Raw genomic sequence first — 57292 nt, 5'->3', positions numbered from 1 at the left:
GGAACAAGGTCCGATACTCGGTGATCGGGGTCGACGGTCGCGAACGCCGCCGCGTCGACATCACCGTCGGCGGCAGCCCGATGATGCACGCGTTCTCGTTGACCGAGTCGACGGTGGTGATCTACGACCTTCCGGTCACCTTCGACGTGGAGACGGCGGCCTCGTCCGCCGTTCCGCGCAGGCTCCGGCCGATCGCCGAACTCGCGATGTCGGCAGTCGTGGGGCGAGTGCCGATGCCCCACCTGCTGTCGGAGCGTCTGCCGCGGAATCGGGCAGGGTCTCTGCCGTACAGCTGGGACCCCGACTACCGACCTCGGGTAGGGCTGATGCCGCGCGAGGGCGGCGACGCCGACGTCGTCTGGATCGACGTCGACCCGTGCTTCGTGTATCACCCCATGAACGCGCACGAGGAGAACGGTGCCGTGGTGATCGACCTCGCGGTGCACGACCGCACCTTCGATCGGGACCGCACCGGGCCCATCGACGGCGGGCACCGCATGGAGCGGTGGACCCTCGACCCGCTGCGCCGGACCTGCCGTCGGGAGCAGCTGTGGGACGCCGCCGTCGAGTTCCCCCGAGTGGACGACCGCTTCGTGGGCCGGGCCCACGACTGCGGGTGGGTCGTCGGAGACGAGGGCGGCGGGCTCTTCGGTTCGCTGTTGGCCCGGATGGGCGGCAGGCTCGGCGAGCCCGTCGTGCGCAGGTTCGGCGACGGCGTGTTCGCCGGCGAATTCACCTTCGTGCCCCGGAGTTCCGACGCCGCACAGGGCGACGGTGCCGTCATCGGACTGGTGACCGACATGGCGAACGAATCGACACGGCTCGCCGTCCTCGACGCGCAGACACTCGAGGACATCGCGTACGTGGACCTGCCGCAACGCGTGCCCGCGGGCTTCCACGGGAACTGGCTGCCCACCGCGTCTTCCTGAACGGGGTCCGCGCGGCCGGGCCGCCGCCTATCCTGGCGCGCATGGCATTGCGAGTCGTGGAATGGTCGACCGGAACCGTGGGCAGGCACGCGATCGCCGGCATCGACGCGCATCCGGACCTGGAACTGGTAGGTGTGTGGGTGTCGGACCCGGCCAAGGTCGGAGTGGACGCCGGGCGGCTGGCCGGTCTCGACCGCGACCTCGGAGTCGTCGCGACCTCGGATCGTGACGCGCTGCTGGCGCTGCGTCCCGATGCGATCGTCCATACGGCGATGACCGACGATCGGGTGGCCGAGGCGATCGCCGACCTCACCGCCTTCGTGGCCGCCGGAATCAACGTCGTCTCCTCCGGGCCGGTGATCCTGCAGTACCCGTACGGTGTCCTGCCCGATGCGATGGTGCAGTCGGTGGTCGACGCCGCCCGGACCGGCGGCGCGAGCCTGCACGTCAACGGCATCGATCCCGGATTCGCGAACGACGTCCTGCCGCTGTCACTCACCAGTCTGTCGCAGGAGATCGACGAAGTCCGATGCCTGGAGATCGCCGACTACTCCACGTACCGGCAGCCGGTGGTGATGGGGGAGTTGTTCGGCTTCGGCAAGCCGATGGACGATCAGCCGATGCTGTTGACGCCCGGAGTGCTGTCCCTCGGCTGGGGCAGCGTGGTCCGGCAGATCGCCGCGGGCCTGGGACTGACGCTCGACGAGCCGCTCGTCGAACGCCATGAGCGGATCGCCGCCGACCGAGACTACGAGACGGTGTCGGTGCCGATTCCGGCGGGCACGATGGCCGCCCTGCACTTCGAGGTGATCGGTCAGGTGGACGGCGTCGACCGAGTCGTCCTCGAGCACTACACGCGCACGCATCCCGAACAGTGTCCGGACTGGCCGCGTCCGGCCGACGGCGACGGCTGCTACCGCATCGTGGTGAGCGGCGAGCCGGAGATGAGGGTGGAAGTCGCGCATCACGCGCGCCACGGCGACCACAACGTCTCCGGCATGATCGTGACCGCCATGCGGTTGGTGAACTCGGTACCCGCCGTGGTGGCCGCCGAGCCGGGGCTCGTCACGGCGCTCGACATGCCGCTGGTGACCGGACGAGGGCTGGTGAGCCGGGGCTGAGCGGGCGTCACACCGGCCAGTTGTGCACCGGCTCGCCCTCGTGCATCAGCGTCGCGTAGTCGCGGACCATTCCGCGCAGAGCGGCCGAGCGCGACTCGCCGGCGTCCTCGCGGGCCCGGACCGCCGCTCGTTGCCAGACCGATCCGGACTGACGTGTGGCGGCGCGCCCCTCGATCACTCCCAGATAGCGTCGCCTGGCCCGATCGGAGACCCCGTAGGCGATGAGTCCGCGTTCCGCGATCGGCAACAGACGACGCAGGACCAGTTCGTCGGGTCGTACCCATCCGATGTTCGGCCAGTACAGCTGTGCGCCGAATCCCCAACGCGCTCCGGCCGCGAGGTTCTCCCTGGCGGCGTCGAAGGACATCTGTGACCACACCGGCAGTTCGCTCTCGACGAGTCCGCGCACCAGACCGTAGTAGAACGCGGCGTTGGCCATCACGTCGACGACGGTCGGACCGGCCGGCAGCACCCGGTTCTCGACGCGTAGGTGCGCGCGGCCGTCGATGACGTCGTAGACCGGCCGGTTCCAGCGGTACACGGTGCCGTTGTGCAGGCGGAGCTCCTCGAGTTCCGGAATGCGGCCGGCGTCGAGTTCGGCTAGCGGATCGACGTCGGTGGACACCGGGAGCAGAGCGGGGAAGTATCTCGTGTTCTCGGCGAACAGGTCGAAGATGGTGTTGATCCAGCGTTCTCCGAACCACACCCGCGGCCGGACCCCCTGGTTCCTGAGTTCGAGGGGCCGGGTGTCGGTCGCCTGCTCGAAGACCGGGATGCGCGTCTCGTGCCAGAGCGCCTTCCCGTCGAGGAACGGTGCGTTGCCCGCGATCGCCACCTGCACGCCCGCGATCGCCTGCGCGGCGTTCCAATGGGTGGCGAAGTCCTCGGGCGCCACCCGCAGGTGCAGTTGCAGAGAAGTGCACGCGGCCTCGGGGAGGATCGAGTCGCTGGTGGTGGCCAGGCGTTCGGCGGGTCCGCCGATCACCATCGGGACGCCGGTGATGTCGAGCTCCAGATCCTCTCCGCGTGCGGCGAAGATCTGCTCGTTCAGCAGGCTGTAGCGCGGGTTGGTGGAGATCCACTGGTGCGCGAAGTGCTCGCGGCCGAGAGTCGGCAGCATGCCGACCATCAGGAGATGATTGCCGGTCGAGGCCGCGCGTGCCTCCGCGCGGTTCAGCGATGCGCGCAGCCCCTGCTCCAGCCCCACCGTGTCGGCGCCGACGAAGGGCCGGGGCGAGACGTTGATCTCGATGTTGAACTGGCCGAGTTCGGTCTGATAATCCGGATCGGCGATCGCATCGAGCACCTCGGCGTTCGCCATCGCGGGCTCGGCGTTCTCGTCGATCAGATTGAGCTCCACCTCCATGCCGAGCAGCGGCTCGGGTGGCCGGCCGTGATCGGTGAACAATCCGTCGGTCAGCATCCGCGCGATGGCCTCGGTCCCCCGGGACACCTGCGACCGGAAGCGCACGCGATCGGCTCCACTGAACTTCTGATGGCTCACTTCGGCGCCCATGCGGCAATCGTGCCGGAGACGGCCCCGGTGCGCGAGGGTTCGGGCCATTCGACCGCTGACTACAGTGTTCGCATGGCACCCGAGATGACCGCCGACCTGCACACCCACACCGCGTTCTCCGACGGCACCGACACTCCGGAGGAACTGCTCGCGGCCGCACGGGAGGCGGGCCTGCGGACGATCGCACTGACCGACCACGACACGGCGGCCGGCTGGGACGAGATCGCGGCCCGGGTTCGGTCGGGGATGCGCGTGCTGCCGGGCGCGGAGTTCTCGACCAAGCATCCGCGCGAGGACGGGAGCCTGGTGTCGGTGCATCTGCTCGGCTACCTCTTCGATCGCGACGACGCGGGGGTCGCCGGCGAGTGGCAGCGGATGAAGGACGAGCGCGCGGGCCGCGGTGCGCGGATCGTGGAGAACCTCGTGACCGCCGGTTACCCCATCACGCTGGCGCGCGTGCGGGAGATCGCCGGAGTCGGCAGTATCAGCCGCCCGCACATCGCGAGGGCGTTGATGGAGGCGGGAGTCGTCGCGTCGGTCGGGGAGGCCTTCGATGAACTCCTGCACGACGGCAGTCCGCACTACACCGCGCTGCGGTCGACCTCCCTGGTGGAGGGAGTCGAGATGATCGCCGCGGCGGGCGGTGTCCCGGTGATCGCTCATCCGCGTGCCCGGGCCGCGGCGACGGTGTTGACCGCCGACGTGATCGAGTCGCTGGTCGCGGTCGGACTCGCCGGCCTCGAGGTCCGCCATCCCGACCACGACGATGCGGCGCGCGCCGAACTGGCCGACATCGCGTCGAACCTGGGACTGCTGGCGACGGGCTCGAGCGACTACCACGGCGCCAACAAGACCCTGCGGATCGGTCAGGAGCGGACCGACGACGAGGTGGTGGAGCAGATCGTGGAGCGCGGAACGGTGGCACCCTTCACCGCGTGACGGCGCCGTTCACCGTGTGACGGGGGCCGCGGGCGGGCGGTCCGGGGAATGGTCGCCGGCTCGTCGGCGTTGGTGATGCCGTGGCACCACGAGACAGAGCTGATCCGGCGCAGACACGCGCGGCCGTCCTCGCCGTCGCGGACTGGCTGCGCGACGAGACCGCGCCCGCGCCGGGGCGGTCGGCGCTGGCCGCGGCCGTGCGGCTCACTGCGAGGACCGTCGCGCAGGAGGCTCCCGGCAACTCGGTGGAACTGCGCGTTCCTCCGTTCGTCGCGGTCCAGTGCATCGAAGGGGTGCGGCACACCCGCGGCACCCCGCCGAACGTGGTCGAGTCGTCGCCGCGCGAATGGCTGCTGCTGGCCACCGGACTCCTCGACTTCGACGACGCGCTCGCCGCGCACCGGATCAGCGTCTCCGGACACCGCGCCGGCGACGTCGCGAGCAGACTGCCGGTGGTCCCGCTGAACTAGCGGCTCCCAGCGCGGCGCTGCAGCGCGCGCCGCGCTGGATTTCGAGTTGTCCCGAGCGAAGCCGTAGACTGTGGTAACGGTAACGCCCGCCCAGCCCACGAAACCGGAGCGTATTACGTGACCGAGATGTCGATTCACTCTCCGAACCTGCTGAATCAGACCGGATGTGGCGGACCGTCGCACCCGAGCCCCGATGCGGATCAGCCCGAGAACGAGCCCCGCGAGGAATGCGGTGTCTTCGGTGTCTGGGCACCCGGGGAAGACGTCGCGAAGCTGACGTACTACGGCCTCTACGCTCTTCAGCACCGCGGTCAGGAAGCAGCCGGCATCTCCGTCGGAGACGGCTCGCAGGTACTGGTCTTCAAAGACCTCGGGCTGGTGAGTCAGGTCTTCGACGAGCAGACCCTTGCCTCGATGGTCGGTCACGTCGCCGTCGGTCACTGTCGGTACTCGACCACCGGATCGACGACGTGGGAGAACTCCCAGCCGATCTTCCGCAACACCGCGGCCGGCAGTGCCGTGGCGCTCGGTCACAACGGCAACCTCGTGAACACGGCCGAACTCGCCGAACGGGCACGGGAGTTCGGCATCTACGGCAGCGGGCCGCACGGCACGGCCACCTCCGACTCCGACATCCTCGGCGCATTGCTCGCGCACGGCGCGACCGACAAGACGCTCGAGCAGTCGGCGATGGAACTGCTGCCGACTGTCAAGGGCGCGTTCTGCCTCACCTTCCAGGACGAGAACACGCTGTACGCGGCACGCGACCCGCACGGGGTGCGGCCGCTCTCGCTCGGCCGCCTCGACCGCGGGTGGGTCGTCGCCTCCGAAACCGCGGCGCTGGACATCGTGGGAGCTTCCTTCGTCCGCGACATCGAGCCGGGCGAACTCCTGGCCATCGACGCCGACGGCGTCCGCAGCCGGCGCTTCGCAGAGCCGACCCCTGCCGGATGCGTTTTCGAGTACGTCTACCTGGCCCGGCCCGACAGCGTCATCCACGGACGTTCGGTGCATTCGACGCGAGTGGAGATCGGACGCCGGCTGGCCCGGGAACGTCCGGCCGAGGGCGACCTGGTAATCCCGGTCCCCGAGTCGGGTACGCCCGCGGCCGTCGGTTACGCGCAGGAGTCGGGCATCCCCTACGGGCAGGGCCTGATGAAGAACGCCTACGTGGGACGCACCTTCATCCAGCCCTCGCAGACCATCCGCCAGCTGGGCATCCGCCTGAAGCTGAACCCGTTGCGCGAAGTGATCCGGGGTAAGCGGCTCGTCGTGGTCGACGATTCGATCGTGCGCGGCAACACCCAGCGCGCGCTCATCCGGATGCTGCGCGAGGCCGGCGCCGCCGAAGTCCACGTGCGCATCGCCTCTGCGCCGGTCAAATGGCCGTGCTTCTACGGGATCGACTTCGCCTCGCCCGCGGAACTGATCGCCAACGGCTCGGACTCCAAGGAAGCGATGGTCGAGAGCGTCCGCCAGGCCATCGACGCCGACTCGCTCGGGTACATCAGCATCGACGAGATGATCAACGCCACGGAACAGCCGCGTGCCCAGCTCTGCGCCGCGTGTTTCGACGGCCGCTACCCGATCGCGCTGCCGCAGGAGACGACGATGGGCAAGGCCGTGCTGGAGAGCATGCTCAAGGGCTCGATGAACGGCGCCGATCCGCTGACGGCGTCGAATGACAACGTCAGCGCAGTGATGCGGCCCTGACCTTCGGCGCCTCGCAGCGCTCCCGGATCCCCTCTGCACTCAGGTACCGTGAGTGCGTCCCACCGCCCGAACGGCTGACTGTCAGCTGCAGAATTTCAGGAGAATCAAGAATATGACCGACGGGTCTGTCGACAAGCCGACGGCCGGCGCATCTTATGCGGCAGCGGGCGTGGACATCGATGCCGGCGAACGCGCCGTCGAACTCTTCGCACCTCACGCGAAGCGCGCGACCCGTCCCGAGGTCCTCGGCGGGCTGGGCGGCTTCGCCGGCCTGTTCTCCCTGAAGGGCGACTACCGCGAGCCCGTTCTCGCGGCCTCGAGCGACGGCGTGGGGACCAAGCTGGTCATCGCACAGGCCATGGACAAGCACGACACCGTCGGGCGCGATCTGGTCGCGATGGTCGTCGACGACCTCGTGGTCTGCGGCGCCGAACCGCTGTTCCTGCAGGACTACATCGCCGTCGGCAAGGTGATCCCCGAGATGGTCGCCGACATCGTCAAGGGCATCGCCGACGGCTGCGTCGACGCCGGATGTGCGCTGCTCGGCGGCGAGACCGCGGAGCACCCGGGTGTGATGGAGGACGGTCACTACGACATCTCCGCCACCGGCGTCGGTGTGGTCGAGGCCGATTCCATCCTGGGGCCGGATCGTGTCCGCGCGGGTGACGTGGTGATCGCGATGGGTTCGTCCGGCCTGCACTCGAACGGCTATTCGCTGGCGCGGAAGGTGCTGCTCGACTGGGGGCACATGGATCTGGCCGGTCACGTCGAGGAGTTCGGTCGGAGTCTCGGTGACGAATTGCTCGAGCCGACCCGCATCTACGCCAAGGACTGCCTGGCACTGGCTGCCGAGAGCGACGTCCGCACGTTCGCGCACGTCACCGGCGGCGGCCTCGCCGACAATCTGGCACGCGTGCTTCCGGCGGGCCTGTCCGCTGAGCTGGAGCGCAACACGTGGAGCCCGGCCCCGATCTTCTCGTTGATCGCCCAGCGCGGCCGAGTGGAGCGGGCCGAGATGGAACGCACCTTCAACATGGGCGTCGGCATGGTCGCCATCGTCGCTCCCGAGGACACCGACCGTGCGCAGGCGATCCTCACCGCACGTCATGTGGACAACTGGGTGCTCGGCACCGTCAAGCGCGGCGAACCCGGGGCTCGCGGCTCGGTGGCTCTGGTCGGCGATCACCCGAGGTTCTGAACCCGGCGCCGGTCCGGCGGATGGTTGTGAGGAACGGCACTTCATATGTTGACGCCGTTAACCTAGCGGGTTAGTCTCGCGTTGTCAGTGTAAACATCTTCTGGTGTTCCCCCGTGCCGTCGGTGTCGATCGCAGGCGGTGCTGCGCTGACGGGATCCGCACGCACTCGACCGTCAACAGATGGAGATCGACGATGCCCGACCTTCCCCAGAACCGCCGATTCGACCTGGTGCTCTTCGGCGCCACCGGATTCACCGGTGAACTCACCGCGGAGTACCTCGCGGAGCATCTGCCGGACGGGGCGCGGTGGGCGCTCGCCGGCCGGAACCGGGACAGACTCGATGCCGTCCGAACCCGCTTGGCGGCGATCGCTCCCGCGGCCGCCGAGCTCGAACTGCTCATCGCCGACACCACCGACCCCGAATCGTTGCGCGCGGTGGCCGAATCGGCTCGGGTCGTCATCACCACCGTCGGCCCCTACCTCCAGCACGGTGCGCCGCTCGTCGCAGCGTGCGCGGCCGCCGGTACCGACTACGTCGACCTCGCCGGTGAATCCGAATTCCTCGATCGGATGTACATCGCTCATCACGCCACGGCGGTCCGGACCGGTGCCCGTCTGGTGCACGCCTGCGGATTCGACTCCATCCCGCACGATCTCGGTGCATTCTTCACGGCCAAGCAACTGCCCGACTCCGCGCCCGCGGCCGTCCGCGGTGTGGTCCGCAGCAATGCGATGATCTCCGGCGGGACGCTGCACTCCGGACTCGGTCAGATCGCGCGGCCGCGGCAGATCCGTCGGGCCGCGGCCGACCGTGCCAGGCTAGAACCGCCGACGGTCGGGCGCCGCGCACGGGTGCGGGCCGGCGCTCCCCGCAGGGACGGCGTGCTCGGCCTCTGGCTCCTGCCACTCCCGACGATCGATCCCCAGATCGTCAAGCGTTCGGCCGGTGCGCGCGATGAATACGGGCCCGACTTCACGTACTCCCACTACGCGGGTTTCCGCAGGCTGGTGATGCTCGCGGCCGCGGCCCTCGGCGTCGCGACAGTCGCCGTCGCCGCGCAGATCCCGCCGCTGCGCCGCCTCATCGGCGCCTGCCTTCCCCAGGGCAGCGGACCGTCGCCGGCTCGCCGCGCACGCTCCTGGTTCTCCGTCGACTTCATCGGTGAAGGCGGTGGCCGGACGGTTCACACGCAGGTGCGGGGCGGCGACCCCGGCTACGGTGAGACCGCGAAGATGCTGGCCGAATCGGCCATGTGCCTGGCCTTCGACGACAATCCGAAGGTGAGCGGCCAGGTCACCACGGCCGCGGCGATGGGCGACAACTTGGTGCGGCGCCTGACCGATGCCGGGATGACCTTCGCCGTTCTGGACACCGACGGCGCACCGGTCGACGGGGTGCGATCGTGAGCTGGTCGACCGCGGACATCCCGTCTCAGTCCGGTCGGGTCGCGGTGATCACCGGGGCCAACGGCGGACTCGGGCTGGCCACCGCTCGAGCGCTGGCCGGGAAGGGCGCCCATATCGTGATGGCAGCCCGCAACCAGAGCAAGGCGCGCGACGCCGAGGAGACGATCCGGCGAGCCGCACCCGGTGCGTCGGTGGAGATCGTTCCCCTCGACCTCGCGTCGCAGGCGTCGGTGAAGCAAGCCGCCGAGACGGTCCTGGCCGGTCACGACCGCATCGATCTGTTGATCAACAACGCCGGAGTGATGGCGACACCGGAAGGCCGGACGGCCGACGGTTTCGAGACCCAGCTGGGCACGAATCATCTCGGACACTGGACGTGGACCGCGCTTCTGCTCCCCGCGGTGCGCCAGGCTCCGGCCGGGCGGGTCGTGACGCTCACCAGCATCGCCCAGCACCAGGGCGGCAACCTGGACCCGGCCGATCCGCATCTGCACCGCCGCTACCGTCCGTGGAAGGCGTACGGCAACTCCAAGCTTGCGAATCTGCACTTCGCGATCGGCCTCGACCGCAGGCTGCGCGCCTCCGGCGACCGGGCAATCGCGCTGTCGGCGCATCCGGGTCTCACCGACTCCGAACTGCAGTCCACCACCCATGCCTCGGGAGGCGGGGGAATCGCTGGGTGGCTCGGTGATGTGGGAGCCGACCTGGTCGGGATGACGACCGACCGCGGTGCGCTCAGTCAGTTGCGGGCCGCCACCGATCCGACGGCGCGCGGCGGAACCCTCTACGGTCCGGCCTTCGTCTCCTTCGGTCCGCCCGTGCGCAAACCGCTCTTCCCGTTCGGCGTCGACGCCGGGATCCGCGCACTGTGGGAGATCTCGGAACGCGAGACCGGGGTGCCGATCCGGCTGTGAGGCCGGTCGACACTCCGGCGGGTCCACTCACACCGGTCGCCGTGACCGAGGGTCTGCGCCGACGGTCAGCCCCATCTCGGCTCCCGCGGCGAGGATCGTCTCGAGGCCGAATGCTTCGACCGGTCCGACGACGCCCGGCTGCTCGCCGTGGCCCGAAGCGAGACGGTCGGCCGCCCACGCCATCAGCTCAGCGGTGAGGTCGTAGACGTTCGGGCCAGTGGCGTGGACCTCGGCCAGCACGGCGCCGCCGCGGTCGCGCGCCACCGCGACGGTGTGCGCGCCGCTGCGGGAACGCTCGGCGGCGTCCGGACCGCCGGGCGCTCCGCCGGAGCGGCCGGTCACGGCGGCGACGAGTCGTCGGCCGGGTTCGATGCGGACCGCGGTGTTCACGACGGCGGACAGCAGGCTCATGGCCCGGCTGAGCTCGGGGAACCAGCCGTTGTACACCTCGACGGATTCGAGGTGCGGAAACGCCGGAGGCAGGAACAGCACCTCGGTGCCGGTGGCGAGCATCGCCGCCTTGCGGCGAGCGCCGGCGTCGAAGGTCAGCACCCGGCTCGCGGCCCGCTGGTCCTCCAGCCGCCCGTTCTTCCAGACGGTGACCGGCAGCGTGATGGCGTCCGACATCGTGGCGCGGGTGCCGGAACTGAGACCGCGCCCGCGGCGCAGTGAGCCGTCGACGAAGTAGCCGATGTCGAGCGACCGCGCGGAGTCGCCGGCCTCCCGGGCGGCGACGGCTCCGGCCAGGACCCCCGGTACGTAGTCGTTGCCGAAGGCCGGAACCATGACGGCGCCGGTCTTGCGGGCCACGGCGTCGTGACGTTCGTGGATCGCGCGCACGAATCCCACTTCGCCAGTGGAGTCGACGTAGTGGGCACCCTGCTCGGCTGCCGCACGTGCGGCAGCGAATCCGAGCCGCTCGAACGGTCCGACGGTGGTCACGAGCACGTCACCCGGTTCCACCAGAGCCCGCACGCTGTCGAAGTCGGTGACGTCGGCGACCTGGGTGTCGAGTCCGCCGAAGCGTTCGGCGGTGGCGGCCAGCGCCTGCGGCCGCAGGCCGGCGATCACGGGTCGGGCGCCGCGGCGGACGAGCGCCTCCACCGCCAGCCCGCCGGCATAGCCGGTGGCGCCGAGTACAACGATTCTTCCGGTCATGTGAGCCCTCCTCGGGGGGATGGTAGGTCGCGGTCATCCGCCGGCGCGGGTGAACCGGTCAACGAACGCCGATTCTCTTGAGGGTCTTCAGTGCGACCGTCAGCATCGTCGCCCACGCCCGGTGAGAGATGCCACGCGGGGGAGTGAAACCCAGAACTCGCTGGTGAGCGATGGTTTGCGCTTCGGTGTACTTGAGCAGGCCCTCGGATCCGTGCCTGCGCCCTACGCCGGAGTCACCCATGCCGCCCATCGGCGAGTCGATGCTTCCCCATGCCGCGGCGAAGGCATCGTTGACGTTCACGGTGCCGGCGTGCAGGCGTGACGCGACGGCATGGCCGCGGGCCGCATCGCGGCTCCAAACGCTGGCGTTGAGTCCGTACGGTGTGGCGTTCGCGCGCGCGATCGCCTCCTCGACGTCGCTGAAGGAGTAGATCGAGACGACCGGACCGAAGGTCTCGTGATCGTAGAGCGTCATCTCCGAGGTGACGTCGGTCAGAATAGTCGGCTCGTAGAACAGCGGTCCGAGATCCGGGCGGGCCCGGCCGCCGGCGAGGACCGTCGCGCCTTTCGCGACCGCGTCTTCGACGTGCGTTGCGACGGTCTCGAGCTGCGACTGCGTGGTGAGGCAGCCGACGTCGCTCCGGAAGTCGTAGCGTCCGCTGAGTTGCAGTGCGCGGGTGCGCTCGACGAATGCGGCGACGAATTCGTCGCGGACGCTTTCGGCGACGTAGAGGCGTTCCACCGACACGCACAGCTGACCCGTGGATGGGAAGCAGGCGCTGACGGCACCGTCGGCGGCACGGGCGATGTCGGCGTCGTCGAGCACGAGCATCGCGTTCTTCCCGCCGAGTTCCAGCGACGCTCCGATCAGTCGCTCGCCGGCCTCTCGCGCGATGTGCCGGCCTGCGGCGGTGGAACCGGTGAACATCATGTAGTCGGCGTTGCGCATCAGTGAGTCGCCGATGGAGCTGCCGCGTCCGACCACCATCTGCCAGAGGTCGTCGGGCAAGCCGGCCTGATGCATCAGATCGAGGGCCCACAGCGCCGTGAGCGCTGTCTGGGTGTCCGGCTTCTGCACGACGGCGTTGCCTGCGAGCAGTGCCGGGATCGCGTCTCCCGCGGCCATGCTGAGCGGGTAGTTCCAGGGCGAGATGATGGTGACCACGCCCTTGGGATGGCGGAGTTCGGTGGTCCGGGTCAGCAGGGGGATCGCGCCACGACGACGCGCGGGTGCGAGCAGTCGGCTCGCGCTTCGCGCGTAGTACCGGGCGGCGATGGCGATGTCGGTGACTTCGAGGAAGGCGTCGCGCCTGGTCTTGCCGCTCTCGGCTTGGATGAGGTCCATGACCTCGTTCCGACGGTCGAGGACGAGGTCATGGAAGCGCAGGAGAATTCGCTTGCGTTCGCTGACGGGAGTCGCGGCCCACGATGCCTGGGCGTGCCGGCCGCGGGTGAAGGCCTCGTCGACATCGGACGGCGTGGAGACCGGCAGGTCGGCGAGGGGCGCGCCGGTGTAGGGGATCGTCGTACCGACGCGCGCGGCTGTCGGAGCCGCCGCGATACGGCTCGTCAGGTGCGCGATGCGGGGCGGCGTCAGCGATGCGGGCAGTCCGGAGACTGCGGGTTCGGACGTCGAAGGGGAAGATGAACGGACTGTCATCGGTGGGCTCCCATGAAGGTTATCGGTGTTAACATACGAGGGTAGCGATGGATGTTAGCACTGTCAACAAGGAGGGTGGGGCTGTGGCTGCTCCGGCGTGGAGAAGTCTGCGGCGCGGCACGTCGGGCGGCGTCGCGAGTCTGGTGGAACTCGGTGAGGGTCATGGGCTCGATCCGGCTGACTGTCTGCAGGGAAGCGGACTGCGAGAGAGTGACCTGCGTGTCGACGGGGCGGTGGTCCTGGCGGAGCAGGAACTGGCAGTGATCGCCAACATCGTCTCGCTGCTGAACGACCCGCCCGGTCTCGGCATCGAGGCCGGGCGGATGGTGAATCTGGGAAATCTCGGCATCTTCGTGTTCGCGATGCTCTCCAGCGAGACGCTCGGGGACGCGGTGGAGGTGGCGACGAGGTTCGCGAGTCTGACCAATACCTACTCCGACCTGTCGGTGACCTACGACGAGAGCGGCTCGGACGTCCGGCTCGAATGCTCGTTCGGCGACGTGCACGACGACGTCCGGCCCTTCATCCTCGAGCGTGATCTGACGGTCATCGCCGGTCTGGTGCCGATGGTGCTCGGCGACGTCGTCCTGCCGCGGGTGGAGGCGGAGGTCGATCGGGCGCGTGGGGCTCTCCTCGCCTCGGTGCTGCCGACGGAGGAACTCGTCTGCGACGCGGGACGCACGGCGCTCGTCGTGCCGCGCGAATGGATGAGCCGCGGCCTTCCCCACGCGGACGCCGAGACCGCACGCCGGTGCATCGCCCAGTGCGAGCAACAGCTCGAGCAGCGCCGCCTCGGTGCGCGATCGCTCGTGTGGGCGAGGCTGCACGCCAGTGACGAGCCGGTGCAGTCGCTGACCCGACTGGCCGGCGAACTGCACGTCGATCGCCGGACCCTGCAGCGCCGTCTCGCTCGCGAGGGCACCACGTTCCGGGCGTTGCTCGAGGAGTCCAGACGGATCCGCGCCGCCGAGGCGTTGACCGGCACCGACCGTCCGGTGGCGGAGATCGCGGCTGGGCTCGGATACGCCGAGACCGCGGCCTTCACCCGCGCCTTCACCCGGTGGTACGGCGTCACGCCGACCCGCTACCGGGCGCGGAACGCGTGAGCTCGCCCGCGGAACCTGCGGGCCGGACCGCGGTGTGACGATCGGGGAGCACTTCGCGGACCACGAAGAACGCCGCCCGGACCACGGCTCGCATCGTCGTCGTCACGACGGGCCGCGGCTTCGGCAGGCCGAGTACCTCGAGTACGTGGTCGTCGTGCAGAGAAAGAATGAGAGGCATTGCGAGCCAACGGAACCCGCGCGGGAGGACCCGTTCGCCGAACTGTGCGACGAGGGTCTCGCTCACCCGGTGGCCGGCTTCGGAGGGAGCGAACCAGGCTGGGTCGGCCTCGTAGGCCCGCATCGCCCGGATCATGCCGTCCCATGTCTCGGGCATGTCTCGGACGCCCAGATACTCGCCGATCGTCCGCCAATGCCGCACCTGAGCTTCCTTCTCCACGTCGGTGAACCCGGGCGCGCCGACGATCTCGGTGAGGCATTCGATCTGCACGGTGAAGTAGGCGATGGTGTGGATGAAGGTCTCGTTCGACATCGAGTAGTGCCGCGCGTAGCTGTCGTGGATGCGCTTGATCTCGGCGGCGGAGCTGCGGGCCTGCGGGCTCCCCGCACCGTCGTACATCCATCCGGTGAGATAGCGGATGGTGTCGTCGGTGCGCCGGTCGCCGTGGTGATAGACCTTTCCTTTCCCGTCGCGATCGACGGCGGCGGCTCCTTCGAGCTCACCCATCACCCGCATGAGGGATACGGTGAACAGCAATTCGAGGAAGACCCGTTCACCGACGGGCGGAAGCAGCGACTCGAGCGTCAGTCGGACGATCCGTTCGCTGTCGGCGACTGGGTCGAGGGTCGCGATCTCGCGGCGTATCCATTTGCGGGGAACTGCTCGGCGGGTGTTCGTCATGTCAGTCGACGCTAGTGGCGGCCGGGGCGGCACTGAAGGCTGCGAGGCGACCGGTATTTGATACTTTGCGACAGTCCGTGACGCTCGCGGCTGTGCCACGGGCTGCGGTGGCCGGGTCGGGCACAGACGAGCCGAGACCGCGGCGATTGTTAGGGTTGTTGACTGTGCCGACCTCGTACCACCACGGTGACCTGCCCGCAGCGCTCGTCCGGGCGGCGGTGGAGATTCTGGAGGAGGGCGGTGCAGGCGACCTCTCGCTCCGCGCGGCGGCACGGCGCGCCGGGGTGTCGAACGCGGCACCGTACCGTCATTTCGCCGATCGGCGCGCCCTTCTGTCCGCCGTGGCCGCGGTGGGATACCGGGACCTGGCGATCGAACTGGCCGCAGTTCATCCCGCGCCCGCATCCGCGGACGATCTGGCCGACGTCGGGATCGCATACGTACAGTTCGCGCTGTCGCGGCCGGGCCTGTTCCGGGTGATGTTCGCCGAGCCGTGCGACCCGGCCGATGAGGAACGGACCTCGGCCGCCGAGACCATCAACGCGTACGTCGAATCCATCGTGGCGCGGGTCTTCCCCGATGCCGAGCCCGAGCCGATGGCCGTCGCAGTGTGGGCGCTCGTGCACGGCCTGGCGTTCCTGTATCTCGACGGCAAGTTCGATTCCGGAACGCCGGGCGACGTGGACGAGCGAGTGCGCGCGGCGGTTCACGCGGTGCTCTCGGCGACCCCGCGGACATGACGACCGCGCGGGTCGGCGCGACGCGAGAAACCCCGCGTCGCAGGACGACGCGGGGCTCTACGAATGTCAGGCCATCAGTCTGGGCATGAGCGCCCGGGCTGACCGCCCGTACGAGCGGGTGCGTGCGACAGCGCCGTCAGGCGTGTCGCCACTCCTCTTCACTGTTCCAGCTCTCGCTGTCCGACCACGAGTCGTGGGACTCTTTCCTGCCACCAGAGAGTTCACGCTGGAGACTATCGAAGTCGGTACTCGGAGCGGAGTACTTCAGCTGACGTGCAACCTTCGTCTGCTTTGCCTTTGCCCGGCCGCGGCCCATGTGGGACCCCCTCGCACAGTGACGGGGCGGCCATCGGTGTGGCGGCCCCGTTCTATTCGTTAATAGTTTTCGTACCGACAGTCTAGCGCGGAGTACGGATTAAGTCTCATCGCCTGACCGTCGAACATCGAAAACGCTCGAACCAGCGGCTTCCCGTGGCCGCACGTGTCAGCCGCGGCCCCGCAGACGGTCGACGGCGGCGCGGCCGGGCGGCACTTGGTCGTCGGGCGTGTACAGCACGGGGTCGATGCGGGCGGTCGCGGAGGTGTCGGGCGAGGCGGCATCGCCGACGACGAGTTCGGCGTCGGCCGGAACGTTGCGCTTCACCAACGCGAGCGCGATGGGACCGTTCTCGAAGTGATCGACGACGGTGCCGACCCGGCCCACGGTCCGGCCGCCGGCGCTGACCTGATCGCCGGTAGCCGGGCGGTACGCGGAGCTGCCGTCCAGATGCAGCAGCACCAGCCGCCGCGGCGGGCGGCCCAGGTTGGCGACGCGGGCGACCGTCTCCTGACCGCGGTAACAGCCTTTGTCCAGATGCACGGCGCCGGCCTCGTCGGGGCCGCCGATCCAGTCCACCTCGTGCGGAATCGTCCGCTCGTCGGTGTCGATGTGCAGGCGCGGCCGCAGGGCGTTCACCCGCAGCGCTTCGTAGGCCCACATGCCGGCCGGCGCGGCGCCCGCCTCGGTCAGCAGTCGCCACCACTCTCGGAGATCGGGTTCGGGGACGATGAGATCGACCACAGGTGTCGAGCCGTTCTCGCCGATCCGCGGCATCACGCGCCAGAAGCCGAGCGGCTCGTCGTCGTGGCGGAGCTCGGGCAGGTCGCCGGCCTGGTAACGCTCGGCGTCGGGCGGGAGCGCGATCGCCTCGGCGACCGGGCCGGTGAGGATGTCGGGACCCAGCAGGGTCAGCACCGCCATGTCGGGGCGCGCCGTCGGCGTCACCTTGGCCCAGAACACCATTCTGGTCAGGAACTCGGTGAGCGCCTGTCCTCGCTCGGCCTCGGTGTCGATCCATGTGGTCTCGTCGATGTCGGTGAGGACGAAGTGGTCCTCCACCCGTCCGTTGCCGTCGAGCGAGAGGTCCTCGGCACTGCGCCGATCGCCGAGCGCGGTCAGATGCTGCGAGGAGATGGTGTGCAGCCAGGTGAGCCGCTCCGGGCCCGACAGTTCGATCACGGCGCGATCGGAGCGGTCGACAATGGCCGCGCCGCGTGTCGCCGCCCGTTGCTCGCCCAGCGGGTCGCCGTAGTGCCAGGCCACGCCGGGACTCGGGTCTCCCTCCGGAGTGGGGACGGCACTGGGATGCGAATTGAGGATCGGCGACACGGAGGTCATGTCCCGAGTGTACGAGGCCGCCCGCTGGTTCAGTCGATGACGGCAGAGGAGAATTCGGGTGGGTCGCCGAGGAAGGGCCGATGCGACGGGGGAGTGCTGCCATCGACGTCGGTGATCCCGTACTCCTGCGCGAGCTCCGCAGCCACCAGCACCCGCCCCGAGTACTTCATCCGGTCCCGATCGCGGGACAGTGCGTCGATCACGCGTCCCGGGAACTCCACCGACTCGGCGGTCGCGACCAGCCCGTCGTAGAGGTCGGGCCGGGCACTGAAGGCGGCCATGTTCACCTCGGTCTTGAGCAGCCCCATCCACAGCGAGACGACGGCGACGTCGAAGGGCTTGAAGTCGACAGCCATGTCGTGCGCCATCTTGTCGACGGCGGCCTTCCCGGAACCGTAGGCCGGACCGTGCATGTAGCAGGTGCCGCCGAACGAGGAGGTGTTGACGACGAGCCCGCCGCCGGACTCGGTGAGGAGCGGCGCCGCGTAGTAGGTGGCGACATAGGTGGAGCGCAGGCCGACGCCGTGCAGGCTCAGGAGGTCGAGTCCCTTGGTCCAGAACGGTCCCTTGTCGGTGAGCCCGGCGGGCAGGGCGATGGCATTGTTGACCAGGACGTCGAGCCGTCCGTGGTCGTTGCCGATCCGGTCGAAGAGGGCTTGGACCCGAGTGTCGTCGTCGTGGTCGACGGCCACCGCAATTCCCGTCCCGCCGCGCTCATCGATCTCAGCCGCGGTCTGGGTGATGGTGCCCGGCAGACTGGTCTGCCCGGCGGCCGTGGTGCGTCCGGTCACGTAGACGGTGGTACCCGGCTGTGCGAGCGCGAGGGCGATTCCCTTGCCCGCTCCCCGGCTGGCGCCGGTGACGACGACGATCCGTTCATTGCTCATCTGTCGGTGGTACCCGGTGTCGGACGCATTCGCCAAGGGATTCTCCCGATGAGCGGAATGTCGGCACGCAGATTCCGGCGCGCGGAATTCAGCCGGCCGCACGCCGTTCCATGACATCGTTGTCGCATGCAAGTCGTCCTTGTGTCGCCTGAGGGCGAGGTCGCTGACCCGGATTCACCCGTCCTGCACGCGGACGATCTCGGAATCGTGCACGGCGACGGGCTCTTCGAGACCATGCTCGTGCGCGAAGGGCGAGTCTGCGGGCTCGACCGGCATCTCGCGCGGCTCACGGCGGCCGCGCCCGTCGCCGGCCTGCCCGCGCCGGATCCGGGGCGAATCGAGGCGATGGTGCGCACGGGCGTCCGCGAGTGGCGGTCGGTCCATGCCGGTGAGGGCATGCTGCGGCTGGTGTACACGCGTGGACGCGAACACGATCCGTCGGGTGATCCGACCCTGTACCTGACGATCGCGCCCGTCCCGGACCGCGTCGAGTCCGCTCGGCGGCACGGCGTCCGCGCGCTGACGCTGCCGACCGCGTATCAACCCGGGCTCGCCGCCACGTCGCCGTGGCTGCTCTCCGGGGTCAAGTCGCTCAGCTACGCCGCCAACATCGCGGCCCTGCGTCACGTCCGCGGACTGGGCGTCGACGACGCGATCTTCGTCTCGGCGTCGGGCACGGTGCTGGAGGGTCCGCGCAGCACGGTGGTCGCGGTGATCGACGGCGCACTCGTGACGCCGCCGCGCGACGACGGCGTGCTGCCCGGAACCACACAGGACGCACTGTTCGAACTCGCCGAGAGCGAAGGGATCGGGACGGACCAGCGGCCGTTGACCGTCACGGAGGTGTACTCCGCCGACGAGGTGTGGCTGCTGTCGTCGGTCACCCTCGCCGCGCGTGTGCGCGAACTGGACGGGCGGGCCTGCGGAGCCGGATCGGTGATCGACGTCGCTGATCTGGTGCACAGGTCAGCGGGGTCATAGGCCCAAAGGCCGTTGCCTGCATCACGCACGCTTTACAACTGAACAAGGGCTACTACCGTGTGTAGTAACGCCCATCCTCGGGACGAATTGAGGTCGCAGTGAGTGTTGTAGACATATCCAGATGGCAGTTCGGTATCACCACCGTCTACCACTTCATTCTGGTGCCGCTGACGATCGGCCTCGCGCCGCTCATCGCGATCATGCAGACGGTGTGGCACCGCACCGGCAACGAGCAGTGGCTCCGGGCCACCAAGTTCTTCGGCAAGATCTTCCTCATCAACTTCGCCCTCGGCGTCGCGACCGGCATCGTGCAGGAATTCCAGTTCGGCATGAACTGGAGCGAGTACAGCCGGTATGTGGCCGACGTCTTCGGCGCACCGCTCGCCCTCGAAGGGCTGATGGCCTTCTTCCTCGAGTCCACGTTCATCGGTCTGTGGATGTTCGGCTGGGGACGGCTCTCGCGCCGGCTCCATCTGGCGTGCATCTGGCTCGTCGCGATCGGTGTCAACGCCTCCGCCTACTTCATCATCGCGGCCAACTCGTGGATGCAGCACCCGGTCGGCGTCGAGTGGGATCCCGAACGCGGACGGCCCGCGATGAACAACTTCATCGCAGTGATCACCAACAACACCACGCTCGTCGCGTTCCCGCACGTCATCATGGGCGCCCTGCTGACGGCGTCGACGGTGGTCGCCGTGGTCGGTCTCTGGTGGATGGCGCGCAACACCTACCGCGCGTCGAAGATCGAGGAAGCCGCCAAGATCGGTGACGAGTCGATCATCCCGGCGACCACGTCGCCGAGCCAGGTCGGTGCGTCGCCGGAGAAGCTCCGCCACGACAACGCCACCCTGTGGAGACCGGTGAGCATCTTCGCACTCTGGGTGATCATCGGCTCGGGACTGGGATTGTTCATCACCGGCGACATGCAGGGCCAGCTCATGTTCAAACAGCAGCCGATGAAGATGGCCGCGGCCGAGTCGCTCTGCGAGACCGAGACCGGAGCGTCCTTCTCCGTGCTCAGCATCGGACGGCAGAACAACTGCGACAACATCGAGCACATCATCACCATTCCGAACATGCTGTCGTTCCTGTCCGACCACAGCTTCGACTCCGAGGTGAAGGGCGTCAACGAGCTGCAGAAGCAGTACCAGGAAGCGCTGAACATGCCGGGCCAGAACTTCGCGCCCAACCTGTTCGTCACGTACTGGAGCTTCCGCGCCATGATCACCTGGGCGCTCGGCTCAGTGGTCGTCGCCTTCGGCGGACTGTGGTTCCTGCGGAAGAAGCGCACGGAGGTTCCGAGGTGGTTCGGGCGTCTGGCGCTGTGGACGCTGCCGACTCCGTTCCTGGCGAATGCGTCCGGCTGGATCTTCACCGAGATGGGCAGGCAGCCGTGGGTGGTCGTCCCCAACTGGGCCGACGCCGACGGAGATCCGCTCAGGATCCACATGCTGGTGCAGGACGGTGTCTCGAACCACACACCGCCCATGGTGTGGGCCACGCTGATCGGGTTCACGCTGCTGTACGGCGCGCTCGGGGTGGTCTGGTTCTACCTCGAACGGCGCTACGTGATCGAAGGTCCCAGCGACAAGGACGCCGCAGCGCCCGACGTCGGCTCGGACGACGACGAATCCGCCGAACTCTCGTTCGCGTACTAAGAGGAGCATCCGATGAGTCTTGAGAACTTCTGGTTTCTGGTCATCGCGGTCCTGTTCACGATGTACTTCGTCCTCGAGGGCTTCGACTTCGGCGTCGGCATGCTGATGTCCTTCCTCGGACGACGCTCCGAGCCGGACGGCGACAAGCGCAGGCGAGTGCTGCTGAACACCATCGGACCGGTGTGGGACGGCAACGAGGTGTGGCTGCTCACCGGCGGCGGCGCGCTGTTCGCGGCCTTCGGCGGCTGGTACGCGACGATGTTCTCCGCGTTCTACCTGCCGCTCTTCCTGATCCTGATCGGCCTGATCGTGCGCGTGGTGGCCATCGAGTGGCGGGGCAAGATCAACGACCCGCGCTGGCGCTGGTGGTGCGACTTCGGCATCGGACTCGGATCGTGGATCCCGGCGATCCTGTGGGGCGTGGCATTCGCGAACGTGGTGCGCGGACTGCCGATCGACGCCGACCACCAGTACACGGGCGGCTTCTTCAACCTGCTGAACCCGTACGCGTTGCTCGGCGGCGCGACCACCCTGCTGGCCTTCCTCACTCACGGTGCGGTCTTCGTCGCGCTCAAGACCGCCGGGCAGATGCGTGACGATGCGCAGACCTTCGCGGCCCGGCTCGCCGTGCCGACCGCCGTGGTCGCAGCGGTGTTCCTGATCTGGACGCAGCTGGCGTACGGGCACGCCTGGACCTGGGCGATCGTCGTGGTGGCCGCTGTCGCGGCGGTGGGCATGGTGATCGCGACGGCCGCACGGCGCGAGGGCTGGGCGTTCGTCGCCACCTGCATCGCCATCGCCGGAACCGTGGCGATGCTCTTCGCGTCGCTGTTCCCCGCGGTCCTGCCGTCCACCACGGACGCCGCGTACGACCTGACGATCGCGAACACGTCGTCGAGCCACTACACGCTGGTCATCATGACGTGGGCCGCGGCGATCATGACACCGGTGGTCATCGCCTACCAGGCCTACAGCTACTGGGTCTTCCGCAAACGGCTGTCGGTGGACCAGATCCCGCCGTCGGTGGGCCTGCCGCTGCAGAGCACCGGTAAGTGACCGAGCCCCGGGCCACGTCTCGTCGCCGGCCGCCGCTCGACCCGCGACTGCTCCGCGCGTCGCGGTCGGCGCGGCGGTACGTCGTGGCCTCGGCGGCGTTCGCGATCGGCAACGTCGTCGCGGTGGTCGCCTCGGCCATCGCCCTGGCCGGACTGCTGTCGGAGGTGATCACCGATCCGGCGGCGCGCGGGTTCGCTGCTCAGTCGGTGCACCTGACGGTGCTCGCGGTGGCACTGACCGCCCGCGGCGCGATGAGCTACTTCGGTGATCGGGTGAGCCGGCGCGCCGCTCACGCGACCATCGACGAACTGCGCGTCGCAGCGCTCGACACTCTCACCGATCCCGGGCAGACGAGTCCGCGGCGGTTGCTCGACGAGCGCGAGCACGCGCTGACGGTGGTGCTGCGCGGACTCGACCGGCTCTCCGACTACCTGTCGGGGTATCTGCCGGCCCTGCTGTCGACGGTCGTCATCACCCCGCTCATCGTGGTGGTGGAACTGTGGACCGACCCGATCTCCGGCGTCATCATCATCGTGACCCTGCCGCTCATCCCGGTGTTCATGGTGCTCATCGGACTGGTCACACGAGACCGCACCCGGCGGAAGCTGGCGGCGATGAGCCGGCAGAACGCACAGCTGGTGGACCTCATGACCGGATTGCCGACGCTGCGTGCGCTCGGTCGTGCACAGGGGCCGGCGGGGCAGGTCGCCGAGCTGGGGGAGCGTCTGCACCGCAGCACGATGGGTTCGCTGCGGATCGCCTTCCTCTCCGGGGCCGTCCTGGAACTTCTCGCCACCCTCAGCGTGGCCCTGGTCGCCGTCAGTATCGGATTGCGGCTCGTCTTCGGTGAGATGAGCCTGTACGCGGGAGTGCTCGCATTGGTGCTGGCGCCCGAGGCCTACCTGCCTCTGCGCCAGATCGGCGCGCAGTTCCACAACGCCGAGGACGGTGTCGCGGCGGCGGACGACGTTCTCGATCTCATCGAGTCCGGACGCGCTGCTTCACGTGGAACAGCGCGCGCAGCCGCGAGCGGCGAGGCCGAGGCGAGCAGTCGGCCCGGTGAGGTCGGCGTCACGGTGGAACTCGATCGGCTCGGCATCCGCGGCCGCGACGGCTGGGCGCCGCGGGGCCTGTCGGCGACGGCGCGGCCCGGAGAACTCACCGTCTTCACCGGCCCCAACGGCGCGGGCAAGTCGACCGTGCTGGCCGCGGTGCTCGGACTTCACACGCCCGACGAGGGGCGGGTGCTGATAGCCGGTCGCGACCTCGCCTCGCTCGATCGGGACGCCCACTACGGTCGGCTGGTGTGGCTGCCGCAGCATCCGGTGATCGTCCCCGGAACCGTGGCCGAGAACCTGGATCTGTTCGGCGAACTGCCGAAGGACGCCGTCGCCGAAGCGATGCGCGCCTCGGCCTTCGACGAGGTCCTCGCCGATCTGCCCGACGGAATGGACTCGGTGCTCGGCTCCGGCGGCGCCGGACTGTCGGCGGGCCAGCGACAGCGACTGGCGCTGACCCGAACGCTGGCCTCACCCGCGCCGCTGCTGTTGCTCGACGAGCCGACGGCGCATCTCGACGAGGGCACCGCCGGCCGGGTGATCGCCGCACTCGTCGACCGCGCGAGAGCAGGCGACACGGTGATCGTCGTCTCGCATCAGAAAGGCGTTCTGTCGGCGGCCGACGCGGTGGTCGACTTCGCGAAGGAGCTCTCCGATGGCCGCTGACCGCTCGCACGATCCGATGCTCGCCGCCCTCGCCTTCACCGGAATGCGCGGGCGCGTTCTGGTGATCCCGATCCTGCTCGGCGCCGCCGGAGCGCTCTCGGCGCTCGGGCTGGCGGCACTGTCCGCCTGGCTGATCACGCGCGCGTGGCAGATGCCACCGGTGCTCTACCTCTCTGTCGCGGTCACCGGGGTCCGGGCGCTCGGCATCTCACGCGGCGTGTTCCGCTACGTCGAACGGCTCGCCACGCACGACGTGGCACTGGCGGCGATGGCCGACGCACGCACGCGGATGTACCGCGCGCTGGCGCAGGGCTCGCCGGGCTACACCGTCGGCCTCCGGCAGTCGGAGCTGATGGCGCGTACCGCCGACGACGTCGATGAGATCGGCAGTGCGGTGATCCGCGGACTCGTCCCGATGGCTGTCGGGGCGGTGACATCGGTGTCGGCCGTGGCGATCATGGCCTTCGTCTCGGTTCCCGCCGCGATCGTGCTCGCGGTCGCATTGCTGGTGAGCGGTGTGCTCGCGCCTTGGCTGGCCGCGCGCGGGGCGGCCGATAAAGTCGCTGCCGCCGCGCGCGCCCGCGACGATGTCGTCGAAGCCACGTCGTCACTGCTGTGGCACGGCCCGGAACTGGCGGTCGCGGGGGTGCGCCGATCCGTGCTGGGGACGGTCGCTGCAGCCGATCGCCGTGCCGCGGACGCCGAGAACGCCGGTATGCGCCGGCAGGCGGCGGCCCAGGCGGTGACGCCGATCTCGATGGGCGTGAGCGTGGTCGCTGCGGCGATCATCGCGGTGCAGCTGGCGTCCGGGCTTCCCGGATCGCTGGCCGACGTCGCGTCGGGCACGGGTGTGACGCCGATGGTCTTCGGCATCCTGTTGCTTCTGCCGTTGTCGTCGTTCGAGACGACCGCACCGCTCACCGAAGCCGGCATGGCGTGGGAGAGCGGCCGCCAGGCCGCTCGGCGGGTGCTGGCACTCGTCGACGGCGCATCCGACGGTGACCGCGAGGCCGCCGACCCGGTCGTCGACCCGCGTCCGGTGACTCTGACTGCGGAGTCACTGCGGTGGGGATGGACCACCCCGCTGGGGGAGATGGACGACTTCCGCGTGGGCCCCGGGGAGCGTCGGGTGGTCGTCGGACCGAGCGGTGTCGGCAAGTCGACGCTGCTGATGACCTTGGCGGGGCTGCTCCCGCCGCTGTCCGGGACGGTGAGCGCCGGCCCCGGGGAACTACGCGAGCACGTCTGCTACTTCGCCGACGACGCGCACGTCTTCTCCACCACCGTCCGGGAGAACCTCCATGTGGCACGCGGCGACGTCTCCGACGACGAGATGCGCGCAGCGCTCGAGAGAGTGGGGCTGGGTGAGTGGCTCGGCGGTCTGCCAGACGGGTTGGGAGAGAAGCTGACCGGTGGGGGCGGAGCGTTGTCGGGCGGTCAGCGGCGCCGACTGCTGCTGGCGCGGGCCTTGCTGCACCCGGCTCCGGTGGTGCTGCTCGACGAACCGACCGAACACCTGGATGCGGGCGATGCCGAGCGACTGCTGTCGCTCATCTGCGGTGATCTCTTCGGCGAGCGCGCCGTGGTGGTGGTGACGCACCAGGACGTGTCACGGATCGACGTGCCGGTGGTGCGGTTGTGAGACCCGAGGGTCAGCCGACGACGCGGCGGAGCTTCGCGGACAGTCGCGGCGTCAGTTCGCCCTCGGCGTCGACGCGCTCCTCCACGTAGGCGAGGTCGCCGTCGGGGACCAACCCGAACAAGCGCTTCGCTCCGCCGGTGTGCGACCCGGTCTCGGAGCGGATGGTGACGTCGGTGGTGAGATTCCACGACGTCTGAGTGAGCGGACGGCCGTAGTAGAGCTCGATGGAGCCCTCGGCATGGGTCAGCAGCAATTCGATCTCGTCGTCCTCGCTGATCCGCCAGAAGCCGGACTCTCGGAGGTCGGGCCGCACGTACGCGCCGTCGTCGTCGATGACCCAGGATCGGGCCTGCCAGACGAGGTAATTGCCGCCGTCGTGCGAGACGATGATCTGCTGACCGAACTGATAGTCGTCGCCGGTCACCGGATCGTGCCCTTCGCCCTGTCCCTCCCAGACGCCGACCATCGGCAGGAGAGCGAGCAGGCCGGAATGGAGATCGGGACCCTCGCGGAGGTTGGCGGTGTCCGGAGGAACGGGCAGATCGCCGACCGGCGTCAGGTTCTTACCTGCGGTCTGCTGAGCGCGTTGCTCGGCGTCGGAGATCGCTTCGTTCCCGGAGCGCGTCATGACTCGTCGTTGACCAGTCGGTAGACGGTGTACAGCGCGAACCAGATGATCAGCAGCGAGGCCAATCCGAGCAGGATTTCAAAGAAGAGGACCACGCTGCCGATAGTACCGCGCGCCGGTGGCGTCACCGAAACGAGTCGTCCGACTGCTTCCTAGATCACAGTGGTCGCCACGCTCGCCGAATAGTGAAATCCATCAGATATCAATAGTGCCTCAATGAGTAATTGCCAGTCTGAATCGGGAGGCATAGCGTCGTAGGGGTAGCACTCGGACCGCCGGAACGGAACGCGTCCCGACGGCCGACCGACCGAGGAGGGCACCAGTGAGCGCCACCGTCTTCTGCGGAGACGTCGACGAAGCCGTGGCCGGCATCGCCGACGGGTCCACCGTTCTGATCGGCGGATTCGGACTGGCGGGTATGCCGTTCGATCTGATCGACGCGCTGATCCGGCAGGGGGCCACCGACTTGACGGTGGTGAGCAACAATGCGGGCAACGGCGACCACGGACTCGCCGCGCTGCTCGCGGCCGGCCGGGTCAGGAAGATCCTCTGTTCCTTTCCCCGGCAGTCGGACTCCTGGGTCTTCGACCGCCTGTACCGCGCGGGCGAGATCGAGCTCGAAGTGGTGCCGCAGGGCAACCTCGCCGAACGGATGCGGGCGGCCGGTGCGGGTATCGGTGCGTTCTACTGCCCGACGGCGGTCGGCACTCCGATCGCCGAGGGCCGGGAGACCCGCGAGATCGACGGTCGGACGTATCTGCTGGAGTACCCGATCAAGGGCGACGTCGCTCTGATCGGCGCGCATCGCAGCGACCGCGCGGGCAACCTCGTCTACCGGAAGACCGCACGCAACTTCGGGCCGGTCATGGCCGCGGCCGCCGCGACCACCGTCGTCCAGGTGGACGAGGTGGTGCCGGTCGGCGGGATCGATCCGGAAACCGTCGTGACACCCGGCATCTACGTCGACCGGGTGGTCGCGACTCCCACTCGCCGATTCGCCGTGGAGGGCGCACGATGACCGATCGACTGATTCACGCTTCCGGGGCGCTTCGGATGGCCGACGCGCCGATGACGAAGGAGCGTCTCGCCGCGCGTATCGCCGCCGACATCCCGGCCGGCTCCTACGTCAACCTCGGCATCGGTCAGCCGACCCAGATCGCCGACCATCTCGACCCCGCGGCCGGGATCACCCTGCACACCGAGAACGGGATGCTCGGGATGGGGCCGCAGGCGACGGGTGACGATGTGGACCTCGACCTCACCAACGCGGGCAAAGTACCCGTCACCGAGTTGCCGGGCGCCTCGTACTTCCACCACGCCGACTCGTTCGCGATGATGCGGGGCGGCCACCTCGACGTATGCGTCATGGGCGCCTTTCAGGTCTCCTTCGGCGGCGACCTGGCGAACTGGAGCACCGGTGCGCCGGACGCGATCCCGGCGGTCGGCGGAGCGATGGACCTCGCGATCGGCGCCAAGCAGGTGTTCGTGATGATGACTCTGTTCGCCCGCAACGGCGATCCGAAGATCGTGCCGCAGTGCACGTACCCGCTGACCGGACTGTCGTGCGTCGATCGCGTCTACACCCCGGAGGCCATCATCGACGTCGGGGACGACGGCGCACAGATCGTCGAGACCTACGGTGTCGATCCCGTGGAGCTGCTGGACCGGTTGACGTAGCTCTCGTCGGAGAGTGCTCGGCGAGCGAGGATCGCCGTCTACAGTCGATTCGACCGGAACGGATCGGTGATCTCTTGGAACTCAGGCATCTGCGGTATTACGTCGCTGTCGCGGAGGAATGCCATTTCGGCCGTGCGGCGCAGCGGCTTCACATTGCGCAACCGCCGCTCTCGCAACAGATCAAACAGTTGGAAGCCGACCTGGGCGTGGTCCTGCTGAATCGCTCGACGCGCAAGGTGGAACTCACCGAAGCGGGGCGCCGCTACCTCGATCGAGCCAAGGAGATCCTCGCCTCGGTCGATGCCGCGGCGCAGGAGGCGAACCGAGTCGCGGTGGGCGAAGTCGGCCGCGTCGCCATCGGTTTCACCGGTTCGGCTACCTACCACATGCTCCCCGCCATCGCGCGCACGCTGCGGGTCGAACTTCCCGACATCGAACTCGACCTCCAGGGCGAAATGCTCACGCCCCGGCAGGCGGCGGCGCTGCACGACGGCACGATCGATCTCGGCTTCCTCCGACCGCCGGTGCACGACCGCTTGCTGCGATACGAGGTAGTCACCACCGAGCCGATGATCGCGGTGATTCCACGCGCGCATCGGCTTGCCGAAGAGGATTCGATCGAGATCGCCGATCTCGCCGACGAGGTCTTCGTGACCTACGCGGGTTTCAGCCGGTCGGTGGTCTTCGAAGTAGTGGTCGACGCCTGCCAGCGGGCGGGTTTCACACCGACGATCCGGCACGAGGTCGGTGAGACCGCGACTCTGGTGTCGTTCGTCGCTGCCGGCCTCGGCGTTGCGCTGGTTCCGCAGTCGGTGCAGCACATGCAGATAACCGGTGCGGTGTACGTCCCGCTGCACGGAGAGGTGCCGACCGTCGAACTCGCGATGGCGATGCGATCGGAGCCGCCGTCGCCACACCTCGAGCGGGTGCTCACGTGTCTGCGCGAGGCATTGCCGCAGATCGGGGCGGGAACACTCAGCTAAGACTGGGTAGGTCTTAATGGGGCCATTTCTGATACTTCACACGTCCTCAAGTGTGTGTGACGCTCATCTCAACGCATAAGTGTCTATGCGGTACGACATACGGCGGAGGAGATGGCGTGACCCCATTCATGCATCAGGTGCAGGACCTGCTGAACGGACAGGACTGCGCGGCACCACATACCGTGCCCAGCGAAGAGGTGACCGTCGCCGAAGCGGCGGACACCCAGGTGATCATCCGATCGCTCGCCGAACAGTTGGTGAGTGAGGCGAACGCGATCCTCTCGGGCAGTCGCGAGTGCGACGGGGTCATCTCTCTCGTCGACCAGACAGGACCCGGCGCCCTCGCCTTCACGCTGGGCTACGCCGATCGCAGCGCCCGGATCGAAACCGTGGTCTCAGGCCACACCGCGACGGCCCAGCTCGTCGTCGGCGGTGTCTCGCAATCGCGGCGACTCGCCGGTGAGGACGAGGTGGCCGCTCTGGTTCTCGACCTCATCGCGGGCAACTGATCCCTCCATTCCCAGCCAGGAGACATCGATGCAATTCGAACTTCGTTACCAGACCATCGAACCGAAACGACAGACGTACCAGAACATCATCGAGCGCTTCGGCGACGAGCCGGCCACGCGCTATCAGGAGGCCACGCTCGACATCGAGCCCCGAGAGAACTTCCATTACCGCCCCACGTGGACGCCCGACCACGAGTTGTACGACGCCGGGTACTCCGCGCTGAAGCTCACCGATCCCTACGCGTTCGCCGACCCTCGGCAGTTCTACTACACCCCGTACGTCACCAACCGAGCCGCTCTGCACGACGAGTTCGGCAAGACCCTGGCCTACCTGGAGAACCGCGGCCTGCTCGCGAAGCTCCCCGGAGGCTGGGCGAAGGTGCTGTCTGAAGTGGTGGTGCCGCTGCGCCACTACGAGGCCGGCGCCCAGTTGGTCAGCGTCGCGGGCTCTCGCTTCGCGTACGGCACGTCGCTGTCGCAGTGCGCGAGCTTCGCTGCGTTCGACCGTATCGGCAACGCGCAGATGCTCTCGCGTGCGGGTATCGCGGCGGGCGGTGGTACCGCGGAGGTCCTGAAGGGAGCCAAGCAGACCTGGATGACGGCCGACCACCTGCAGCCGCTGCGGCGCCTGGTCGAGGAGATCATGGTCGTCGACGACTGGGCCGAGGGCCTGCTTGCGATCGACGCCGTCGACAGGGTGCTGTACCCGGCCGTCTACAGCGGACTCGACGATCGCGCGCTGCTCGGTGGAGCGGGCGCCTACAGCCTGTTCGCGCAGTACCTGACGACCTGGTTCGCCGACCAGCGCAAGTGGCTCGACGCGCTGATCAAGTGCTGGCGGGTGGATCCCGACCACGGAGACGACAACGTCGCGGTCCTCGATCGGATCGAGGAACTGTGGGGTGCACGCGCGGCCGAGGCGGTGGGAGCGCTCACCGAGGTCGTCGACGGCGCCGTCGGAGCGGAGGTTCCGGAATGACCGCCGCAGTCCGCCCGGTCGGTATCGACCTGCAGGAGTCGGAGGAGAACCGCGCACTGGTGGCCGCCATCCGTGCCGACAATCCGGAGGTGTCCGTCCGGCACCTTCCCGGGCTGGTCAAGTTGTCGGCGCCCGGCCGGATAGTCATCAACCGCGAATCGGTGGAGGCCCAGCTGGGGCGCGAGTGGGAGACCGGTGAGTTCCAACTCGCCATCGTCACCTACACCGGCAACTTCGCCGAATGGGACGACGACCAGATCGTCGTCGCCTGGCAACACTGAACCGGATCAGCTGTCCCCGCATTCTGAAACCTCACCAGGAGATCACTTCACATGACCACCGCCAAAGCTCCGAACCGCCCCAAGAAGCTCCCGCTCAAACAGCGGTATTCGCTGCTCACCCGCGACCTCGACTGGGAGCCGTCGTACGTCGATCGCGAGGACCTCTACCCGTACACGCGATACGAGGGCATCAAGATCCACGACTGGGACGGCTGGGAGGACCCGTTCCGCCTGACCGTCGACGCGTACTACAAGTACCAGGCCGAGAAGGACAAGCGCCTGTACGCGGTGCTCGACGGTTTCGCGCAGAGCCAGGGACATCTCACCGTCTCCGATGCCTCGTACCTGAACGCCATCAAACTGTTCATTCAGGGCGTGACGCCGCTGGAGTACCAGGCGCATCGCCACTTCGCGTACCTCGCCCGCTATCTCGAGGGCCCCGCACCGCGATTCGCGGCGCTGTGCCAGAGCGTCGACGAACTGCGTCACTGCCAGACGCAGGTCCACACGATCAGCAATTACAACAAGTACTACTCGGGCTTTCACTCGTGGTCGCAGATGCACGATCGGGTCTGGTATCTGTCGGTGCCGAAGTCGCTGTTCGACGACGCGATGACGGCCGGGCCCTTCGAGTTCCTCATCTCCATCTCGTTCAGCTTCGAGTACCTGCTCACCAACCTGCTGTTCGTGCCGTTCATGTCGGGGGCGAGCTTCAACGGCGACATGCCGACCATGTCGTTCGGCTTCTCCGCGCAATCCGACGAGAGCCGCCACATGACGCTCGGCCTCGAGGCCATCAAGTTCCTGCTGGAGCAGGACGAGGACAACGTCCCGATCATCCAGGAATGGATCGATAAGTGGTTCTGGCGGGCATACCGGATGTCGGCTCTGGTCGCCGGAATGATGGACTACATGCTTCCGAAACCGGTGATGAGCTGGAAGGAGGCGTTCGAACTCTACTTCGAGGAGCAGATGCTCGGTGGCCTGTTCCCCGATCTGGAGTTCTACGGCATCCGCCCGCCGCGCCACGTGCAGGACGCGATCGCGGAGAAGGACAAGCTCTCGCACGAGGTCTACAAGATCCTGCACAACTTCTCCTTCGCGGCCTCGTTCACCACGCAGATCCCCACGCCCGATCACATGAACTGGCTGTCGGAGCAGTACGGCGAGACCTTCGACACCCACTACGGGCCGAACTGGGAGAAGCACCGCCGAGTGGAGGAAGCCGGCGGACGGGTCTTCTTCCAGGGGCTGCCTCAGCTGTGTCAGGTATGCCAGGTGCCGATGGCGTTCACCGAGCCCGGCGACCCGACGACCATCTCGTTCCGGCGCAGTGACTACGAGGGGGAGACCTACCACACGTGCAGCGACGGATGTCAGTGGATCTTCGAACGCGAACCGGAGAAGTACGTGCAGGCGTGGTTGCCGGTGCATCAGATCTACCAGGGCAACTGCGGTGGACCGACGGTGCCGGAGGTTCTCGAGTGGTACGGCATCCAGGACGGAGACAACGGCGAGTACAAGGATTCGCGCGACCATCGATCGTGGCGCGAATGGCACCAGGACGGCCGGTCCGAGAAGCAGGAGGCATGAGAGATGACTGTCAAGGCACTCTACGACTACAAGTACCCGGCATCCGACCGCGCCGAGATCTTCGGCACCGACCAACTGCTGTACGTGCACTGGCTCGGCAATCCGCTCTTCTGTTCGGCAGCGTGCTTCCGCGCGCCGCAGGCGATGAGCTTCGCAGACTTCGTCGCCGAGATGGTGCATCCGTGGGCGGCTTCCGACCCCGACTTCGACCCGGCGTCGATCTCGGGCTGGCAGCTCTTCGACGAGGTCTTCGACCCGGGTGACGGCTCGAAGTCGTTGAAGGATCTCGGCGTCGGACACAAGGCGCTGCTGAAGTTCACCACGGACTGAACGGAGCTCTCGATGACCACGACTCACACGATCACGGTCGAACCGCTCGGCACCGAACTGCAGTGCCGCGAGGACCAATCGATCCTCGACGCCTGCCTGCGCAACGGTGTCTGGTTGCCGCACGCATGCACTCACGGGACCTGCGGCACCTGCAAGGCGCAGGTCCTCGATGGCGACATCGATCTGGGCGACGCTTCACCGTATGCCCTGCTCGAGAGCGAACGTGACGACGGAGCTGCGCTGATGTGCGTAGCGACACCACGCGACGACGTGGTCATCGAGGGCGATGTGGACATCGAGGACGGGATCACCATGTATCCGGTCCGAGACTTCTCCGGAACTGTCGCGGCCCTCGACGAGATCGCACCCGGCGTCCGCCGGCTCGTGATCGACCTCGACGAGCCGATGGAGTTCAACGCCGGTCAGTACGTGCAGCTCAACCTCCCCGACGGCGACAACCGTCCGTACTCGATCGCCAATGCGCCGCATGAGACCGGCCGGATCGAGTTGCACATCAAACGGACCGAGAACGGGGTCGCGACCGCCGGTTGGGTCTTCGACGGACTCGCCGCAGGCGATGAGGTGACATTGTCGGGTCCCTACGGCAAGTTCTACTTCCGCCCCGGCCGCGAGAAGCCCGTCCTGCTGCTCGGCAGCGGCACGGGTTTGGCGCCGCTGGTGTCGATCCTCAAGACGATCATGGCGATCGAGGACGAGGAGGGGGAGTGGGAGCACGAGGTGGTGATGTATCACGGGGTCGCGACGAGTGCCGACCTCTACGACCGCGAGTGGTTCGAGGCACTGGCCGGTGAACGCGACTGGTTCACGTACCGGCCGGCGGTGTCCCGAGAGCAGTTCGACGGCAGGCAGGGCCGGGTGCCCGCGCTGCTGGCGCAGGACTACCCGCGGGCCGGCGGCAACGTCGCCTACATCTGCGGCAACCCGGCGATGGTGGAAGACACGATGCGGGCGTTGATGAAAGCGCGCCTCTTCCCGCGCGACATCTACCGCGAGGACTTCTTCGACGCAGCCGATCGCGCCAATGGCGCTCACGTGGTGCGCAGCCCGCTGATCAAGCGATAGCCGCGGAATACGACGAGACCCGGCCCGCGAAGAACGGGCCGGGTCTCGTCAGGTCGTTCAGCGTTACGCGCGAATCACTTCGCGACGGTGACGCCCTGGTTGTGGACGCCCGGCCCCTCGGGCGAGACGGTCACGTCGCCGTTGCCCTGCGAGCTCAGCGCGCGCAGAGTCCAGGTGCCCGGGGCGGCGAAGAAGCGGAAGTCGCCGGTGGCCGAGGCGACTACCTCGGCCGTGAACTCGCCGGTGCCGTCGAGCAGACGGACGAACGCGCCCGCGACGGGGTTGCCCGAACCGTCCACGACCTGACCGGTCAGGACGGTCTCCTTCTCAGTGTCGACGCCGGCGGGGAGGGTCTGACCCTGCTTGGGTGCTGCGCACATGTCACTAGTCCTCTCAGAGACTGTCGATGGGGGAGTTTGCGGGGCGGCTCAGCGCTCGATCGGAGCGCCGACCAGCGAGCCGTACTCGACCCAGCTGCCGTCGTAGTTCTTGACGTTCTTCTTGCCGAGCAGTTCCTGAAGGACGAACCAGGTGTGGCTGGAGCGCTCGCCGATACGGCAGTAGGCGATGGTCTCCTTGGCGTCGTCGAAGCCCTTGTCCGCGTACAACGCGGTGAGGTCTGCGTCGGACTTGAAGGTGCCGTCCTCGTTGGCGGTGGTCGACCACGGGATGTTGATGGCGCCCGGAACGTGACCGCGCTGCTGCGCCTGCTCCTGCGGCAGGTGCGCCGGAGCGGCGATCTTGCCGGAGAACTCGTCGGGGCTGCGGACGTCGACGAGGTTCTTGGAACCGATCGAGTCGATCACCTCGTCGCGGAAGGCGCGGATCGAGTTGTCGGCGGCCTGGGCGACGTAGTCGGTGGCCGGGCGGGTCACAGCGTCGGCGCTGAGCGGACGGCCGTCGAGCTCCCACTTCTTGCGGCCGCCGTCGAGCAGACGGACGTCCTTGTGACCGTAGATCTTGAAGTACCAGTACGCGTACGCGGCGAACCAGTTGTTGTTTCCGCCGTACAGGACGACGGTGTCGTCGTTCGCGATCCCGCGCTCGCTGAGCAGTGCGGAGAAGCGCTCGGCGTCCAGGAAGTCGCGACGCAGGCCGTCCTGCAGGTCCTTACGCCAGTCGAGGCGGATGGCGCCCGGGATGTGGTTGCTGTCGTAGATCGAGGTGTCCTCATCGACCTCGACGAACACGACCTTGTCGGTGTTGAGGTTCTCTTCAGCCCAGTCAGCGCTGACGAGCACATCGGAGCGTGCCATATTTCGGTTCCTTTCGAAATGATCGCCGCGCGCGGCGTGAGGCCGCGCCAGACGGCGAGTTCGTCGCACTGGGCGACGGGTGTTCCGGGCCGGGGACGGCGGTCGTCTGCGACGAGACGGTGGAGGATGCGGCTGAGATCGTCAGCGGTGCATCACACCCGGTGCGTCACCGGCAAGCGACAGCAGCAGTCGACGACGCGACAGAGGTCGATCGCCAATCGGCGGGTGAGCATCAGCCCACGTCGGTGCTGCATGGACCCGACCCTACAACAGAAATCAGGGCCTGCTCGGGAGCGGTTTCGCGTAGTCGACGGCGCGCACCGACACCGGTCCGGTCTCGCTGACGGCCACAAGGTCGCTTCCCCTGCTCAGGGCATGTTTCGCGGTGGTTCCCCAGGCCATCTGGAGGGCCGGAAGAGTGGTTGAAAACCTTTTTAATACCGCTGATCGAAATTCCTCTGGGACGTCGGCGGAGTAGTGCTCCTCGGGTCCGGTGTAGAAGTCGGTGGCTTCGATGCGGACACGGCCGTCGACCACCGACACGCGAGCCTTCACGCTCACCTTGACCTTCGGCGCGGTGTACTTCGCGGCCGACGGGGGATAGCCGTTCTGCGTCTCCGGCGAGCCGGGCAGAGGGACGGTTCCGCTCAGCATGATGCCCTCGGTGCGCTCGAGCAGGCCGTCGCCCGGCCCGCCGCCGCCCACTTTGTCCTCGGGAGCCGGGGTATTGATGTAGAGATCGACGATCCCCATCAGCCGTCCGAGGGTGGGGGAGTTGATTCGTGTCTCGGTCCGCATCGACTGCGCCCGCAGCTCCGTCCGCGGGCCCAGATCGCCGGTGGGGCCGAGGTCGGTGCTCTGCAGCCGAGCGTCGACTGTCGAGGTGCACACCGGCACGCCGGAGCAGCCCTCGATCGGGACGCCGTCGGCGCTGATCAGCACCGAGCTGAAGTTCCCCTCAGAGCGGTGCGCGAGGAACGGGAAGCCGGCCATGATCACATCCGGTTCGAAGGGGACTCCGGGTGAGGCCTGGACGGCGCGTGCGAGGCGGTGCTCGGCGCGGGACGCCGCGAAGTCGTCGGCGATCAGCGCCAGGACGCCCACGACGACGAGGACGACTGCGATCCAGGCACCGATTCGCAGGTACCGGCGGGACGCGGGTTTCGGGGGGTCGTGGGCGGTGAGGAGCATCGGCGCTATTCTGTCATCTGATAACCGGGTGCTGCGACCAGCGTCGATCGACAGCCCACAGTGCTGAGGCCACGACGAGATCGGAGTGGTGTGTGGACCTGTTGCTGCTGACCGAAGAGCAAACTGCCGAAGCCGTCCTGGGATCGCTCTCCCTGCTGTCCCATCAGGTGGCCGTGCTGCCTGCCCAGACGTCCTCGCTGGTGCAGCTGGGCGAACCACAGGTGATCCTGGTGGACGCGCGCAGCGATCTCGCGGGTGCGAGAACCATGTGCCGGCTGGTGTCGGACACCGGCACCGCCCCGGTGGTGGCCGTCGTCGGCGAGGGCGGACTGGTCGCGGTGAACGCCGATTGGGGCGTCGACGACTTCCTGCTGCCGACCACCGGACCCGCGGAGCTCGACGCCCGGCTGCGCCTGGTGTCGACGCGCGTGACCGGTGGCGTGGACGAGCAGCCGGACAAGGTGACCCTGGGCGAGTTGGTGATCGATGAGTCGACCTACACGGCCCGGCTGCGGGGCAAGCCGATCGATCTCACGTACAAGGAGTTCGAGCTGCTGAAGTTCCTCGCGCAGAACGCGGGCCGGGTCTTCACCCGAGCCCAACTGCTGCACGAGGTGTGGGGTTACGACTACTTCGGCGGCACCCGCACAGTCGACGTCCACGTCCGGCGTCTGCGAGCCAAACTGGGCAGTGATCACGAGTCACTGATCGGCACGGTGCGCAACGTCGGCTACAAGGCGGTGCGGCCGACGCGCCGGGGCGACCGCGACGGCGGCGACACCGCCGGCGACGACACCGAGCAGGACGAGACAGGGTAGGACGAGTGGTCGCCGGCTGCCGATACATTGGACTGTGATGAATGAGCAGATCCGGCACCGCGTCGTCTCCGACTCCCTGACCGCCGACGACTCGGCGTTCGCGCGCGAGGTGTGCGAACGCGCCGAACGCGTCGACGGTATCGCGCCGCTCGCCGAGCAGGCGCGCCTCGCGATCGACTCGGGGGCGGACCTGCATGTCCTCACCGATCATGGATACGCCAACGTCCTCGCGGCGCGCGACGGCGGCGCGGCGATAGTGGAAGCGGTGGTGGACCCCGACCACCGGGGCCACGGGGAGGGTCGTGCTCTCGTGGACGCCGCCCTGACCGCCGCCGGCGATCTGCCGGGCTCGGAACCGCCGCAGGTGTGGGCGCACGGCGACCTGCCCGCGGCCGCCGCCGTCGCCGCGGCACTCGGTCTGGTCCGTGCCCGCGAACTGCTGCAACTGCGCAGGCCCGTGGCACAGCCGCTGCCCGATCTCCCCCGGCGCGAGGACATCGCGCTGCGTACGTACGCGGGACCGTCCGACGACGCGGAGATCCTTCGGGTGAACAACGACGCCTTCTCCTGGCACCCGGAGCAGGGCGGATGGACGCTGCGCGACATCGCCGCCCGCACCGGAGCGGACTGGTTCGATCCCGACGGTGTATTCCTGGCTTTCGACGCCGCCGACCCGGACGTCCTGCTGGGATTCCACTGGACGAAGATCCATCCCGCCGCCGACGGAGCCGCGCCCCTCGGCGAGGTGTACATCGTCGGCGTCGACTCCGCCGCGCAGGGCCGTGGCCTCGGCGCGCTGCTGACGCTCGCCGGCCTGCGCTATATGGCCGACCTGCGCCCCGGCGGCCGCGGGCTCGACGAAGTGGAGTTGTACGTCGAGGGCGACAACTCTGCGGCGTTGCGCACGTATTCGCGGCTCGGATTCACCCGGTACACCGCCGACATCGCCTATCGCCGGGGCTGAACCCGGCGTCAACCAGCCGTTCATTTTCGTGCCCGGACTGTTACCCGGGCCGTCACTCGCCGGTCGCTCTGTCCTAACCGGGCGTCGATAGTTTCGCCTCGATACCTGAACAGATCGAAAGGCACCCCGACTCCCATGAGCGCGTCCCCGAAGCTCGTCCGCACCGCAGGCGCCGCCGTTGCCGGCATCGCCGCGGCCTCCCTCGTCCTCACCGCGTGCGGTGACGGCGACTCCTCGTCCGGCACCGTCACCGGTGAAGGATCCACGGCCCAGCAGAAGGCCATGGAGCACTTCTCGCAGGTCCTCACCGACAACGGCGGCGTCATCCTCGACTACACGGGCTCCGGCTCCGGCGACGGAATCAAGAAGTTCATCTCGGGCGACGTCGATTTCGCCGGCTCCGACTCGCCGCTCAAGCCGGCTGAGGCCGCCGACGCGAAGAGCCGGTGCTCAGGCAACGAGGCCTGGCACCTGCCGCTGGTCGCGGGCCCGGTCGCGATCGCGTTCAACCTTCCCGGTGTGGAGAAGCTGAACCTCAACGCGCCCGTACTCGCGAAGATCTTCGACTCCAAGATCGCCAAGTGGAACGATCCCGCGATCGCCGCACTCAACCCGGGCGTCAAGCTCCCGGCCACGGCCATCGTGCCGGTGCACCGCAGCGACAGCTCCGGCACCACCGACAATTTCACGCGCTACCTGAACACCGCCGCACCGGCCGACTGGCCGTACGAGCACAGCAAGGAGTGGGCCGGCCACGGCGGCTCGGGTGCCTCGAAGTCGACCGGCGTCGGCGACACGGTCAAGAAGACCGAGGGCTCGATCAGCTACGTCGAGTGGGGTTTCGCCACCGAGAACGAGCTGAGCGTGGCGGCCGTCGACTTCGGCGCCGGACCCACTCAGCTGACCAAGGACACCGCCGCGAAGGCTCTCGACGCGGCTCAGTTCGTCGACCCGTCCAGCAAGAACCTGGTGGTCGACACCGACGCCCTCTACCGACTCAAGGAGGCCGGCGCCTACCCGCTGGTGCTCACGACCTACGAGATCGTGTGCTCCACCGGCTACTCGGACTCGGCGGTCTCCGACAACCTGAAGTCTGCGTTCACCACGATCCTGGACAAGGGCCAGGACGGCCTCGACAAGCTCGGTTACGTCCCGCTGCCTGAGGCCTTCCAGGCCAAGCTGCGCGGAACGATCAACGCGCTGTGACTCGTTCGGACACTCCCGTGACCTCCCGCGCAGATGCCGACGGGGACCCGGCCGTGTCTGAAACGCCCGTGGCCGGCGGAACCCCGTCGCCGCGGGCGGCCGGTGAGCGATCGCTGACTGCCGAGTCGGGCCCCGCGTCCGGCTCGGCGGTCAGCCGTCTCGGCGACCGCGTCATGTCGTCGCTCGCCACCGGCTCGGGCCTGTTGGTCTCGATCGTCATCGGGCTGATCGCGCTGTTCCTGCTCATTCAGGCGGTCCCTGCGCTCGCGAAGAACACCGTCGGCTTCTTCACATACACCGGGTCGTGGGTGGTGGCGGGCAGTGAGATCAAGTTCGGCATCCCCCAGCAGCTCTACGCGACGGTGCTGGTGTCGGTGATCGCACTGGTGATCGCGATGCCCGTGGCGCTCGGCGTGGCACTGTTCGTCAGCGAGTACGCGCCCAAGCGGCTCGCGACGGTGATCGCGTACGTCGTCGACCTGCTGGCCGCGATCCCGTCGATCGTGTACGGCCTGTGGGGAATCCTGGTGCTCGGTCCGGCGATGGTGGGGCCGAACCAATGGCTGGTCGATCACCTCGGCTTCCTCCCGTTCTTCCGGCAGCCGGCGAACGTCGCGAACATGTCGACCGGCGGCACCCTCCTCACCGCGGGCATCGTGCTGGCGATCATGATCCTGCCGGTGATCACCGCGGTCACCCGCGAGGTCTTCGCGCAGACGCCGCGAAACCAGCGTGAGGCCGCCCTGGCCCTCGGCGCCACCCAGTGGGAGGTCGTGCGATACGCGGTCCTGCCCTTCGGCCTCTCCGGCTACATCAGCGGCGCCATGCTCGGACTGGGCCGTGCGCTGGGCGAGACGATGGCGCTGCTGCTGATCATCTCCACGGCCGGACCGATCAACTTCAACCTGATGGAGAGCGGTCAGACGCTGGCGACCGTGATCGCGAACAACGCGGCCGAATTCGACTCGCCGATCAAGACCGGCGCCTACATCTCAGCCGGTCTGGTCCTGTTCGTCTTGACCTTCCTCGTGAACGCCGCGGCCCGCGGTGTGATCGCGCGCAGGGTTCGAGGCTGAGGAATCACGATATGGAACTGACACAACTCTCGCCGCGCCGGAAGGTCGCCGACACGACCGTGCGCGGCGCGGTGATCGCCGCGGTGGCCGTGGCGGTGCTTCCGCTCGGCTGGCTGGTGTACACGCTGATCGCCCGCGGCATCGGACCGGTGCTCGACATCGACTGGTGGACGCGATCGGAACGCTACGGCGGCGCGGCCAACGCGATCGTGGGGACGCTCGTACAGACGGCGATAGCGGCGGCCGTCGCGATCCCCTTGGGCGTGCTCGTCGCCGTCTATCTCGTGGAGTACGCGGACACCGGGAAGAGGCGCGGACGGTTCTCGCTCGTGCGCGTCACCACCTTCATGGTCGACGTGCTCTCGGGTGTGCCGTCGATCGTCGCCGCGTTGTTCATCTACGCGGTCTGGCGGACCACCCTCGATCTTCCTCGTTCCGGCTTCGCGGTGGCGCTGGCGCTGGTGCTGCTGATGGTGCCGCTGGTGGTCCGGTCCACCGAGGAGATGCTCAAGATCGTCCCGCAGGACCTTCGCGAGGCCGCATACGCGCTCGGCATCCCGAAGTGGAAGACGATCCTTCGGGTGGTGCTGCCCACGGCGATGTCGGGGATCATCACCGGGATCATGCTGGCGGTGGCCCGCGTCATGGGCGAGTCGGCTCCGGTGCTGATCCTGGTCGGCGCCACCCGGGCGATGAACCCGAATCCGTTCTCCGGCAACCAGCAGTCGTTGCCGCTCATGATGCTGCAGGAATACAACAAGGGGCCCAGCGGCTACGAGACCGTCTGGGGCGCCGCGCTGACGCTGGTGATCGCCGTCGCGATCGTCTACGTGCTCGCACGAGTGCTGTCACGGTTCACCGGGCCCCGAATGGAGAGAAGCTAGACATGGCCAAGAGTCTGACCATCGAGGATCTGAACGTCTACTACGGCGACTTCCACGCCGTGAAGGATGTCTCCCTGACGATCGCGCCGAAGTCGGTGACCGCCTTCATCGGTCCGTCGGGGTGCGGTAAGTCCACCGTCCTGCGCACACTCAACCGGATGCACGAGGTGACGCCAGGGGCGTACACCACCGGGTCGGTGAAGCTCGACGAACTCGACCTGTACGGCAGGGGTGTGGACCCGGTGGGGGTGCGAACCACCGTGGGCATGGTGTTCCAGCGGGCGAATCCGTTCCCGACCATGTCCATTCGCGACAACGTGGTGGCGGGGCTCAAACTGGCGGGCGTGCGTGACAAGGCCAGACTCGACGACGTGGCCGAGGCCAGCCTGCGCGGGGCCAACCTGTGGAACGAGGTCAAGGATCGGCTCGACAAGCCGGGCGGCGGACTGTCCGGCGGCCAGCAGCAGCGGCTGTGCATCGCGCGGGCCATCGCGGTGTCACCGCAGGTGCTTCTGATGGACGAGCCGTGTTCGGCGCTCGACCCGATCTCGACCCTCGCGATCGAAGATCTGGTGGCCGAGCTGAAGAACAATTACACGATCGTGATCGTCACGCACAACATGCAGCAGGCGGCGCGGGTGAGCGATCAGACCGCGTTCTTCAATCTCGCCGGTGCGGGACGGCCCGGGGAACTGGTGGAGGCCGGCGCCACCGCCGACATGTTCTCGAATCCGGTTCGGAAGGAGACCGAGGACTACATCTCGGGACGGTTCGGATGACGGTGCGCGTGCGCGCCCGGTACGGCTCTCGAGGCAGCGTCCCCCGGATCTGACATCGACCGGTCGGATCTCACACCGACGGATACGACGGCGACCCCGGCCACTCTCCGCAGATAGTGGCCGGGGTTGCCTTTTGCCTAGCCGGTGACTACGGTCACCACAGAACAGTTTCGATCAATTGATCAACTTCGAGGGCAGATGGCGCGACTGACGGTGGAACAGCGGCGCGAAGCAGCGATCGACGCCGCGATGCGGGTGATCGCCCGCGACGGCGTCGAAGCCGCCACTACGCGTCGGATCGCTCTGGAGGCCCAGGTCGGACAGTCGAGCCTGTTCTACGCCTTCGCATCCCGCGACGATCTGCTCGCCGCGGTCGTCGAGACCGGGATCGCGCAAGAGCTGGCCGGCATGGGCGAATGGCTCCGCGAGGCGTCGGCGATGTTCACCACCTCCCAGATGAACATCGCGGATGTCGCGCGGGCCGCATTCGACTCCTTCATGCACGACCTCATCGAGAATCGGGACCGCGAATACGCGTTGGTGGAGCTGGCGCTCTACGCCCGACGAACCGAAGGTCTGGAGCACCTCGCCGAGAGTCTTTACCGCGGCTACAACGAGCTCGTCTCCGGACTGCTCGTGGTCGCGGCCGAGACCACCGGTGTCACGTGGACGCTCCCGGCCGAGGAATTGGCCACGATCGTCGTGGCCATGACCGACGGCATGACTCTCAGCTATCTGTCCACCGGCGACCGTGAAGCGGTCCGACGGATCGCGGACGGCGGTGTGCAGCTGCTGCTGGGTTACGTCGCGCAGTGACCCGTGCGCTGCGGGAGCGCCGGGAGAAGAACAGAATCGGGGATCAGATGTTCTCAGGAAGACGCGCGTTGCGCCGGACCGCGGCCGCGGTCGCCGCGGCGACCGTGCTACTCGCCGCGGTCGGGACGGTGGGCGAATCCGCCGCGGCACAGCCAGTCCACGTCGGCGGCGGGGTGTCGCAGGCGTATCTGACCGACGCGCGGCCGGGTACCGCGCTGACACTCGTCGACGACGCGGGCAATCGTGCGGGCTCGGGCGTCGCCGATTCGCTCGGATCGTTGATCGTGCGCGACCTGCAGCCGGGGCGCTACCGCTTCGTCGGGGCCGGGATCAAGAGCGCGCCGGTCGAGGTGACCGGCAAGGACTCTCCGCCGCCCGCGCCGTCGCTGTACGGGCAGACCCTTCACGAAGGGCTCAACTACATCACGATGCGCGACGGGGTCTCGCTCGCCGCCACGGTTCGGCTGCCGTACGGCAAGAAGCTCTCGGACGGGCCCTTTCCGACCGTGATCGAGTACTCCGGCTACCAGAACGCCGCACCGGACGACCTGGTGGTCGGCGCGGTCGGGGAGAAGGTCGGCCTGAAGGACCCGCAGGCCCCCGACACCTCCGTGATCGTCGGCTCGACGCTGGCGACGCAGATGCTCGGCTTCGCCTCGGTGAGCCTTCAGATGCGGGGAAGCGGTTGCAGTGGAGGAGACTTCGGCCTCTTCGACGATGTCGCGGCGTTCGACGCGTACGACGCGATCGAGACCGTGGGACGCCAGCGATGGGTGTCGGGGCATCGCGTCGGCATGGTCGGCATCTCGTTCTCCGGCATCTCGCAGATGTTCGCCGCGGGTACGCGACCACCCCATCTGGCCGCGATCGCGCCGATGAGCACCACCGATGACCTGTACTCCACCGGTCTGCCGGGCGGCATCTACAACAAGGGTTTCGCGAACTCCTGGCTCCGCGAACGGGTGCAGCAGGCGCAACCCGGGCCGGCAGGCGGACAACCGTGGGTGCGGGCGCGCATCGAGGGCGGCGACAAGACCTGTGCGAACAATCAGAAGCTCCGCCGTCAGACGCAGAACGTGTTCAAGCTGATCCGCGACAACCCGACGCGTGCGGCGAAGGTGTACCAGGAACGCTCGATCCCGGACTGGGCCGACCGCATCGACGTCCCGGTGTTCCTGGTCGGTGCCGCACAGGACGAGCAGACCGGACCCAACTGGGTCAATCTGATCAAGCATCTCGATCACAACCCGAACGTCTGGGTCAACATCATCAACGGGCATCACTTCGATTCGCTCGGACCGCAGATCCTCTCGCGCTGGGCGGAGTTCCTGCAACTGTTCGTCGCGAACCAGGTGCCGCACACGCCGCCGAACATGCAACCGCTGGGCACCGTCGTGTTCCCGGCGGCCACCAATGCACCCGGCCAGCAGATCCCGCCGGTGCGCTTCAGCGATTCGCGCACCGTCGCCGCTGCGAAAGCTCGTTTCAAGGCGCAGACGCCGCGACTGTGGGCGCTCTTCGACAACGGCGGTGGCGCAGCCGGTCCCGGCGGGCTCTCGTCGGCGTGGCAGCGATCGCTGTCCGCGTGGCCCACGAGCACCGAGCGGATGTTCCTGAACGACAAGGGCCGGCTCGGTTCCCGGCCCGCCGGCGGAACCGTGTCGTTCGCACCGAATCCGCTCAACCGGCCGCTGAACACGCTCAAGAACGCCTCCACCGACACGGCGGCGGCCTGGGGCATCCACCCGGACTACGACTGGCGGCCCGCACCGGGCCGCAGCGGGCTGGGCTTCATCAGCGCTCCGCTTTCCCGTGACAAGGTGGTTCTCGGGAACGGTTCGGTGACCCTCCGGCTGAAGAGCACGGCGAAGGTCACCGATCTGCAGGTCACGGTCTCTGAGGTGAACGGCAGGGGACAGGAGACATCGGTCGGGACCGGTGTGCTGCGCTCGAGCTTCCGCGGCGACGGCACCGCCCCCGATTTCACCACTCAGACGCCGCTGGCCGACGGATTCAACCAGATCACGATCCCGATCAACCCGTTGATGCACGGGTTCCGAAAGGGCTCACGGATCCGGGTCACGGTCTCCGCACCCGGCGGCGACCTTCCCTCATGGCAGTTCAGCACGCCTGCCACCGGCGGCAAGGTGATCGACACCGTCGACCTGAGCAAGTCGTACGTCACGATCCCGGTGATCGCGGGCGAGGTGCCCGGCGCCGGACCGGATTGCGGCTTCCTGCGCGGTTCGGCCTGCCGCGCCTACAAGCCGGCCTTCAACGGCGGCTGATCGCGCGGAGTGCATTCGTGCGCGAAGGCGCCCTCCGGCTCCGCTGATGCGGATCGCCGGAGGGCGCTTTCGTCGGGTCAGCTCGCCTCGAGCAGTTGTTCGGGAGTCTTCCCGGTGGCTTGGAAGACGACGCGGCGGGCGATGAGGACCGCGTGGTCGGCGAACCGCTCGTAATAGCGGCCCAGGAGAGTGACGTCGACCGCTGCGGCGACACCATGCGACCACTCGCGGTCCATCATGACGGTGAACAGATGGCGGTGCAGATCGTCCATCGCGTCGTCGTCGTCCATCAGGGTCAGCGCGTCGTGGTAGTCCTGGTTCTCGAGCACGCGGCGTGCGTTCTGCGCGAGCTCGACGGCGAGCCGGCCCATCTCCTCGAAGTACCCCGCGACCTCGTCCGGCAGGACCTTGGCGGGGTGGCGGCGGCGCGCGACCTTCGCCACGTGCAACGCCAGCGCCCCCATCCGGTCGATCTCGGACACCAGCTGGAAGCCGCTCACCACCGAGCGCAGATCACCCGCGACCGGCGCCTGGAGCGCCAGCAGCTGAAAAGCCTGATCCTCTGCCTCGGCCGACTTCTCGGCGACCGAGTCGTGGTTGGAGATCACTTCTTCGGCCAGTTCGAGATCGCCCTCGAGCAGTGCCTGGGTGGCCTGAGCCATCGCCGCACCCACCTCGTCGACCATGTCGCCGAGAGCCTTGTTCAGTGCAGCCATCTGCTCCTGATAAGCGTCACGCATGCAACCCAGCTTACGTAAACCGGCCGGCCTCGCCCTTCACCGACGGTGAAGTCGGCGTGAACACTCGGCGCGCAGGTTGTCGCAGCGGTGGCCGACGGGCTACGCGCAGGTCGTGTCGCCTGCGTTGGTGACCGAGAGGTCGTTGGGCAGGTCGCTGTTATCGGTGTTGGCCGGCAGTTCGCCGACGGAGAGCACCGAACCGGCGGTCGGGACCGAACCGATGGTCTGCGTGCCGCCGAAGTCGGACCCGACGATCACCTCGACGCCGGCCTTCACCGTGCTGTCCTCCTGGATCTGCGCTCCGGGGAACATCTTCGCGATCGTCGCCGCGGAGTCCTTCTCGCCCGGACCGTAGCGGACGACCGTGTCGGTCCGCTTCTCCGAGGAGTCGGCGATGCCGGACACGTCGATGCCCTGACGGACCAGTTCCTCCATCACGGACCCCGCGACGCCCGACTCGTCGGTGCCGTTGAGCACGCGCACGCTCATGTTGGACGCGTGCTGAGCGGTGAGTTCGGTCCTCGGCGCCGGGGGCTTCGGGGAAGCGGAGGGCTTCTTGGTGCTCGACGGCTTGGCCTTCTTCTCGCCGGGCAGCGGCTTGTCGTCGATGATCGCGTTGAAGATCGCGTCGATGTCGTCCATCCGCGGGATCTCGTTGTTCTGTCCGTCGGTGGACGTGCCCGAGGTCGGAATGGTCAGGAACGTGACACGCCCGGCTTCCATGCCCTGCATCGACTCGGCGAGCTGGATCAGCGAGTCGGTGTCGACGTTGTCGACGTAGCTGTTGGCGATGAACGAGCGCGCCACCTTGTTGAGCTTCGACGGGTTCGACAAGACGTCGCCCGACAGCGACGACCGCAGCAGCGACGACATGAACAGCTGCTGCCGCTTGATGCGACCGTAATCGCCGTTGCCCTCCGCGGAGATGTGCCGAGCGCGGACGTAGTTGAGGGCCTGGCGGCCGGTGAGCTTCTTGGTGCCGGCCTTCTTGAGGATGGTCCCCAGCTCGTAGTCGTAGAGCGGGACGGTCGAGCACACCTGGACTCCGCCGACCGTGCGGACCACGTCCTCGAACCCGGAGAAGTCCATCGCGATGAAGTGATTGATGTTCAGCCCGCTGATCTGCGTGAGCGTCTTCACCAGGCAGTTGGGGCCGCCGTCGGCGTAGACGCCGTTCAGCTTCACCGAACTCGCGGCCTCGAGCGTCCCGGAGTACTTCTGCGTCGAGTTGTCCCAGTTCTGGCATTCGGGACGGTCGACGGCGAGGTCGCGAGGCCACGACACCGCGACCACCCGGCTGCGGTCGGCGGGGATGTTGACCAGCAGGACGGTATCGGAGCGGGCGCCCTCGACGACGTCGGCGTCGCCCGCGCCGAGCTTGGAGTTCTTTCCCGCGCGGGTGTCGGTGCCGACGATCAGGTATGTCTCGTCGCCGGTCTGATCGCCCGGTTTGCGGACGTTGGAGTTCTCCGGGTCCAGGGCGTTGACGATGTTCCAGCCGCCGTTGATGCTGCGCATCATGTTCCATGCGTAGCCGGTGCCGACCAGCGACAGCACGCAGGCGAGGCCGAGCAGGATGCGCCCGGTGTTGGTGGCGATTCGCGTCGTGCGTTCCTTGCCGGTGGGCTTCGTCCGGCGACCGCCGCGCACGCGGGACAGCGCCGCGGTCAGATCGGGAGTCGGCTCCAGCGGGCGCTTGCGAGTCGGTTCGCCGTTGCCGGGATCGGTCGACGCGCCGCTCGCGGCGGCACCCGCGGCGGCCGCCGGGCTGCGAGGAGGCGCTGGCGCCGGAGTGGCAGCCGGAGGCGGGGGGACGGACGGGCGTTGCGCTCGGGACTCCTGAGACAAGCGCGCGGCCGTAGTGGTGTCTGAGAGGTCGACCGCCGACGAATCGGCGACCGGCGGGATCATCGCCGTGACCTCGGAGGCCGTCGGGTCGTCAGTGCTCGTCCGGGACGGCTGTGCGGGCGGGGCCGGCGGCTGCGGACGTTGTTGCGGCGCCGGGCGAGGGCTCGGCTGCGCGCGGCGCGGGGGCTGCGGCTGTGCGGCCCGTGCCGGCCCGGAGGCGGTCTCGTCCACCCCCATCTGCTCCATCAACTGGCGGACGGTCAGCCGGCCCCGCGGACGGACGTATCCCTCGCGGGACGACGGCTCCCGCAGACCCTCGGCGCGCTGACCGGCCGCACCGGGCTGTGACGGAGCGGCGTCGCCGAACCGTTCGCGGAAGTCGTAGGCACCGGATGTCCGGCCCGCCCGACGGGGTCGCCGGGGCTGTGCCGACTCGTCGTCATCGGGCTCGGGAGAGCCTGGGCGGTCAGAACTCACAGTGCTTCTTTCGTATGCGGCAGTGGTCTCGCAGTGGTCGCCGGGCAGGCCCGGAGTGCACACGCCACGCGTGCTCGGCACATCTTAATGCCGAGACCTGAGAACTCTCTGCGGTGCGCCCCGTCGGCGAGGGCTCAGCCGCCCGAGTGCATGATCTCGGCACCCTCGGGGACGACGTCCTCTTCGGGGTCGTCGAGCCATCCTTCGGGCAGCGCCACCGACGCGGGCGAACCCTGGCGGCCCCGCGGGCCATGACCGTCAGCGGGAAAGGGGACGTCGGAGGGCAGCTCGGCGACGAGTTCGCGCAGGTCGTCGAGGGTTTTCACCAGAGAGAGCGAGGAGCGCAGGTCGGAGCCGGCTGGGAAGCCGCGCAGATACCAGGCGACGTGCTTGCGAATCTCCCGCATGCCCTTGTCCTCGCCGTGGTGCGAGGCGAGCAGTTCGCCGTGCCGGATCATGATTTCGCCCACTTCGCCGAGGTCGGGCGGAGTGGGCGCATTCACACCGGCCAACCGTGCTGACAGCTCGGCGAACAGCCACGGGCGGCCGAGACAGCCGCGGCCGATGACCACGCCGTCGCAGCCTGTCTGCTCCATCATGCGGACGGCGTCCTCGGCCTCGAAGATGTCGCCGTTGCCGAGCACGGGCACGGTGGTGACATGCTCCTTCAGGCGCGCGATCTCGTCCCACGCCGCCGTGCCCGAGTAGCGCTGCGATGCGGTTCGGGCATGCAGCGCCACGGCTTGGGCGCCTTCCTCGGCGGCGATCCGTCCGGCGTCGAGATGCGTGTGGTGCTCATCGTCGATGCCGATGCGGAACTTGACGGTGACCGGGATGTCGGTGCCCTCGGTGGCGCGCACGGCGGCGGCGACGATGTTGCGGAACAAGCGTCGCTTGTAGGGGATCGCCGACCCGCCGCCCTTGCGGGTGACCTTCGGGACCGGGCAGCCGAAGTTCATGTCGATGTGGTCGGCGAGATCCTCGTCGACGATCATCTTGGCCGCGCGGTAGGTGTATTCCGGATCGACCGTGTAGAGCTGCATCGATCGCGGTGACTCGCTCGGATCGAAGGTCGTCATGTGCATCGTGACCGGATGCCGCTCCACGAGCGCCCGCGCCGTGACCATCTCGCAGACGTAGAGGCCGGAGACGGTTCCGGTCCGTGCGAGTTCGAGCTCACGGCAGAGCACGCGGAAGGCCACGTTGGTGACGCCGGCCATCGGTGCCAGCACCACCGGGCTGTTCAACTCGATCGACCCGATCCGCAGCGGGGTGCGATCAGTGGACGGACGCTGGAGAGACGACGGCGCACCGGCGCCCTCGGAGGTCTCCGAAGGCGCCGGTGCAGTCAGTGCGGTGGTACTCAGGATGCTTGCTTCTCCCGCTTGGCCGCCTCGCGAGCGAGCGCGCGGTCGCGCATCTCCTCGAAGCGGGTCGCGTCCTTGTCGAGCTGGTCGAGGAAGGCCGCGAGCTCGTCGCGGGTCTTCTCGCCGGCGGGGCTGAAGTCGTTTCGCTCGAAGACGTTCCATTTCCGGAGAACCGGCTGGACGACCTCTTCGAGGTGCTGGCGCAGATCGTAGATGCCGTGCTTGGCCATCAGCACGCCGTGGCGCCGGAAGTTCGGCATACCCGCTCCGGGCATCTGGAAGTTGGTGACGATGTCGGTGACCGCGCGCAATGTCTGGTCGGGCGCCAGATCCATGCCGGCCCCGCAGATGTTGCGGTAGAAGATCATGTGCAGATTCTCGTCGGCGGCGATGCGCTGCAGCATCCGGTCGGCGATCGGATCGTTGCACGCCTTACCGGTGTTGCGGTGGCTCACGCGGGTCGCGAGTTCCTGGAAGGTGACGTACGCGACCGAGTGCAGCAGCCCGATCTCCTCGCCGTTCGCCTTCATCTCGTCGGCGCGGTCCGCAGCCGCGAGCATCGGATCGTAGCCGTTGGTCATGTGGATCATGCGCGCCTCTTCGAGGGCCACCGGGTCGACGCCGCGGGTCACGACCAGGTAGTCGCGCATCACGATGCCGTGACGGTCCTCCTCGGCGGTCCAGCGACCGACCCAATGGCCCCAGGCGGAGTCCATCGAGAAGTTCTCGGCGATCACGCGGTGGTACGAGGGCAGGTTGTCCTCGGTCAGCAGGTTGGTGATCATCGCGGCCTTGGCGACCTCGTCGAGCTGCGAGTCCTCGGGCTCGTAGTCCCTGCCGCCCAGAGCCGCGTAGTTCTTGCCCTCGTCCCACGGCACGTAGTCGTGCGGGTTCCAGTCGCGTGCCGTCTTGAGGTGGCGATTGACGTTGGCCTCTGCCGTCGGCTCCAACTCCTTGAGGAGTTCGAGTTGTGTGAGTTGACGTGCCATCGGTGTTCCTCTGGTCGGGTTCAGGTCGTGTCGGGTCGCGGCCGAGCACCGCCGCGACGTGCCCGACATGCATATTCGGACTCCAGGCTACGTCACATGGACGCATGCCCCAAGTCTCCGCGCGCCCTGTGGGAGCGCTGAGAAACCGCAGCCCTCGGTGCGTAGATCGTCTGCCCGGGGCAGATCCGTTAACGTGCGGCCCGGTGGGTTACGTCACCGTAGGTTACCGCGAGGTCGGTAGTGAGGAGCGGTCGAAACGCCGGTCACCGCCGACCGAACATCGGGCCGGTCTTCTCCAGCCACCGGCGTCCGGCGTCGTCGAGCGTGCCCAGTTCGGCGGCGCGGTCACACCACGCCAGAGCCATCTGAGCGAACTCCATCGGGTTGTAGACGTCCTCCTCGCAGCTCCACAGCCCGTCGCCCGCGTAGGTGAGGATGGTGATGTTGGTGGCGGTGAACACCGAACCGTCGCCCGGATCGATCATCGGGTTGTCGATCTCGCAGATCACTCGGCCGGTCGCCGGATCGGTGACGTGCCAGAGCGACGGGTACTCGGCCATGTGGCTTCCGGGGAACGAGTGCATCGTCTTGTTCACCCAGGTGCGGATCGCCTCGCGGCCGTCGAATCGGCCGTAGGCGTGCTCGATGTACGTCGCGTCGACGGTGAACTGATCGGCCCATCGATCCCAGTCCTTGCTGATCGCCACATCGGCGACGGTCTGCTGGAACTGAGCGAACGCGGTGTCGAGCTCGTCTGCGGAGAAGGATGCGGTCATGTCGGCCGATGGTAGGGGCGGGCCGCGGCGGACGGCCGTCATTCGGCGGGGATAGGCGCACATCTGATCTCCACGCCGCGCAGGTAGCATTCGGCGCGAACGGCAGTCACCTGGTGAAACGGCGGAGGAATGTTCGGAATCGGCGACGACATCGCGGGCTACCGCGTCCAAGCGGTGCTCGGCGCCGGAGGGATGGGCGAGGTCTATGAGGCGGCCCACCCGCGCCTGCCGCGCAGCGATGCGATCAAAGTGCTCCGGTCGGCACACGGCTCCGATCCAGTGGTGCGCCGGCGGTTCGAACGCGAGGCCGATCTGATGGCGCCGTTGACGCACCCGAACCTCGTGCGCGTCTACGACAGGGGCGGATTCGGCGACGTCCTGTGGATCGCGATGGAACTCGTGCCGGGCACCGATGCGTCGAAGATATCGAAGGCGTCGCCCGCCGGGATGGATCCGCGGCTGGTCGTCAACATCGTCAACGGCGTGGCCGCCGGCCTCGACGTCGCCCATCGTCACGGTGTACTCCACCGTGATGTGAAACCCGCGAACATCCTGATCACCCCCGGCGGAGATCCGGTGAACCCGGAGGCGGTCAAAGTGACCGACTTCGGCATCGCTCAGGCGCTCGGCGAAGCGGGAGCGGGACTCACCAGCACCGGAACCACGGTCGGCACCATGCGGTACTGCTCGCCGGAACAGATCGACGGCCGCCGGGTGGACGCCCGCAGCGACATCTACTCGCTCGCGGCCACCACGTTCGAACTGCTGACCGGCAGCGCACCGTACGACTCGACCAGTCTGCAGGGACTGATGACGGCACATCTGTTCGCCGAACCGCCGCGGGCGTCCGAGCGGACGCGCTCGCTGCCGCCGGCCGTCGATGACGTGTTGCGAGCGGGCCTCGCGAAGGATCCCGCCGCCCGGCCACCGACGGCGACGGCTTTCGCCCGCGCATTGTACTCGGCGTTCACCGGAGGACCGGTGAATGTGACGCCCAGCGGTCCGATGTTCGCGAACACTCCCGGTGCACCCGTCCCCGGACCGCACCGGGCGGGTGGCCCGTCCGGCCCGGCACTGGTGCCCACGGGGAACCCGGACCGCTCGCACGGGGATCACTGGTACCGGCGGACTCCCGCGCTCGCGACCGTCGCGGTCGTTGCGGCACTGGCCCTGGGAGTGGGTGGAGCGTTCGCGTGGAACAGTGCGTCGGGCCTGTCGACACCGTCGTCGCCGGAGGCGAAGATGACCGCCGAGGGCGTCGACCTGTCGTGGCCGGCGGTGAGCGGGGCCGAGCAGTACCTGATCAAACAGGACGACGTCGTCATCGACGTCACCGACGACAATTCCTATGTGGTCCGGTCTCCGGTCCCCGGCGAGCACTCCTACTCGGTGGCGGCCCGCTCGACGTCGTCGGGCGGTTCGGCGTTCTCCGACCGGGCCGAGCTGACGGTCACCCAGACGTGGGGCGAGTTCCTCGACATGGCGAAGCTCTATCCGGAACTCGTACCGGCCACCCCGGTGAATTCGAACGGCTTCGAATCGCTCTGGTGCCGCGGACTGGGGCCGTACCCGGTGGACGACGACCAGAAGACGTCCCGGCTGATCGTGTGCGACAAGATCGACGGCGCCGATCGGCAGTACTCGGTGCAGATCGCCGCGTACGCGAACAGTGATGATGCGGGGACGGCCGCCGTCGGCCAGTTGCCGATCACGGCTCCGACCGACTTCGGCTTCAAGACCGCCCAGGGCACCAAGGGGCGGCTCTCGACGGGCGTGCAGAGCTCCGAGGCGAGAGCGGTATTCGTCTATTCCAGTTCGGACGATCCGCGCGCGCGTACCTACGTCGAGGTGGCCGTGCCGGACTCCAAGGACCCGAAGCAAGCGCGGGCGATCATGGAAAGGCTGCCGTTCTGATGAACGAACCGAGCGCACCCGGACGTGCCCGGACACCCGCCAGGCCCGTGCTGATCATCGCCGCGGTCGCCGTGCTGGTGCTGCTGGCATCGTTGTTCGCCGTGCGGGCGATGCTGGGCGGTTCGGCCCCGGACGCACCGGGCGGACTCAGTCTGTCGGCGGACGGCGGCGAGGTGAAAGCGGTCTGGAACGGCGTCTCCGGTGCGGACGAGTATCTGCTGATCCGGGACGACGGGGTGGTCGTCTACTCCGGGCCCGACACCACCGCGGTCGATCGGACCGCGGGCACCGGCGACCATCGCTACCGCCTGCGCGCCGCGGATTCGGGCCGGTGGTCGGCCGACGGTGCCGAGAGCAAGGTGACGGTGGTGTCCGGCTGGGGTGAGCTCGGCCCGCTGGCCGCACAGTTCCCCCGGCTGCTTCCGCAGACACCCGAGGCGACGGGATGGCAGGACCTCACCTGCCGCTCGATGGTCCGGGCGATGCCCGCCGAGCGCGGCCCGTCGAACACCGGATCGGGGCGAGCGCTGGTGAAGAGCCGCATGCACTGCTTCAACTCGGAAATGGTGATCCAGCCGGCGTGGATGACGTCGAAGGACGCCACCGACCAGGTGTTCACAGACATCTCGAAGAACGCCTCGCCGGAGTCGATCGTCTGGCGCCACGGTACCGGCTACGTGGTCGAATCCGAGCATGCGGCGTACCTGCGTCTGGCCGACCGCGACGACGTCGTGTTCACCGTTCTCCTCGACCGGGGCGGCAGGAGGGAACTGCTCGACGTCGCCAACCGACTGCCGATCGACGAGTAGCAGTCCGGCCGCGGTCGGTGATCGGGCAGTCCCCGCCCGGGCGGCGCCTGCCTTCGTGCACGCACTGTCGGTCCACGGCGCTACTGTGAATAAGCACCTGTGAGAACCCGTTTCAGGCGCTTGGGAACAGTGGAATACAGGACAGTGGCATACAGGACAGTGGCAGACACGGACAGTGGCAGACACGGACAGTGGCAGACACGGACTGTGGCAGACACGGACTGTCATACAAGGATTGGGGGCCGTCGTGCAGAGGTTGAGCGGTCTGGACGCGTCGTTCCTCTACTTGGAGACGCCGTCTCAGGTGATGAACGTCGCCGCCATCGTGGAGGTGGATCCCTCGACCATCCCGGGCGGATACACGTTCAATTCGCTGCGGCTGGAGATGGAGCGCCGGGTCCGCGGTCTCCCGATGCTGCGCCGCCGGCTCGCCGACTCGCTGACCAATGTGGACCACCCGGTGTGGGTGGAGGACGAAGACTTCGACATCGAGCGGCACGTCCACCGGGTAGCGGTGCCCGCACCCGGAGGCATCGAGGAGATGGCGGCCCTCTGCGGACACCTCGTTGCCCAGGTGATGGATCGGAAGAAGCCGCTGTGGGACCTGTGGGTTCTGGAGGGATTGTCCGAAGGGGCGATCGCGCTGGTGCTGCGCATGCACCACGCCTGCGTGGACGGTGCCACCGTCGCCGAGATCCTCGGCGAACTCGCGACGTCCACTCCCGAACCACCCGCGCTGGACGCTGCTCGGGTGAAGGAGAGCGCCGGAGGCGCCTCACGACCCGGCATGGCTTTCGGCGGCGCGGTCAACTTCTTCGTGCAGCGTCCGATCGCAGCGATGAAGCTGATCCCGAAGACGCTCCCGGTGCCGTTCGAATGGTTCAAACGAGTACGGTCCGGCGACGGCATGCCCGCACCCTTCCTCGCGCCGCGGACCCGGTTCAACGGGCCGTTGACTCCGCGCCGGAACCTGGCCTTCGCGCAGCTGCCGCTCGGTGACGTCAAGCGTGTCAAAGACCACTTCGGCGTCAAGGTGAACGATGTGGTGCTGGCGATGGCGGGCGGCGCGCTCCGCGAGTACCTCCAGGCGCGCGGCGAACTCCCCGAGGAGCCGTTGGTCGGGCTCGTCCCGGTCTCGGTGCGCGGGGTCACCGAGGACGATCTCATCGAGACCGGCACCAACAAGGTCACCGGTATGTTCACCCGTCTCCCGACGTCGGTGGCCGATCCGGTGGAGCGCATTCGGCTGGCGGGCAAGTACGCCAGGCAGGCGAAGGGGCATCACCAGGGCATCGATGCGAATCTGCTGCGCGCATACGCGGAGTTCGCGCCGGGCAACACCCTCGGCGCTCTGATGCGCCTCTACTCCGACCGCCGTCTCTCCGGCCTGCACCCGCCGATCTTCAACGCGGTCATCTCCAACGTCGCAGGGCCGGACTATCCGATGTACCTGCTCGGCGCGAGAGTGAAGGCGGTGTACCCGATGGGGCCGATCTTCCACGGCCTCGGGCTCAACATCACGGTGATGTCGGTGGACGGCGAGCTGAATGTCGGGCTGCTGTCGTGCCCGGATCTCTCACCGGATCTGTGGGACCTGGTCCGCGGATTCGGGACGCAGCTCGAGGAACTGGTGGCCGCGGTCGAGGCCGATGCGAACGGCGATTCGTCCGACGACGGCCCGTCGGATACCGGCCGACAGAGCGAGTAGAACGAATCCTCACGGGAGACGGCAATGGAATTCGACGACGTGGTCAAGACGACGTTCGCAGCGCGCAGTTTCACCGACGATCCGGTTCCGGACGAGCGGCTGTCGGAGATCCTCGACATTGCGAGGTTCGCACCGAGCGGCGGCAACCGACAGGGTGTGCGCGTGATCGTGGTCCGGGATCCGGGTACGAAAGCTCAGTTGGCCGAGTTGAGCAAGCCCGCGGCTCGGCGGTACCTGGCTCAGCGCTTCGCGGGAGAGAACCCGTGGAACCCGGTGCACCCGAGTGCCGTCACCGCGACCGATCTCGCTGAGACGCCCGGAGTCGACGAGTTCGTCGCGCCGATCGCGGCTGCGCCGGTGGTCTTGGTGGTGGCCGTCGACCTGGCGGTGGTGGCGGCCACCGATTCCGAACTCGACCGGGTGGGCGTGGTCTCCGGAGCGTCGGTGTATCCGCTCGTGTGGAACATCCTCACCACCGCCCGGTCGCGGGGATACGGCGGGACGATCACGACGATGGTCAGCGCGCAGGAGCCCGCGGTGCGCGAACTGCTTGGCATCCCCGAGACCTTCGCCGTGGCCGCCGCCGTACCGATCGGCCGGCCGGTGAAGCAGCTCACCCGGCTCCGGCGACGGCCGGTGAGCGATTTCGTCACCCTGGAGCGCTTCGACGGAACGGCTCTGGCCGGCCCGGCGGATCGGTGACCCCGCGACTCCCGCTCTGACTCGCGACTCCGCACGGCAGCCGATCGCACCGGGGAACATGCGACGAGGGGCGCGCGGACATGCCGCGCGCCCCTCGTCGTCAGCTGGAACTAGTCGCTGCTGCCGCCGCCGAGCAGGCTGGAGAGGCTGCCCAGGTCGCTGGAGCCGCCGCTGCTGCCGCTGTCGCCGCCGCCGAGCAGACTGAGGATGAGGTTGATGATCTCCATGCGAATGTCCTTCCGAGACAAGTGAATTGGGAGGGTGAGGACGATTGCGTCAATCGCCGACGGGTGTGACACTACGTACTCTCACAGTCATTAGTGAACTGCATCACGGAATGTTCACGCGATCGGGCGACACATGGCGGCACGGAATCGACGTTTCGCGTGTCGGGCGTCCCGAATCTGGCTTCTGTCTGGGGCCTATCCTGGTGCGATGCGCGTGATTCACAGTGCCGACCCGGCGGAACCCGACCTCGCGGTCGACGTCTCGGGGTGTCCGACCGCCGGTGGGCCGCCGGTGGTCCTGGTACACGGAATGGGTGGCGACCACACCACGTGGCATTCAACGGTTCGCACGCTACGTGCCACCTGCCGTGCCACCGTGGCCGTGGACCTGCGCGGTCATGGGCGCAGCGGACGCGCCGCGGACTATCGCCTCGACGACTTCGCGGCCGATCTCGGACGCGTGGTCGACGAACTGCGCCTGGTCCGGTTCGACCTCGTCGGGCATTCCCTGGGCGCGCACACCGCACTGCGCTATGCGATGGACCGGCCCGACCGCGTCCGTCGCCTCGTACTGGAGGAGATACCGCCGATGCCTCGCGATGAGGCGGATCTCGCCGAACAGATCGCACCGACCGCGACTCTGGGCGAGCGGATCCGCGGTGTCGGCGCGCTGCTCGCACGTCCGGGCCCGTTTCTTCGCTTCGACCGTTCGCTGCCCGACGCCGTGCTGCGGCAGTTCGACGTCCCCGAACCCGAATGGTGGGCTCGGCTCAACACTGTGCCGGCGTCGGCATTGGTGATCTCCGGAGGCGCCCGCAGCTTCCTGCCGGGCCGGCATCTGCAGTCTCTCGCCGATGCGTTGCCGCGTGGCCGAATGGTCACGATCGATGCCGGGCACAGTGTTCACCGCGACCGCGGTCCGGAGTTCCTGTCCGCGCTGGTGGCGCATCTCGATGAGCCGGACGGGCAGGACTGACGCAGTCGGTGCGATCGAGCGATCCGAGTGTCAGCCGCGCAGGGCGGAGGCGAGGATTCCGGGAACCAGGGAGTAATCGAGT

General features: G+C 68.1%; 53 protein-coding genes (1 of these 53 cut by a window edge). 37 read left to right on the top strand and 16 right to left on the bottom strand.

Annotated elements, in window-relative coordinates; genetic code table 11:
• Together GSI01S_RS06805 and GSI01S_RS06800 are read left to right on the top strand one after the other, a co-directional pair.
• A protein-coding gene (locus GSI01S_RS06805) for a carotenoid oxygenase family protein (protein WP_006895743.1) crosses the window boundary here: on the top strand, positions 1-929 show its 3' portion. 520 nt of this gene lie to the left of the window's left edge; only the last 929 of its 1449 coding nucleotides appear in the window; the start codon falls outside the window, past its left edge; its stop codon occupies positions 927-929.
• A gap of 41 nt (positions 930-970) precedes the next feature.
• Positions 971-2050 (top strand): NAD(P)H-dependent amine dehydrogenase family protein, encoded by a 1080-nt coding sequence (locus GSI01S_RS06800; RefSeq protein ID WP_039867120.1) that lies wholly within the window; start codon positions 971-973, stop codon positions 2048-2050.
• 7 nt (positions 2051-2057) lie between these two features.
• On the opposite strand, the gene GSI01S_RS06795 is transcribed toward GSI01S_RS06800, so the two are convergent.
• Complete coding sequence (locus tag GSI01S_RS06795; RefSeq protein ID WP_006895741.1) at positions 2058-3566, bottom strand: glutamate-cysteine ligase family protein; 1509 nt, start codon at positions 3564-3566, stop codon at positions 2058-2060.
• 72 nt (positions 3567-3638) lie between these two features.
• Here GSI01S_RS06795 and GSI01S_RS06790 point away from each other — a divergent pair, with 72 nt between their 5' ends.
• The 6 genes from GSI01S_RS06790 (at position 3639) to GSI01S_RS06765 (ending at position 10208) form a co-directional block, all read left to right on the top strand.
• The gene (locus GSI01S_RS06790) at positions 3639-4505 is read left to right on the top strand and encodes a PHP domain-containing protein (RefSeq protein ID WP_101841659.1); all 867 of its coding nucleotides are present in this window, start codon (positions 3639-3641) and stop codon (positions 4503-4505) included.
• A gap of 80 nt (positions 4506-4585) precedes the next feature.
• Complete coding sequence (locus GSI01S_RS06785) at positions 4586-4975, top strand: sterol carrier family protein (protein ID WP_006895739.1); 390 nt, start codon at positions 4586-4588, stop codon at positions 4973-4975.
• Between the two features lie 126 nt (positions 4976-5101).
• On the top strand, positions 5102-6688 hold the full coding sequence (gene purF / locus GSI01S_RS06780) for an amidophosphoribosyltransferase (protein WP_375003669.1): 1587 nt from the start codon (positions 5102-5104) through the stop codon (positions 6686-6688).
• A gap of 112 nt (positions 6689-6800) precedes the next feature.
• On the top strand, positions 6801-7886 hold the full coding sequence (gene purM, locus GSI01S_RS06775) for a phosphoribosylformylglycinamidine cyclo-ligase (protein WP_006895737.1): 1086 nt from the start codon (positions 6801-6803) through the stop codon (positions 7884-7886).
• A 193-nt stretch (positions 7887-8079) separates the two neighbouring features.
• A complete protein-coding gene (locus GSI01S_RS06770) occupies positions 8080-9294 on the top strand; it encodes a saccharopine dehydrogenase family protein (RefSeq protein ID WP_006895736.1) in 1215 nt (404 codons plus the stop codon).
• A complete protein-coding gene (locus tag GSI01S_RS06765; protein WP_006895735.1) occupies positions 9291-10208 on the top strand; it encodes an oxidoreductase in 918 nt (305 codons plus the stop codon). Before GSI01S_RS06770 ends, GSI01S_RS06765 begins: the two co-directional genes overlap by 4 nt.
• A 27-nt stretch (positions 10209-10235) precedes the next feature.
• On the opposite strand, the gene GSI01S_RS06760 is transcribed toward GSI01S_RS06765, so the two are convergent.
• Both GSI01S_RS06760 and GSI01S_RS06755 read right to left on the bottom strand, forming a co-directional pair.
• A complete protein-coding gene (locus GSI01S_RS06760) occupies positions 10236-11366 on the bottom strand; it encodes a saccharopine dehydrogenase family protein (protein ID WP_006895734.1) in 1131 nt (376 codons plus the stop codon).
• A 58-nt stretch (positions 11367-11424) separates the two neighbouring features.
• Positions 11425-13026 (bottom strand): succinic semialdehyde dehydrogenase, encoded by a 1602-nt coding sequence (locus tag GSI01S_RS06755; protein WP_006895733.1) that lies wholly within the window; start codon positions 13024-13026, stop codon positions 11425-11427.
• Positions 13027-13109: 83 nt separating this feature from the next.
• On the opposite strand from GSI01S_RS06755, the gene GSI01S_RS06750 reads away from it, so the two are divergent.
• Entirely contained in the window at positions 13110-14132 is a 1023-nt protein-coding gene (locus tag GSI01S_RS06750; protein ID WP_006895732.1) for an AraC family transcriptional regulator, read from the top strand.
• On the opposite strand, the gene GSI01S_RS06745 is transcribed toward GSI01S_RS06750, so the two are convergent.
• Entirely contained in the window at positions 14098-14991 is an 894-nt protein-coding gene (locus tag GSI01S_RS06745; protein ID WP_006895731.1) for an oxygenase MpaB family protein, read from the bottom strand. The genes GSI01S_RS06750 and GSI01S_RS06745 overlap by 35 nt on opposite strands.
• A gap of 164 nt (positions 14992-15155) precedes the next feature.
• Between GSI01S_RS06745 and GSI01S_RS06740 the strand changes: the two genes are divergently transcribed.
• Positions 15156-15731, top strand: coding sequence for a TetR/AcrR family transcriptional regulator (locus tag GSI01S_RS06740; RefSeq protein ID WP_006895730.1), 576 nt, complete (start codon positions 15156-15158; stop codon positions 15729-15731).
• A gap of 136 nt (positions 15732-15867) precedes the next feature.
• Here the strand turns inward: GSI01S_RS06740 and GSI01S_RS19765 are convergent, their stop codons facing one another.
• The 3 genes from GSI01S_RS19765 to GSI01S_RS06730 all read right to left on the bottom strand — a co-directional run bounded on the left by GSI01S_RS19765 (position 15868) and on the right by GSI01S_RS06730 (position 18275).
• The gene (locus GSI01S_RS19765; protein ID WP_006895729.1) at positions 15868-16047 is read right to left on the bottom strand and encodes a DUF3073 domain-containing protein; all 180 of its coding nucleotides are present in this window, start codon (positions 16045-16047) and stop codon (positions 15868-15870) included.
• A 168-nt stretch (positions 16048-16215) separates the two neighbouring features.
• On the bottom strand, positions 16216-17388 hold the full coding sequence (gene ygfZ / locus GSI01S_RS06735; protein WP_006895728.1) for a CAF17-like 4Fe-4S cluster assembly/insertion protein YgfZ: 1173 nt from the start codon (positions 17386-17388) through the stop codon (positions 16216-16218).
• 29 nt (positions 17389-17417) lie between these two features.
• Complete coding sequence (locus GSI01S_RS06730) at positions 17418-18275, bottom strand: SDR family NAD(P)-dependent oxidoreductase (RefSeq protein ID WP_039867115.1); 858 nt, start codon at positions 18273-18275, stop codon at positions 17418-17420.
• Positions 18276-18401: 126 nt separating this feature from the next.
• Between GSI01S_RS06730 and GSI01S_RS06725 the strand changes: the two genes are divergently transcribed.
• The 5 genes from GSI01S_RS06725 to cydC all read left to right on the top strand — a co-directional run bounded on the left by GSI01S_RS06725 (position 18402) and on the right by cydC (position 25336).
• Entirely contained in the window at positions 18402-19256 is an 855-nt protein-coding gene (locus GSI01S_RS06725) for an aminodeoxychorismate lyase (RefSeq protein WP_006895725.1), read from the top strand.
• A 98-nt stretch (positions 19257-19354) separates the two neighbouring features.
• Positions 19355-20914: a cytochrome ubiquinol oxidase subunit I gene (locus GSI01S_RS06720; RefSeq protein WP_006895724.1), complete on the top strand. Its 1560-nt coding sequence runs from the start codon at positions 19355-19357 to the stop codon at positions 20912-20914.
• A 12-nt stretch (positions 20915-20926) separates the two neighbouring features.
• On the top strand, positions 20927-21970 hold the full coding sequence (gene cydB / locus GSI01S_RS06715) for a cytochrome d ubiquinol oxidase subunit II (protein WP_006895723.1): 1044 nt from the start codon (positions 20927-20929) through the stop codon (positions 21968-21970).
• Positions 21967-23694: a thiol reductant ABC exporter subunit CydD gene (cydD, locus tag GSI01S_RS06710; protein ID WP_006895722.1), complete on the top strand. Its 1728-nt coding sequence runs from the start codon at positions 21967-21969 to the stop codon at positions 23692-23694. The genes cydB and cydD overlap by 4 nt, the downstream gene beginning before the upstream one ends.
• A complete protein-coding gene (gene cydC, locus GSI01S_RS06705) occupies positions 23684-25336 on the top strand; it encodes a thiol reductant ABC exporter subunit CydC (protein ID WP_006895721.1) in 1653 nt (550 codons plus the stop codon). The genes cydD and cydC overlap by 11 nt, the downstream gene beginning before the upstream one ends.
• A gap of 10 nt (positions 25337-25346) precedes the next feature.
• On the opposite strand, the gene GSI01S_RS06700 is transcribed toward cydC, so the two are convergent.
• Complete coding sequence (locus GSI01S_RS06700) at positions 25347-25964, bottom strand: heme-binding beta-barrel domain-containing protein (RefSeq protein ID WP_006895720.1); 618 nt, start codon at positions 25962-25964, stop codon at positions 25347-25349.
• A 322-nt stretch (positions 25965-26286) separates the two neighbouring features.
• Here GSI01S_RS06700 and GSI01S_RS06690 point away from each other — a divergent pair, with 322 nt between their 5' ends.
• From GSI01S_RS06690 to GSI01S_RS06650, 9 genes are all read left to right on the top strand, one after another.
• A complete protein-coding gene (locus GSI01S_RS06690; protein WP_006895719.1) occupies positions 26287-26982 on the top strand; it encodes a 3-oxoacid CoA-transferase subunit A in 696 nt (231 codons plus the stop codon).
• Positions 26983-27032: 50 nt separating this feature from the next.
• Complete coding sequence (locus GSI01S_RS06685) at positions 27033-27641, top strand: 3-oxoacid CoA-transferase subunit B (RefSeq protein WP_439644232.1); 609 nt, start codon at positions 27033-27035, stop codon at positions 27639-27641.
• Positions 27642-27715: 74 nt separating this feature from the next.
• Positions 27716-28624: a LysR substrate-binding domain-containing protein gene (locus tag GSI01S_RS06680; protein ID WP_006895717.1), complete on the top strand. Its 909-nt coding sequence runs from the start codon at positions 27716-27718 to the stop codon at positions 28622-28624.
• 116 nt (positions 28625-28740) lie between these two features.
• Positions 28741-29133 carry a hypothetical protein gene (locus GSI01S_RS06675; protein WP_006895716.1) on the top strand — a complete coding sequence of 131 codons (393 nt, stop codon included), beginning with the start codon at positions 28741-28743 and terminating at the stop codon, positions 29131-29133.
• Positions 29134-29161: 28 nt separating this feature from the next.
• Complete coding sequence (locus tag GSI01S_RS06670) at positions 29162-30112, top strand: ferritin family protein (protein ID WP_006895715.1); 951 nt, start codon at positions 29162-29164, stop codon at positions 30110-30112.
• On the top strand, positions 30109-30393 hold the full coding sequence (locus GSI01S_RS06665; RefSeq protein WP_006895714.1) for an MmoB/DmpM family protein: 285 nt from the start codon (positions 30109-30111) through the stop codon (positions 30391-30393). Before GSI01S_RS06670 ends, GSI01S_RS06665 begins: the two co-directional genes overlap by 4 nt.
• Positions 30394-30444: 51 nt before the next feature.
• Positions 30445-31986: a YHS domain-containing protein gene (locus GSI01S_RS06660; protein WP_006895713.1), complete on the top strand. Its 1542-nt coding sequence runs from the start codon at positions 30445-30447 to the stop codon at positions 31984-31986.
• Between the two features lie 3 nt (positions 31987-31989).
• Positions 31990-32316: a phenol hydroxylase subunit P4 gene (locus tag GSI01S_RS06655; RefSeq protein ID WP_006895712.1), complete on the top strand. Its 327-nt coding sequence runs from the start codon at positions 31990-31992 to the stop codon at positions 32314-32316.
• Positions 32317-32328: 12 nt separating this feature from the next.
• Positions 32329-33399 carry a 2Fe-2S iron-sulfur cluster-binding protein gene (locus tag GSI01S_RS06650; RefSeq protein ID WP_006895711.1) on the top strand — a complete coding sequence of 357 codons (1071 nt, stop codon included), beginning with the start codon at positions 32329-32331 and terminating at the stop codon, positions 33397-33399.
• Positions 33400-33473: 74 nt separating this feature from the next.
• Here the strand turns inward: GSI01S_RS06650 and GSI01S_RS06645 are convergent, their stop codons facing one another.
• The 3 genes from GSI01S_RS06645 to GSI01S_RS06635 form a co-directional block, all read right to left on the bottom strand.
• Complete coding sequence (locus GSI01S_RS06645; RefSeq protein ID WP_006895710.1) at positions 33474-33779, bottom strand: DUF1416 domain-containing protein; 306 nt, start codon at positions 33777-33779, stop codon at positions 33474-33476.
• Positions 33780-33827: 48 nt separating this feature from the next.
• Positions 33828-34655, bottom strand: coding sequence for a sulfurtransferase (locus GSI01S_RS06640; RefSeq protein ID WP_006895709.1), 828 nt, complete (start codon positions 34653-34655; stop codon positions 33828-33830).
• A 276-nt stretch (positions 34656-34931) separates the two neighbouring features.
• On the bottom strand, positions 34932-35846 hold the full coding sequence (locus tag GSI01S_RS06635) for an LmeA family phospholipid-binding protein (RefSeq protein ID WP_006895708.1): 915 nt from the start codon (positions 35844-35846) through the stop codon (positions 34932-34934).
• A gap of 92 nt (positions 35847-35938) precedes the next feature.
• Between GSI01S_RS06635 and GSI01S_RS06630 the strand changes: the two genes are divergently transcribed.
• The 8 genes from GSI01S_RS06630 (at position 35939) to GSI01S_RS06595 (ending at position 44677) form a co-directional block, all read left to right on the top strand.
• Entirely contained in the window at positions 35939-36664 is a 726-nt protein-coding gene (locus tag GSI01S_RS06630) for a winged helix-turn-helix transcriptional regulator (RefSeq protein WP_006895707.1), read from the top strand.
• Between the two features lie 37 nt (positions 36665-36701).
• Positions 36702-37628 (top strand): mycothiol synthase, encoded by a 927-nt coding sequence (mshD, locus tag GSI01S_RS06625; RefSeq protein WP_006895706.1) that lies wholly within the window; start codon positions 36702-36704, stop codon positions 37626-37628.
• Positions 37629-37763: 135 nt separating this feature from the next.
• Positions 37764-38834 (top strand): phosphate ABC transporter substrate-binding protein PstS, encoded by a 1071-nt coding sequence (pstS, locus tag GSI01S_RS06620; RefSeq protein WP_006895705.1) that lies wholly within the window; start codon positions 37764-37766, stop codon positions 38832-38834.
• 113 nt (positions 38835-38947) lie between these two features.
• Positions 38948-39910, top strand: coding sequence for a phosphate ABC transporter permease subunit PstC (gene pstC / locus GSI01S_RS06615; protein ID WP_233500186.1), 963 nt, complete (start codon positions 38948-38950; stop codon positions 39908-39910).
• Between the two features lie 11 nt (positions 39911-39921).
• The gene (gene pstA / locus GSI01S_RS06610) at positions 39922-40794 is read left to right on the top strand and encodes a phosphate ABC transporter permease PstA (RefSeq protein ID WP_006895703.1); all 873 of its coding nucleotides are present in this window, start codon (positions 39922-39924) and stop codon (positions 40792-40794) included.
• A 2-nt stretch (positions 40795-40796) separates the two neighbouring features.
• On the top strand, positions 40797-41573 hold the full coding sequence (pstB, locus tag GSI01S_RS06605) for a phosphate ABC transporter ATP-binding protein PstB (RefSeq protein ID WP_006895702.1): 777 nt from the start codon (positions 40797-40799) through the stop codon (positions 41571-41573).
• A 198-nt stretch (positions 41574-41771) separates the two neighbouring features.
• Positions 41772-42389 carry a TetR/AcrR family transcriptional regulator gene (locus GSI01S_RS06600; protein ID WP_006895701.1) on the top strand — a complete coding sequence of 206 codons (618 nt, stop codon included), beginning with the start codon at positions 41772-41774 and terminating at the stop codon, positions 42387-42389.
• Between the two features lie 47 nt (positions 42390-42436).
• Complete coding sequence (locus GSI01S_RS06595) at positions 42437-44677, top strand: CocE/NonD family hydrolase (RefSeq protein WP_039867126.1); 2241 nt, start codon at positions 42437-42439, stop codon at positions 44675-44677.
• A 77-nt stretch (positions 44678-44754) separates the two neighbouring features.
• Here GSI01S_RS06595 and phoU read toward each other — a convergent pair whose 3' ends face one another.
• The 5 genes from phoU to GSI01S_RS06570 form a co-directional block, all read right to left on the bottom strand.
• The gene (phoU, locus tag GSI01S_RS06590) at positions 44755-45417 is read right to left on the bottom strand and encodes a phosphate signaling complex protein PhoU (RefSeq protein WP_006895699.1); all 663 of its coding nucleotides are present in this window, start codon (positions 45415-45417) and stop codon (positions 44755-44757) included.
• Positions 45418-45516: 99 nt separating this feature from the next.
• Positions 45517-47742, bottom strand: a complete 2226-nt coding sequence (locus GSI01S_RS06585; protein WP_006895698.1) for an LCP family glycopolymer transferase — start codon at positions 47740-47742, stop codon at positions 45517-45519.
• Between the two features lie 134 nt (positions 47743-47876).
• Positions 47877-49010: a tRNA dihydrouridine synthase DusB gene (gene dusB, locus GSI01S_RS06580; RefSeq protein ID WP_197462897.1), complete on the bottom strand. Its 1134-nt coding sequence runs from the start codon at positions 49008-49010 to the stop codon at positions 47877-47879.
• A 95-nt stretch (positions 49011-49105) separates the two neighbouring features.
• Complete coding sequence (locus GSI01S_RS06575; RefSeq protein WP_006895696.1) at positions 49106-50098, bottom strand: acyl-ACP desaturase; 993 nt, start codon at positions 50096-50098, stop codon at positions 49106-49108.
• Between the two features lie 263 nt (positions 50099-50361).
• Positions 50362-50874: a nuclear transport factor 2 family protein gene (locus GSI01S_RS06570; protein ID WP_039867106.1), complete on the bottom strand. Its 513-nt coding sequence runs from the start codon at positions 50872-50874 to the stop codon at positions 50362-50364.
• 129 nt (positions 50875-51003) lie between these two features.
• Here GSI01S_RS06570 and GSI01S_RS06565 point away from each other — a divergent pair, with 129 nt between their 5' ends.
• The 5 genes from GSI01S_RS06565 (at position 51004) to GSI01S_RS06545 (ending at position 57210) form a co-directional block, all read left to right on the top strand.
• Entirely contained in the window at positions 51004-52788 is a 1785-nt protein-coding gene (locus GSI01S_RS06565; protein WP_006895694.1) for a serine/threonine-protein kinase, read from the top strand.
• Positions 52788-53597, top strand: coding sequence for a hypothetical protein (locus tag GSI01S_RS06560; RefSeq protein ID WP_006895693.1), 810 nt, complete (start codon positions 52788-52790; stop codon positions 53595-53597). Before GSI01S_RS06565 ends, GSI01S_RS06560 begins: the two co-directional genes overlap by 1 nt.
• A gap of 247 nt (positions 53598-53844) precedes the next feature.
• A complete protein-coding gene (locus tag GSI01S_RS06555) occupies positions 53845-55305 on the top strand; it encodes a WS/DGAT/MGAT family O-acyltransferase (RefSeq protein ID WP_006895692.1) in 1461 nt (486 codons plus the stop codon).
• Between the two features lie 24 nt (positions 55306-55329).
• Positions 55330-56007, top strand: coding sequence for a nitroreductase family protein (locus GSI01S_RS06550; RefSeq protein WP_006895691.1), 678 nt, complete (start codon positions 55330-55332; stop codon positions 56005-56007).
• A gap of 435 nt (positions 56008-56442) precedes the next feature.
• Complete coding sequence (locus GSI01S_RS06545; protein ID WP_006895689.1) at positions 56443-57210, top strand: alpha/beta fold hydrolase; 768 nt, start codon at positions 56443-56445, stop codon at positions 57208-57210.
• The last annotated feature ends 82 nt before the right edge of the window (positions 57211-57292 follow it).

This window comes from Gordonia sihwensis NBRC 108236, assembly GCF_000333035.1.
Classification (GTDB): Bacteria; Actinomycetota; Actinomycetes; order Mycobacteriales; family Mycobacteriaceae; genus Gordonia; species Gordonia sihwensis.
Note: the sequence above shows the minus strand (reverse complement) of the source record. Positions and strands in the feature narration are given on the sequence as shown.

Excerpts from the sequence above, each read along its gene's own strand:
- GSI01S_RS06770 (WP_006895736.1), top strand. The coding sequence starts at position 8,080 with ATGCCCGACCTTCCCCAGAACCGCCGATTCGACCTGGTGCTCTTCGGC.
- cydB (WP_006895723.1), top strand. The coding sequence starts at position 20,927 with ATGAGTCTTGAGAACTTCTGGTTTCTGGTCATCGCGGTCCTGTTCACG.
- GSI01S_RS06640 (WP_006895709.1), bottom strand. The coding sequence starts at position 34,655 with ATGGCACGCTCCGATGTGCTCGTCAGCGCTGACTGGGCTGAAGAGAAC.
- GSI01S_RS06565 (WP_006895694.1), top strand. The coding sequence starts at position 51,004 with ATGTTCGGAATCGGCGACGACATCGCGGGCTACCGCGTCCAAGCGGTG.
- GSI01S_RS06670 (WP_006895715.1), top strand. The coding sequence starts at position 29,162 with ATGCAATTCGAACTTCGTTACCAGACCATCGAACCGAAACGACAGACG.
- GSI01S_RS06570 (WP_039867106.1), bottom strand. The coding sequence starts at position 50,874 with ATGACCGCATCCTTCTCCGCAGACGAGCTCGACACCGCGTTCGCTCAG.
- GSI01S_RS06600 (WP_006895701.1), top strand. The coding sequence starts at position 41,772 with ATGGCGCGACTGACGGTGGAACAGCGGCGCGAAGCAGCGATCGACGCC.
- GSI01S_RS06700 (WP_006895720.1), bottom strand. The coding sequence starts at position 25,964 with ATGACGCGCTCCGGGAACGAAGCGATCTCCGACGCCGAGCAACGCGCT.
- GSI01S_RS06550 (WP_006895691.1), top strand. The coding sequence starts at position 55,330 with ATGGAATTCGACGACGTGGTCAAGACGACGTTCGCAGCGCGCAGTTTC.
- GSI01S_RS06645 (WP_006895710.1), bottom strand. The coding sequence starts at position 33,779 with ATGTGCGCAGCACCCAAGCAGGGTCAGACCCTCCCCGCCGGCGTCGAC.
- GSI01S_RS06745 (WP_006895731.1), bottom strand. The coding sequence starts at position 14,991 with ATGACGAACACCCGCCGAGCAGTTCCCCGCAAATGGATACGCCGCGAG.
- GSI01S_RS06560 (WP_006895693.1), top strand. The coding sequence starts at position 52,788 with ATGAACGAACCGAGCGCACCCGGACGTGCCCGGACACCCGCCAGGCCC.
- GSI01S_RS06545 (WP_006895689.1), top strand. The coding sequence starts at position 56,443 with ATGCGCGTGATTCACAGTGCCGACCCGGCGGAACCCGACCTCGCGGTC.
- cydC (WP_006895721.1), top strand. The coding sequence starts at position 23,684 with ATGGCCGCTGACCGCTCGCACGATCCGATGCTCGCCGCCCTCGCCTTC.
- GSI01S_RS06575 (WP_006895696.1), bottom strand. The coding sequence starts at position 50,098 with ATGGCACGTCAACTCACACAACTCGAACTCCTCAAGGAGTTGGAGCCG.
- GSI01S_RS06725 (WP_006895725.1), top strand. The coding sequence starts at position 18,402 with ATGCAAGTCGTCCTTGTGTCGCCTGAGGGCGAGGTCGCTGACCCGGAT.
- purM (WP_006895737.1), top strand. The coding sequence starts at position 6,801 with ATGACCGACGGGTCTGTCGACAAGCCGACGGCCGGCGCATCTTATGCG.
- pstA (WP_006895703.1), top strand. The coding sequence starts at position 39,922 with ATGGAACTGACACAACTCTCGCCGCGCCGGAAGGTCGCCGACACGACC.
- GSI01S_RS06655 (WP_006895712.1), top strand. The coding sequence starts at position 31,990 with ATGACTGTCAAGGCACTCTACGACTACAAGTACCCGGCATCCGACCGC.
- GSI01S_RS06755 (WP_006895733.1), bottom strand. The coding sequence starts at position 13,026 with ATGACAGTCCGTTCATCTTCCCCTTCGACGTCCGAACCCGCAGTCTCC.
- pstS (WP_006895705.1), top strand. The coding sequence starts at position 37,764 with ATGAGCGCGTCCCCGAAGCTCGTCCGCACCGCAGGCGCCGCCGTTGCC.
- GSI01S_RS06650 (WP_006895711.1), top strand. The coding sequence starts at position 32,329 with ATGACCACGACTCACACGATCACGGTCGAACCGCTCGGCACCGAACTG.
- GSI01S_RS06635 (WP_006895708.1), bottom strand. The coding sequence starts at position 35,846 with ATGCTCCTCACCGCCCACGACCCCCCGAAACCCGCGTCCCGCCGGTAC.
- GSI01S_RS06760 (WP_006895734.1), bottom strand. The coding sequence starts at position 11,366 with ATGACCGGAAGAATCGTTGTACTCGGCGCCACCGGCTATGCCGGCGGG.
- ygfZ (WP_006895728.1), bottom strand. The coding sequence starts at position 17,388 with ATGACCTCCGTGTCGCCGATCCTCAATTCGCATCCCAGTGCCGTCCCC.
- GSI01S_RS06595 (WP_039867126.1), top strand. The coding sequence starts at position 42,437 with ATGTTCTCAGGAAGACGCGCGTTGCGCCGGACCGCGGCCGCGGTCGCC.
- pstB (WP_006895702.1), top strand. The coding sequence starts at position 40,797 with ATGGCCAAGAGTCTGACCATCGAGGATCTGAACGTCTACTACGGCGAC.
- phoU (WP_006895699.1), bottom strand. The coding sequence starts at position 45,417 with ATGCGTGACGCTTATCAGGAGCAGATGGCTGCACTGAACAAGGCTCTC.
- GSI01S_RS06685 (WP_439644232.1), top strand. The coding sequence starts at position 27,033 with ATGACGAAGGAGCGTCTCGCCGCGCGTATCGCCGCCGACATCCCGGCC.
- GSI01S_RS19765 (WP_006895729.1), bottom strand. The coding sequence starts at position 16,047 with ATGGGCCGCGGCCGGGCAAAGGCAAAGCAGACGAAGGTTGCACGTCAG.
- purF (WP_375003669.1), top strand. The coding sequence starts at position 5,102 with ATGTCGATTCACTCTCCGAACCTGCTGAATCAGACCGGATGTGGCGGA.
- GSI01S_RS06660 (WP_006895713.1), top strand. The coding sequence starts at position 30,445 with ATGACCACCGCCAAAGCTCCGAACCGCCCCAAGAAGCTCCCGCTCAAA.
- GSI01S_RS06730 (WP_039867115.1), bottom strand. The coding sequence starts at position 18,275 with ATGAGCAATGAACGGATCGTCGTCGTCACCGGCGCCAGCCGGGGAGCG.
- GSI01S_RS06665 (WP_006895714.1), top strand. The coding sequence starts at position 30,109 with ATGACCGCCGCAGTCCGCCCGGTCGGTATCGACCTGCAGGAGTCGGAG.
- GSI01S_RS06790 (WP_101841659.1), top strand. The coding sequence starts at position 3,639 with ATGGCACCCGAGATGACCGCCGACCTGCACACCCACACCGCGTTCTCC.
- GSI01S_RS06800 (WP_039867120.1), top strand. The coding sequence starts at position 971 with ATGGCATTGCGAGTCGTGGAATGGTCGACCGGAACCGTGGGCAGGCAC.
- GSI01S_RS06795 (WP_006895741.1), bottom strand. The coding sequence starts at position 3,566 with ATGGGCGCCGAAGTGAGCCATCAGAAGTTCAGTGGAGCCGATCGCGTG.
- mshD (WP_006895706.1), top strand. The coding sequence starts at position 36,702 with ATGAATGAGCAGATCCGGCACCGCGTCGTCTCCGACTCCCTGACCGCC.